Raw genomic sequence first — 57,671 nt, 5'->3', positions numbered from 1 at the left:
AAAAAGCTAGAAAGCTTATTGAAGACTTTCCACCCGTGGAGAAAAGGTCCTTATACGGTTCACGACATCCATATCGATACAGAGTGGCGCAGTGACTGGAAATGGGATCGTGTGCTTCCACATATATCTCCATTAAAAAACCGTTCGGTTCTCGATGTAGGTTGTGGCAATGGTTACCACATGTGGCGCATGCTGGGTGAAGGTGCTCGCTTAACGGTTGGTATCGATCCTTCCCACCTATTCTTGGTTCAGTTTGAAGCAATTCGTAAGTTGATGGGCGATGACCAACGAGCTCACCTATTACCTCTAGGTATTGAGCAGCTCCCAAAGCTAGAAGCCTACGACACGGTATTCAGCATGGGCGTGCTTTACCATCGTCGTTCACCACTGGACCACTTGATTCAACTGAAAGACCAATTGGTGTCTGGCGGTGAACTGGTTCTTGAAACCTTGGTGATTGAAGGCGATGAGAACGCAGTATTAGTTCCGGTTGACCGTTACGCGCAAATGAGAAACGTCTACTTCTTCCCTTCAGCTCGCGCACTGAAACGCTGGCTAGAACAAGTTGGTTTTGAAGACGTACGAATCGTTGACGAAAATGTCACGACAATTGGTGAACAACGCACCACAGAATGGATGACACACAACTCTCTTCCAGATTACCTCGATCCGAACGATCCAAGTAAAACGGTTGAAGGTCACCCTGCACCGAGACGTGCGATTCTGGTAGCAACAAAGCCATAGATTTACTGCACACAAAGCAGTGGCATATTGAGTAAATAAAGCACAAGCCTATTAAGGCAGAAAAACAATTGCTTGCATGGTCAAAAAGCCACTGTTAATTTCGCGGTGAACCTTGCTTCCTTAGCTTAAGAATTGAACAAAAATTGACTTGTGTTTAATAAGTGAGCTATTCCAAATAGCAATAATTGGCGTAGCGCTCACATTGCGATTCAATATGACCAGACTCTTACAATAGGATGCTTCACGCATCCTTTTTTGTGGGCTAAACTTCTAAATAGTCTGAACTATTCTCTAATTCTCAAAGGTTTTTTTATGTTTAAGCGATTATCGCCTATTGTGGCGGTTGGTTTGCTCTCTGGTTGTACTCTTACAAATGGTGCTACCTACCACCAAGAAACTCTCGACGCTATTTCCCGCTCAGAGACAAACATCGCAAATAAGGTTCAAAATCTTGAACTGCAACTAAGCAATCAAAGTGACTATATTGAAAGCTTAGAAGACGAAATTACTACCCTTTCTAGTCAATTAGATACCCATCTAACGAGCATGGAACACAAGGTTATTGAAGAGCTAGAGGAAGAGGAACCGGTCGCTATTGCCGTTGCTCCTATCGCTCCTATATCACAACCGACTATCCTTGGCGGCATCGAAAAAGTGTTTATCGACTCTATCAAGCAAAGCTTTGATGCTCGTGTTGATACAGGTGCAACCACCTCTTCTTTAAACGCTGTCGATATCAAAGAATTCGAACGTAACGGCAAGAACTGGGTTAAATTTCACCTAGACGACAAAGCCCAAGCGGAAGAAGACCAGAAATGGATTGAAGCGCCTGTTGTACGTTATGTAAAAATCCGTCAATCAACCAATGATCAGGCAGAACGTCGAGCTGTGATCGAATTATGGGTGAAAGTTGGAAAAATCCATGAAAAAGCGCAATTTACATTGGCGGATCGCTCTCAAATGAGTCACCCTGTACTATTAGGGCGCGAATTTATCAAAGACATAGCGCTAGTAGATGTAAGTAAAAAGTACGTACAAACGGAAGTTAAATAACAATAGTAGGGTAAGCTATGACGTCAAGAATTCCATTTTATATCTCTATATTCCTGCTTATTGTGGCAGGTATAACACTGAGTATGTTCAGACATACGACCTACGGTGTACCTTGGACTCCAGGGGAAACCAGACAGGTTTGGGACGTTGAAGCTCGCATCGAGTTCAACGCAGTAGGCAAAGAAGCAAAAGTTTCCTTAGCGGCTCCTCATACTCAGTCTAACTACACACTTATCGGCGAATCGGCTTCATCGCCAGGTTATGGTATCTCTTACTTGAATACCGAATCAGGTCGCCGCGCAGAGTGGTCTATTCGATACGCAGATGGCCCTCAAACTATCTACTACAAAACACAATTCCTAGTCGACAACCAAGCAAAAGTTGATGCTATACCGCCAGAAGGCGAAGTCGCACAGCCAAGCTTCGACGGCCCTGAAGAAGCCGCTTCTTTTGCATTGATTGATAGAGCGACAAAGCGTTCTGCAGACAACCTCACTTTTACCCGTGAGCTCATCAAAACACTTAACGATCCAGACAGCCAAAACTCAGCGCTTATTCTGAATAACATGACTAAAGTGGAAGCGACACACAAGCTACTTTCAGCAGCAAACATTCACAATAAAGTGGTTGGTGTTATCGAGCTAGAAGATGGACGTCGTCGTCAATCTATCCAGCAAATGAACCAGATCTGGGATAACGACCAATGGGTTTTATTCTCTCCTGAATCAAGCGAACAGCAAGTTCAGCCAAACCTGCTAATTTGGGATGAATCAAATGTATCTCTATTAGACGTGGTTGGCGGTCAGAACAGTAAAGTTCACTTCTCGATGATTGCTCAGGAGGTGACTCCCACTGAAGCAACCAACAGTAAAGTCTCTGCGGATCAACTGTTAAACCTTTCCATTCATAGTCTGCCGCTAGAAGAGCAAGCGATGTTTAAAACCATCATGCTGATTCCTATCGGTGCTCTGATTGTTGTGTTCCTACGTGTCATCATCGGTCTGAAAACGTCTGGTACGTTCATGCCTGTACTGATTGCGGTAGCCTTTGTACAAACACAATTGGTAACGGGTATTGTCGGCTTCCTACTTATCGTAGGTACAGGTCTTATTATTCGAAGTTACTTATCCAAGCTCAACTTACTGCTGGTCGCCAGGATATCCGCCGTAATCATCACGGTAATCATGATTATTTCTGTATTCACTGTGGTCGCGTTTAAAGTGGGTCTGACTGAAGGTCTATCCATTACGTTCTTCCCAATGATTATCCTATCTTGGACTATCGAACGTATGTCTATCCTATGGGAAGAAGAAGGCGCGAAGGAAGTAATGCTGCAAGGTGGTGGTTCTCTATTCACTGCGGTTCTTGTTTACTTAGGCATGACTAACCCGTTCATTCAGCACTTAACGTTTAACTTTATTGGTTTACAACTTGTTATTCTAGCGACCATCTTGCTACTAGGTAACTACACAGGATACCGTCTAACCGAGCTTCGTCGCTTTAAACCGCTAGCGGAGGACTAAGTTATGTTTGATCAGTTTACTTCACCGTTTAGGTTGAAAGACAAAGGCATAATGGGAATGAACAAGCGTAACCATAGTTATATTGGTCGCTACAATGATCGTTCCAAGTATCCACTCGTTGATGACAAGCTTAAGACGAAGATCATTGCTGAACAGGCTGGTGCTACTGTACCAAAACTGATTGGCGTGATTGGTCATCAAGCTGAAGTAAAAACAATCCACAAGATGGTAAAAGAGTGGCCGGGTTTCGTAATCAAGCCAGCTCAAGGCAGTGGTGGTAAAGGTATCCTTGTTGTGACTTCTCACAAGGACGGCGTTTACACCAAGCCATCGGGTTCGACTATCAATGAAGAAGACGTAGAGCGCCACATCAGTAACGCTCTCGCGGGTCTTTTCTCACTCGGTGGTAAGAACGATGTTGCTGTAGTTGAAAACCTCATCAAGTTTGACGAGTGTTTTGACGGCTTCAGTTACGAGGGTGTACCAGATGTACGAATCATTGTATTCAAGGGCTACCCTGTAATGGCGATGATGCGTCTATCGACTTCGGCTTCTGATGGTAAAGCTAACTTGCACCAAGGTGCTGTGGGCGTAGGTATTTGTATCGCTACGGGTAAAGCCGTTCGTGCGGTTCAATTTGACCACCCAGTGACTCACCACCCAGATACGGGTAAAGAGTTGGCGCTACTTCAGGTACCACACTGGGAAAAACTGCTAACACTAGCTTCAAGCGCTTGGGAAATGACAGGTCTTGGTTACATGGGTACTGACATGGTTCTAGACCAAGAAGAAGGCCCAATGGTACTTGAGCTTAACGCACGTCCAGGTTTGGCTATCCAAATCGCGAACGGCGCAGGTTTATTGCCTCGATTGCACCATATTGAGAACCTTGGTACACCGGCTGAATACCCGAAACCAGCAGAGCGCGTTGCCTACGCTGCCAAGCAATTCGGTGTTCACGGTAACGAGATTGTTCCAAACTAAGCGATTTGCTGACTAGGTCACTTGATACCTAATAGAGCTTATAAAAAAGGCCGCATAACTCTGAGAGTTACGCGGCTTTTTAGTATCTGCGGTTAAATTAGCGGATTAGGTTAAGTCTCTGTAGATTCAATTACAGGCTCTCGAATTGGATCAATCCGCACCGCCGCCACCTTAAACTCAGGGATCTTAGCGTGTGGGTCGGTCGCTGTGGTCGTCAAACGGTTAACCGGCGATTCAACAAAATGGAATGGAATGAACACCACACCCTTTTGCATTCGCTTAGTCACAAACGCCGCGATTTCTATTTCACCACGACGTGTCGACACCTTGAGCATCTGACCATTCGAGATTCCTAACGCTTCAGCATCGTGAACACTGACCATTGCACGTGGCCCCGCTAAGTTATCCAGGCCTTTGGTTTTACGCGTCATAGTGCCTGTATGGAATTGCTCTAAGATACGCCCTGTCGTTAGAACTAACGGATACTCTTCATCCGGTAGCTCAGCAGCGTATCTAAACGGAATCGCCTCCATTTGACCACGCCCACGGGTAAATTGGGTCTGGTGCATGATACGAGTGCCATCAGGGTTATTCTTATTACTCGGCCATTGCACGCCATTGACCGTAATGTTCTCCCAACGTAAACCACCATACTGTGGTGTTACACGTGCTATCTCATTGGTGATATCGGCAACGGTGTTATAGTCCCAACCACCGCCCATTGCGTTGGCTAGCATTTGGATAATCACCCAATCTTCTTTCGCTTCACCTGGAGGCAATACCGCCGGGTTAATACGCTGAACACGACGCTCGGTATTAGTAAAATGACCAGACTTCTCAGCAAACGAGCAAGACGGTAGCACCACATCGGCATATTGAGCGGTTTCGGTTAAGAAAATATCTTGAACCACGAGGAAATCTAACGCTTCAAGACCTTCAATCACATGCGCTTGGTTCGGGTCACTCAGCACTGGGTTCTCGCCCATTACGTACAGACCACGAACATCTCGATGACACGCTCCATCAATAATTTCGGTCAACGTTAAGCCTGTTTCAGCCGGTAGGTCAGAAACACCCCACTCCATCGCGAATTTTTGACGAACCATTGGGTTGTACACTTTCTGATAACCCGGAAGGTTATTTGGCAATGCGCCCATGTCACACGCACCCTGAACATTGGATTGACCACGTAATGGGTTGATACCGCCGCCTTCAATTCCGATATTGCCACACAAGAGCTGTAGGTTAGCGATTGATCGAACGTTATCGTGACCAGTGGTATGTTGCGTAATGCCCATCGAGTAGTACACCGCTGTACGCTCTGCAGTACCAATCAATCGCGCCATTGCGAAGATGTCTTCCGCTTTAACGCCAGTTACCAGCTCCACTTTGTCTAGTGAATAACTTGGTGACATTACCTCTTGAAGCAAGGTATCAAAGCCATCCACACGGTCTTCGATATACTCTTGGTCGTACCAACCGTGTTTGATGATTTGCTGCATCACACCATTGATCAACATTACATCAGTACCCGGTCGGTGCGCTAAATAAAGTTCAGCATGGTCAGCAATATCGATTCGTTTTGGATCGGCAACGATCAATCTCGCTCCACCATGCCTCACAGCTTGCTTGATATGCGAGCCAATAATTGGGTGTGCTGACGTGGTGTCGGAGCCAATAATAAAGATCACATCTGAGTGCTTGATGCTTGGAATATCATTGGTCATCGCCCCGCTACCTAGCGAAGCCTCTAAACCAGTAACAGTAGATGCGTGACAAAGGCGCGCACAGTGATCGACGTTATTGGTACCGAGTTCACGACGTATGAATTTTTGGAAGGCATAGTTATCTTCATTGGTGGTTTTCGCCGACGAGAACCCCGCTAAAGCGTTACTGCCAAAGCCTTGCTTAATCGCAGTAAACTTCTCGGCAATAAGCTTAACTGCCTCATCCCAACTTGCAGGTTGCAACCAGCCATCTTTACGAATTAATGGTGTGGTTAAACGCGCATCGCTGCCCACAAAATCGAAGCCAAATCGTCCCTTAACACACAACATGCCTTCATTAACCGGAGAGTCTCCGCCTTCGATATAGCGAATTTTGTTTTTCTGCTCATCGATATGCATGGTTAACTTACAACCCACACCGCAATAAGTGCAGATGGTATCGACTTTCTTGAGTACGTCTGTGTCTCCCTGCTTTCTGTCGCGAGCATCGACCATTGCACCGGTTGGACACGCCTGAATACACGATCCGCATTGAACGCAGTTTGAGTCGCCCATTAAGGTCTTGTCCGCCCCAAAGTTAGGACGACATTCTGGTCTTGATGCAGGTTTGCCATCCGATTGGTTCATGAAGCTTAGAACGCCATGAACATTCTGTTCTCGACACGCTTGGATACACTGGCCACAACTAATACAGCGGTTAGCGTCAAAGATAATGAACTCAGAACTGTCATCGACCGAAAATTTTTGTCTTGTTAACCCGACCTTCGCTTCTTCAGCACGAATCGCCTGCCAACTCTCATTCGAAGCCACATCGATTTTGTATTCAGGATGGGTTTGCGTTGCTTTGTATTCAGTCGAGTAGTCTCGTAGGTCGCAATCTGTATTAGCTTGGCAGCCACACTCTAGACATCTTGCAGCTTCAGCGATTGCATCGGCATTATCAAACCCTGTTTCTACTTCATCGAAGCTTTGTTCACGCTGTTCGGGCGTTAGCTCAGGCATGATCTTGCGCGCCATGCGTTGTATAGATTTGTATTGCTCAGGATCCACCGCTTTGAGCTGTTTGTGCTTTCTTGAGTTAAACGGTTTGGCCGGAATATTTTCCATATCACCGTGGAAGAAGCGATCGATCGCTTGTGCAGCAATACGCCCATCCCCCACCGCTTCGACTGCGGTTGCAGGGCCGCGTCGGAAATCACCAATACTGAAAATATTTCCGGTTCCGGTATGCATGGTTTGTGGATCAGCATCTGCGGTATTCCAACGAGTAAGAGGAATATCAATCGCTTCATTGTCCATAAAGCTCAGATCAGGCTTTTGCGACACGGCAGCAATAACCGTATCAAACGCTTCAACAAAGAACTCGCCCGTTGGTTTAGGGCTGCGGCGGCCTGAAGCATCAGCAGGACCCAAAGCCATTCGTTCTAATCGTATTTCTGATACAAGACCATTTTCATCGGCTATGTTTTCTGCAGGGTTGGTTAAGAAGTGGAACTTCACACCCTCATGTTCAGCTTCTTCGATTTCGTAATCTTCTGCTGGCATCTCATCTCGAGTACGACGATAAATCAGCGTAGTATCCGCGCCATCACGAACTGCGGTTCGAGCACAGTCAATCGCTGTATTACCGCCACCGATCACGGCAACCTTTTTACCAGTGACGTACTGCTGGTCGGTCACGTAATCTTTCAGATAATCGACACCCAAATAACAACCTCCGAGTTCGCTACCCGGGTAATTCATCTCGACCGCTTGCGATGCACCAACGGCTAAACAAACCGCATCAAAATCGTTACTTAAATCAGACAGTGTAAAATCAACACCGAGTTTTTTACCGCACTCAACCACCATTCCGTTGCGACACATCAACTCGATTTCTTTATCTAGAATCGACTTAGGTAAGCGATATTCAGGGATACCGTAACGCAGCCAACCACCCGCTTGCGGCATCGACTCATAGACACTGACATCATAGCCTTCGTTAGATAGGTAATAACCCGCCGTAAGCCCACCGGGGCCACTACCGACAATTGCAATACTCTTGCCTTTATTCGGTTTCTTAGCTGGCATGTAGCTCTCTTGAGTCGCTAAATCCGCGTCGGCAGCGTGTCGTTTGAGTTGGCGAATCGCAATGGATTCATCAACCAAGTTACGACGACATTCGGTTTCACAGAAAGCAGGACACACACGACCAATTGAAAGCGGCATTGGTAATGTCTTTTTGATCACTTCAATCGCTTTGATGTGATCATTTTGAGCAATATGGTGCAGGTAAGATTGGATGTCGACCCCAGCAGGACAGGCTGTTTGGCATGGCGCCTCACAGTCAGCGTAGTGATCGGTCATAATGCGATTCAACGCTTCTTGTCGATGATTCGTTAACTGTTTTGACTGAGTGGTAATATTCAACCCATTAGACACTTCAAGCTCACAAGAGCGAGTAACACCAACGCCATCAACTTCAACGACACACAAATCACACGGCACTTTATCCGCTGTTTTGTTCAAACCACATAAAGATGGGATTTCCAAACCACATGTTTTTGCCGCTTCAAGAACGGTTTGTCCTTGCTCGACGATTCGATATTTCCCATCAATCACGATTTGAATCATACCTAAGTCCTACCTTTACCTTTCGCACACGCGAGTTATCAATAATTAAAATTTAAGTAATACAATATTATTAATATTATTAAATCTATGTCATTACCATACATTATTTGTGGTTTTGTGCGTGTGACCTCAAACAAGTTCCATTGATAATAACCACAAGGTATGAGTGGTCTTATCAGTATCGATAAAAGAATTAGGCGAGAGGAGTTCAGTTGAGGAAATTAGATTCAAGATACAAAAAAGCCCCTATTGATTAGGGGCTTTGTACAAATATCATTGAGTCGCTTTCGAGCTTATAACTCAGTTATCAAGCTTATTGCTCGGCTATCAAGGTTATTGCTCAGCTTCTTCAATAAGCTCTTGAACTGGGGATGCCGGTTTGTTTTGAGCAAAACCGCGCAGGCCAACAACATGTACGTGCTCGTGATCTTTAAAGACCTTACGAACCAGTTTGTAGGTTGTGCCTTTCTCAGGGCTAATGTTCTCTGGTGCTGCAATCAAAAGTTGCATACCTAAACGGTCACACAGTTCGAACAAGGTAGAGATAGATTTCGCATCCAGACGAGCTGCTTCATCAAGGAACAACAAACGACATGGAACGATGTCTTTGCTACGAAGTCGACGAGACTCTTCTTCCCAGCTCTGAACAACCATCAGTAGGATAGACTGACCAGTACCGATCGCTTCACCCGTAGACAGTGCGCCCGATTCCGCTTGTAACCAACCGTCTGAACCACGGTTAACTTCAACACTTAATTCTAGGTAGTTGCGGTAATCCAGTAGCTCTTCACCTAGAACTTGTGGAGAACGTTGACCCATATCGATATGTGGGTTAACACGTTGGAACAACTTCGCCATCGCTTCTGAGAAGGTAAAGCGTGTTGATTCAAACAAGTCTTTGTGTTGCTCTTGCTGAGTCGCTAGCCCTGATAGCAAGATCTCGTGGCTTTCACGAATCTTAACGTTCAGACGTACGCCCTTAACCTGACCAAAGTAGATGTTCGACAGCCCTTGGTTCAGCATTCGAATACGGTTCTGCTCGCGCTGAATCGTTTTCTTGATGATGCTTGCTACGGACTCAGAGCTGATTGCCAGGCGATTTTCACGCTGCGTCAACTCTTCTGTTAGTCGAGCTAGCTCCACTTCCATCTCTTCGATTGCTTCAACCGGATCATCCGTGTGAATAATATCTTGGCGAATACGCTCACGAAGGTGTTGGTAAACCGCAATGTAGAACAGAACTTTACGCTCTGGATGCGCGTTGTCTTCAGATAAACGCAGCGAATCACGCAGGTCGTCATTGTCGGCTACCGCCAGACGTAGCGCACCCAGTGATTTATCCGACATAGAGCGAAGCTCGCCTGCCGTTAGATAAGCCAGTTCACGTTTATGCAGACGACGTTCAACATCATTCTCACGCGCTAAACGAAGTACTGAACACCAACCCGCTTTCGCTGCAACAACGAAAGTACGAAGCTCGGTGTACTCTTTTTGAACTTTCTTAAGACGCTTAGCCAGTGCTTTCATCTCAAGTTCAGTTGACGTAATCGTACGCTCGTATTCACTCTTACGGCTGCGAGATGTGTGCAGACGCTCTTGAAGCTCGTCACGACGACGTACAGCACGCTCTTCAGCGCCTTCGTCAGCGTTTACGCCGAACTCTTGTAGCTCTTGTTTGAACTCTTGAACCGTTTCTTGCTTCGCTTGATGTGAGCTCTTCAGTGCCGCCAATACTTGGTTGTATTGGTTCATCTGTTCGCGAGCTTGCTTCAAGCCATCGCGGCCTTTGGTTCTTGCTTGTTCAGCTTGAACCAACTTCGCTTTCAGTTGCTCGCTCAGTTCACTGCTCTTATTAAGCAAATCAACAGAATCCGCGTAAGCAAAGTAATGACGACGCTCAATCAGATCAGACAGTGCGAACACTTTGCCTTTTAGCGTTTGTAGCGCGTTGTCTGCTTGACGGTACTCTGCTTCCAAAGCTTCGAATTGCTCTGGGTCAGCGTCTAGTGCAGATACGAACTGTTCTAGAGAAGTAAGCGCCTTGCCGTGCGTATTCAAGTAAGATTTCGCTTCACTTAAACGCTCTAGTTGCGCTTCTAATTCAGCTAAACGCTCAGCCAATGTTTCGTCTTCTAAAATACGAACCATTGGTGCTAATTTATCTAGCGCACCAAGTGCCTGCTTGCTTTGTAGAAGCTGACTGCGTTGCTGCTGCTCTTTAGAGTTAAGCTCAGCCAGAGAACGAACAATTTGATTACGCTTATCACGAATCGCAGCAAGTGCTTGCTCTGGGTCTGCGTTAAACGCAACGTGCAGGTGCTTCGCAACAAAGCTGTTGAATGCTTGGTATAGGCGATTCAGTTTTTGGGAGTCAAACGCTGCCTTCGCGTGGTTTTCAACCACAACGTCACGCTCTTCGCGCAATTTCTCTAGACGTTGTTCACGAGCCGCACGGCCAAACAGTGGGATCTCAGGGAAACGAGAGTAACGCATTTGGCGATCGTTCAGCTGAACACACACTGCGCCTTCAAGCTCATCGGCATTGAATGAACTGTCATCAAACGCGTCGACATCGCCTTCTAGGATGTAAAGGTCTTCTGGACAATCATCAAGATCCACCAGCTTCTCTTTAATACCATCAAGATCAGAAACCACAATTGCGTGACGAGCCGGGCCGTACATCGCACTGAAGTACGGCGCATCACCAATAGTGATATCATCGTAGATCTCAGAAAGCAGCATGCCACCAAGCGTATCCGCTAGGCCTTTGAGGCGAGGATCGTTAGAACCACCTGGAGACGCTAAACGCTCAATTTCGTGCTCAAGTTCAGCTCGGCGCGTAGCCAACTGATCTTTTGCTACCGCTTGAGATTTCTCATCTTCAAGCACTTGTTGCATTTGAGTCATCACCGCTTGGCTATCTTCTAGCTCAGCGTCGGTTTGATCTCTTAATGCTTCAAGCGCATCGTTTGCCGTGATCCATGCTGGAGCAATAGACTCAAGTTTTTGAATCTCTTGATCGTGGTTTTGTTGTACACGACGTTGCTCACTCTTCGCTTCACGCAGCTCTTCTTGAGCGTACTCAAGAGACTCGATCTGCATAGCATGACGTTCACGTTCTTCATCGAAAACCGCTTCGTCAGTCAGTGAGATGTTGTGTTGCTTTTGGTATTCAGTCGCTAGCTCTTTTGCTTGACGCTGCTGAGCCACATCACGAGCCATATCGCGGTGCTGAGCACGCCACTGCTGTTCATTTTCAACAACGTGTTTTGCGTTACGGCCTTTTTCTAAAGCTTGCTTAGCGCTTTGAGACGCTTCTTTACGCTCAACGTCACCCACAATACTTTTAACAAGAGCGAGCGCTTTGTCGAACTGCGCAGAAGCAGCAGAAGACATGTCTAGTTTATGTTTAGTAGACAGCAGCGTTTGAGTGCTTGATTCTTCTTGTGCTTTTAGCTCAGAAACCAGAGTTAGTGCGCTTTCTGCCGTAATAGACTCATCACCAAGTAGCTGCTTAGTTTTCTCTAATGCTTGAACCGCTTGCTGGTATTGAAGTGCACGAGTCTGCTGAACATCCAATGCTTGTTGGTAATCAGCAAGCTGAGTTTTCAGGCTATCCACTTCTTCTTCAGTGATGGTTGCCTGCTCTTCAGCAAGAAGTACTCGTTCTTGAGCTTCTTCAACCACCATAATCTGCTCTTCTAGACGCTCATTCAGCTCTTCTAGATCTTCGCTGTAGCGAGCAATTTTTTCTTGCTGACGAAGTGCAGTTTGAACCAACTGAAGATGATCCGATGCCGCTTGGTAATCTTGCTCTAGTGCCGATTCTTGATCGACAAGTAGTTCTAGTTCTTCTTGAACGCGATTCAACAAATTGTTTTGATCAAGCAAGGTTTCACGAGAACCGAACAGTTCACCACGGAACTTCATGGTTTGATCTAACTTGTTACGACGATCGTTTGCATGGCGCATGTAGTCCGCAGCCACGTAGTTCGTAGATTCAGTGATCAAGTGCTTGAACAGGTCACGATCCGACTGAGTCGTCTTGATCGCTTCTAGCGTCATGCGGTTTTCACGTAGTGCTGATTCCATGTCTTGGAATGCTTTCTTCACACCACCGTTTTGCGGTAGAAGGTAATCACGCAGAGAGCGCGTAATTGCACTTGAGATACCACCGTAAAGTGATGCTTCAATTAAGCGGTAGAACTTAGAACGGTCGCTGCTGTTACGCAGTTTCTTCGGTACCACACCGTATTCAAACATCTGTGAGTGGTAATCAACAATCGAAGAGAAGGCTTTAAAATGCGCGCCTTCGTATTGTGCAACCGCCGCTTTCACGTCGTTCAACTGACATACGCGAGCGTGGCTGTCTGAAACGTTCTGAATCAACACATCCGTTGGTTTCACATGGCTTGGAAGGCCTTGGATAACGAACGGTTTAATGTCGACTTTCTTATCACGACCCGCGACTTGCTGCAGTTTTACTGCAAACAATAGACGCTGATTACGAGAGTTCACAACATCTAGTGCGGCATAACATGCGCCTGGCTGAAGCTTACCGTAAAGGCCTTTATCACGAGATGACTGTGAGCTACCCGCTTCCGTTGTGTTACGGAAATGCAGAAGGCTTTGGTCAGGGATCAGTGCTGTGATGAATGCCGCCATTGTGGTCGACTTACCCGCACCGTTACCGCCAGAAAGCGTTGTAACCAATCCATCAATATCAAAAGTACGCGCAAAGAAGCCGTTCCAGTTGACCATGGTTAATGATTGATACTTACCTCTTTCAATCATGCTTCACCTTCTACTTTTGTTTGTTCGCCAGCATTTGACTCAAGGTCAAAGTCAGCTTGATCGTTAAAAATGTCTTGTTGACCGTTTTCGTCTACGTCTGCATCTACTGCTGATGCGGCTTCTGCTTGCTCTTCATTCAACAAGCTACCTTGGTTAGGCTCTTGGGTATGCACCACAGCTTCACCATCACGGATAAGACGTAACTGCGCTTCTTTCATATCATCGCCAACACGAACGTCAGCGCCAAAACGGAATACCGCTTCGCTGATACGGAACTTGCCGGTTTCACCAATCGCAATCAACATACCGATACGGCGTAAGCGACGTAGAGAAGTACGTACTTTTTCGAACAGCTTTTCTTTATCTAGGTCAGAACCAGACGCACGGTTGGTTGCTAGCTTCATGAGTTTTTTCTCATCCGCTAACGACATCAACTCATCAAACAGTTCTTGGTTGGTGAAGATACCTTCATGAGCAAGACGTTCTGGGCTTAGGTATAAGAAACACAACACCTTTCCAACCAACATGTCGAGCTCAGACAACACACTACGACCAATCAGAGACGTAGAACGCGGACGCAGGTAATAGAAACCTTCCGGCGCTTTTACCAATTCCGTATTGTAGCGTTGATAGAAATGCTGAAGCTCAACTTCAAAATCAGACAGCAACGCGTGGTTATCTAGGTCTTCTGTTGAAACATGCTTACCTGAACGCAGCATGCTATCTAGCGCAGGGAACAGTGGGTTCGCTATCGCTTTTACCAGTTTCTCTGGCATGTAATCATCAGTACTTGTTAATGACATTTGCTTGTACCTTTGCACCGAAATCGTTAATTGCCTGCCAATCTGGCTGAATAGCCTGATAGTCAGACTCTGAGTAACCTAAGCGCACGGCTTGGTCGACAACAATTCTGGCTAAATCAAAATGGTGTGTGCGAGGGTGTGCAGCGAGGTAATCGCGTAACACAAGGCCAAGATCAATTGGCGCGCCTTGCTGTTTGTGAGCTTTTAACATCTCTGCAATTCGATCTGAAAGCAGGTCATTTACTTGCTCAAATTCTTCGTACTCTACGTCGATTGGTGCTTGTCCCATCACTTCGTCATCACGAAGCACGAGCGCTTCATCACGAAGATCCGTCAGCTTCTCAGCATCGGCGTAGGTCAATAACCAAGGCGCATCAAAGTAGTCAGTGACTGACTGACGCAAGCGCTGGCTAAAGGCGCGGTTTTTATCCATATCAATCGCGGTACGGATGAACTTGTGAACATGGCGGTCGTAGCCGATCCATAAATCGATGGCTTGTTGGCCCCAACTGGTGATTCGGTCTAGCTTCATCTGCAAGCCGAACAGGGTTTCGCCAACGAACTCGAGTTCATCGTCACCGTAAACAATTTCTTGAATATCGAGGATCTGTGTTTGCAGTTCATCCCCCGCCGCTTGCAAGGTGTCTTGCAATTCTTTTAGTGTGGACGAGGTTTCTGAAAGCAAGGTTTCACAGTTGTTAATCGCCTCTCGCCAATCCTTGTTTAAAAGGTCGGCAATTTGCTGTTTAACGGTTTGCTGCTGCTCATCCATAACACGTTGGTTAAGATCAATCTGATCGAAAATTTCACCAACAGAATACTTGAGCACGCCGTAAACATTCTTTCTCCAATGTCCTGGAGTTCCGCCTTTTTGTGCTGCTTCAATGGCTTTTGCCATCTCGTCCGCAACCATAGAAAGCTGGATAGACAGTTTTAACTTAGAGAACTGACGGTGGCGTAAGTAATAATCTGAAATACCAATCGCCAATGGTGATAAGCGATAAATACTCGCACCATCGGTGATTTCGCTGGTAAAGCGGCTAATCAACTTCTGTTTAACTAACTCGTTGATGGCATTGTTGGCACGAAACGCGGACGCTTCGCCAGTATCTTCAAACAGTCGAGTGACGATGGTAAATGCATCGTGCAGTTCACCCTCGCCCAACTCTTCATCGAACCTTTCATTGCTTAGTACTGCGATAGCAATCAAAAATGCTAAGCGCTCTGGTGGCAAGTTTAATGAAAAATCATGCTGCTTGACCCAGCCCACCAACTCATCAATTGGCTGCTCTTCGGCAGTTTGAGTCATTTCACTCATTGTGGTTCCTGTTACTGTTCTTCGTCATATCGAATGTATTAGATATGACGCCTATTTCTTTATGACGCGGGCTTCTTACGATTGCATAGCGCATGTTGTGGCTTCTTTTACCACATTCACCGCTGTTATTGCGCAGGTTTTTGAGCCCAAACGTGAATATAACGGCCTAGCGACAGATATGGCTCTTGGCGACATAGCTGTTTTTCTAGTTCCAATACATCTTCAAATTGGTAATCGCCTATGTACTCCATATTACCTATGTAGTCACTGAAGGAACGAATGCCTGATTTACCACAGATTTCTAGACCGGCGTCTTCTATCCATTGGTAAACCTCTTCTGGCTTCAAGCCTTTTTGTGGTTGCAGCTTAAACCGTTTTCGATGTGGCATCCCATTCAATACATGAGGAATGTTGCCACAAATCACATTTTTCAGGACTAATCCGTGGTGGTTGTAAAACATTATCGAGGCAACGCCACCCGGTTTAACTTGTTCAAGCAATAAATCAAGCGCCTCTTTAGGATCGGCTAACCATTCCATTACGGCATGAAACATCACAAAATCGACTTTCTCATCGAGATGTTCTGCGACTTTTTGTACTGGTGAATGAATAAATCGATATTGCTCTAGCAAACCCGCTTCGCTGATACTTTCTTCTGCGAGCTTCAGCATTTCAGAAGAGAGATCACACAGAGAAACGTTATGCCCAAGCGACGCAATTTTTTGCGACATCTGTGCAAGGCCGCCTCCAGCATCAAGCACATGCAGCGGAGAAGCTGATTGCTCAAACTTGCTCAAAGCTTGTTCTAAATCTTCCCATACGATGATCTGACGGATCTCTCCTTTGTCAGAGCCGTAAATATTTTTTGCAAATTTGTGGGCAATATCGTCGAAATTACGGTCTTCAGTCACGGCTACTTGAGTTATTATGTCCTATCGTGCCTGCTATTCTGTCACAGGAATTTCAGGAATAAAGAGGCGATGTCTCTTTTTACTACTAAGTGATGTTTTTTCGGACTATTCGGATATGTTTGAGCTGAAAAAAGTAGTGTCTTCGCTATTGATGCCACTGCCAGCAATGTTAATTCTCGCTTTTCTGGGTTTAGCCCTAGTGATGTTTACTACCAAAAGGAAGACGGGTTGCTTAATCACCCTTTCAGCCCTATGTGGTATTTTCCTAATCGCTTTCCAACCAGTTTCTAGTCAACTTTTAATGCCAATGGAAAGGCAACACACCGCTTTTTTACCTGTCGATGAAACCGTCGATTACGTAATGGTTCTCGGAAGTGGTCACGTCGTAGACGACCAAATTCCACCGACATCAGAACTTAGCCGCACCGGCCTGATGCGTTTAAGTGAAGGGATTCGTATTCTACGCCTTTACCCTGGTGCAAAACTCATTTTGTCTGGCTATGGCGCAGGCACTGAAGTCAGTAACGCAAGAATGATGGCTAAAGTTGCATTAGCACTAGGCGTAGCAAAGCCCGACATCATTCTGCTTGAAACCGCAAAAGACACCTGGGAAGAAGCTCGCCAAGCCGCTGCGTTCGTTAAGAATAAAAAAATGGTTCTGGTGACTTCAGCGAGCCATATGACTCGTGCACTCAATGAATTCCATGCAGCTGGTATGAAACCACTGCCTGCACCAACCAACTACCTTGCACAAGAAGGCGTTGTTGAGCCTTGGAATAAGTACATGCCAAAAGCTCTCTACCTTGAGCAGACTGAGCGTTACTGGCACGAAACCATGGGATTAGTTTGGCAAGATTTACGTGATTGGCTTGATACAAGCAATGACATTGTTGAAGAGCCGGTGATTCCAGAAGCTTCCAGCTTAGTTGAAGATGACGGTGAAGTTTCTGCGGCTCAGCCTCAGTAAGCCAATTGAATCTTTAAACTCATACTGAGCAGACTGAGTCGGCAAGTATTTTTAGGTTCTCTGTTCGTTAACAATGAAAGCTAAGCAATAAAAAAGCCGAGACATCAATGGTGTCTCGGCTTTTTACGTTTAAATGTCGTTGTTGATTGGTCATTCCCGAAGGAAATCAATCACCAGCGAACATGTAACCTTCACCGTGAACCGTTACAAAAATTTGTGGGTTCTTAGGATCAAACTCCATTTTTGCACGCATACGACGAATCAATACGTCGATAGTACGGTCATTAGGCGCGTCCACTCGGTGGCTAATCATATTCAAAATACGTTCGCGGCTTAATACTTGGTTAGGGTAAGAAGACAATGCCACTAGCAGTTCGTATTCTGCTTTGGTCAATTTCACCGGTTCGCCGTTTTTGCTTAACGCACGACGAGGGATATCAAATGTCCACTCACCAAAACGAACCACAGACTCATCTGATATTTCTTCGACTGCGCCCGCTGCTGTTTTACGAGCAGCAGAAATACGCCAAAGTAGGTTTTTAACTCGAACTAATAACTCGCGAAGTTCGAAGGGTTTAGTAACGTAATCGTCAGCGCCCATTTCAAGGCCAACGATTTTGTCGATGCTATCCGTGCGTCCAGTAACTAAAATAATTCCAATGTCTGATTGACTGCGTAATTCGCGAGTTAGCATCAATCCATCTTCGCCTGGTAAGTTGATGTCCAGCATAATGAGGTCAACGTTGTTTTCTTCTAACACGTTTCTCATTTGAGCGCCGCTTTCTGCTTCGCTCACTGTGTAACCCTCGTTCTGGAAGTATCCAACCAGTTTACTGCGGGTTACCACATCATCTTCTACGACTAATACGTGATAGCTCATCTACACCACTTTTCTTATTTAATAGTTTCAGTGACTATTCTATTCATAACTAGTAACAATTCTAGTGGTACAGAAGATAAAAGCCAGAAACATGGATTTTTTTTGATACAAGACAATCTTAAACCTTGCTATTTATCGTCCATCGCAATTCAATATAGGCATTACTACTAACGAGTAACTTTGCGTTTCGCAAATAACCTTGTTATTCAGCCTTGGTGTGCTTATGCCCAAGTGACTTCAAGATGCATATAAGCAACATCACAAGACTAAGTCAGGATCTAACAAATGAAAGATACGAAAGCGTTCAACGAGCAAAGAGCAGAAATATACTGGTGGCTATCAAGCTTATTTGCCAAAGAGCTCACTCAAGAAGAACTCGATCACTACCACTCTGTTGAAATTCGTTCTTTCCTAACTGGTTTAGGCGAAAATGAGACACTAAAGCCAGCGATTGATAAGTTAGTGGATGCGCTGAACCGCCTACAAACTCGTGAAGATGCTCAGCTAGAACTGTCTGCAGACTTTTGCGATCTTTTCTTAAAGACAGATAAGCACGGCGCTCTTCCTTACGCTTCAATGTATATCGGCGAAACTGGCCTTTTGAATGATAAGCCAGCAAAAGATATGGTAGAGATCATGGCTAAGCACAACTTAGTTGTGAACCAAGATCTAAAAGAGCCAGCAGACCACATTGCTATCGAACTCGATTTCCTTGGTAACTTGATCATTCGTTCAAACGAAACGAATATTGAAGAAGAACTAGAGAATTCATTTGCCGCTCAACAGCAGTTTATCGAACAACAACTGCTGACTTGGTTACCAAAGTTCAACGTGAAATGTCATGACGTTGATGAATTCGGTTTCTACGCCTCCGTCTCATCGTTGCTACTCGCATTCTGTCAATTAGACACTCAATATTTAGCTGGTGAATAGCTTATTGGATGACTCGTTAAATAAATTCAGAAGAATGTGACAATTCACCCGGATTTCCGGGTGAATTTTATTGCGAGTAATTTCTAGTCAGTCTAAAATTGTGACCGCAAACGATAAAATATGAAACATTCACGAAATGCTATGCTTATTATAGTTTTGAGCATTTCGGTGTTAAGACAAGCCGCTCAATAGCGGTTTTTTGTTTTTTAGCACTTTTAGTACCCAAAGAGCCCTACAAATTTAAGCTCTTAGTTAGGTAGCTTAACGGCTACTTTATTCCGTACTTTGGGAAAGTAGCTTCTAATAGGATAAAACCATGGCCACTATAAAAGATGTCGCTCGCTTAGCCGGCGTATCAACAACAACCGTTTCTCACGTAATCAATAAAACTCGCTTTGTTGCAGAAGCAACGCAAGAAAAAGTAAACAAAGCCGTAGATGAACTGAACTATGCACCAAGTGCTGTTGCTCGTAGCTTGAAGTGTAATACAACACGCACCATCGGCATGCTAGTGACTCAATCAACTAATCTATTCTTCTCTGAAGTTATCGATGGTGTTGAGAGCTACTGCTACCGTCAAGGTTACACTTTGATCCTGTGTAATACGGGCGGTATCTATGAGAAGCAACGTGACTACATTCGAATGCTTGCAGAGAAACGTGTAGATGGCATCTTAGTTATGTGTTCTGACCTAACTGAAGAACTAAGAGAGATGTTAGACCGTCACGCTGACATCCCTAAAGTTATTATGGACTGGGGCCCAGAGAGTTCTCAAGCTGATAAGATCATCGATAACTCTGAAGAAGGTGGCTACCTAGCGACCAAATACCTTATTGAACGCGGTCACTCTAAGATTGCATGTTTAAGTGGCCACTTAGACAAAGCAGCATGTGTTGAACGTATTGCCGGTTACAAGCGCGCACTTAACGAAGCTAAAATTTCTGCCGATGACAATATGATCATCGAAGGCAACTTCGAGTGTGATACGGCTGTTCTTGCTGCAGAACAAATCGTTGAGATGGAAGATCGTCCAACGGCGGTATTCTGCTTTAACGACACAATGGCACTCGGCTTAATGAGCCGACTGCAAGAAAAAGGCATCCGCATTCCTGAAGATATCTCAGTGATCGGTTACGACAACATCGAACTCGCTGAATACTTCTCTCCGCCGTTAACGACAGTTCACCAACCAAAACGTCGTGTTGGTAAGAATGCATTCGAAATTCTATTGGAGCGCATCAAAGACAAAGACCACGAAAAACGCGTCTTCGAAATGCACCCTGAAATTGTTGAACGAAGTACAGTTAAGACGTTAAATTAATTGATAATTCGAGTTTAATTTCATCAAGCGCACCTTTAGGTGCGCTTTTTTTATCAGCAACTATAATGAACCCAGATGCACAACGGAAAGATCATTAATTGAAGCAGTATCACATTTTGAAATATCAAGTGTGAGCTTCATTCAACAAAAACTTTATTCTATTCAATCAGTCACGCACAGGGCAAACCACTCGAAAGAGTGAGACGCAAAGCTTCCGGCCTAAACCACTCGTTGGTATGGTAGCGGGGTTACCGATGGCAAAATGCAGTAACTACTAATAATTTAGTAATTTACGGCTTATTGACAATTTAATTGCAACATTTTGCTAATCTCTCGGACCTGCTTATTTGGTGGCGTAGTTCAAATACACCGAGATAAATAACATGGATAAACCGATACTAAAGGACTCGATGAAGTTATTTGAGTCCCTAGGAAAAATAAAATCACGCTCAATGTTTGGTGGCTTCGGTCTTTTTGCTGATGACACTATGTTTGCTCTGGTTGTAAATGACCAGTTGCACATACGCGCAGACAAAGGCACAACGAAACAATTCGAACAACAAGGGTTTCAACCGTACGTCTACAAAAAACGTGGTTTCCCTGTCGTTACTAAATATTTCGCTTTACCTGAAGGCCTCTGGCAAGACCAAGAGAAAATCTTGCAGCTTGCAACCACGTCTCTAGGTTTTGCTAAAGAAGAAAAAGCTGAGCAGTCTTCTGCTAAGCCGACCCGACTCAAAGATCTGCCTAATCTTCGACTCGCTACCGAGCGTATGTTGAAAAAGGCAGGGATCGATTCTGTAGAACGTTTATATGAATCTGGCTCTGTAAACGCATTTAACGCCATCAAAGAATCGCATGCGTCTTCTGTCAGTATTGAACTACTTTGGGCGCTAGAAGGCGCGATTAATGGTACACATTGGTCTGTTATACCGCAGCAGCGTCGCGAAGAGCTTATCAATCGCGTCAATTAACATTGTCAGTGCAATCTATATACATAACTAAGCCGCATTTACTGCGGCTTTTTTTATATCTGGTGAAAGTTAATCTATGCTTTGCCTGTCTATCTATACTATCGGTATGCATTGAAAATTTAGAGGAAGTATCAATGAGTAAGAAAATGATATTGGGTATTGTGTTGGTCGTAACCATCGTCTTGTTAGGCATCAATTTCGGCCAGTACTTAACGCTTGAAAATGCTAAGGCCCAACAAGCTGTGTTAAATGACTACATTGACAGCAACTTTATTGCGGCTGCCGCTATCTATTTTGTCGCGTATGTCATGATTACGGCTTTCTCCATTCCTGGTGCCGCTGTTGTAACCTTATTAGGGGCCGCGCTATTTGGCTTCTGGAACAGCTTGCTACTGGTATCTTTCGCAAGTGCGATCGGTGCGACCTTAGCTTTCTTAAGTAGCCGTTACCTGTTGCGTGACTGGATTCAAACCAAGTTTGGTGACAAATTGGCGACGATTAACAAGGGGGTTGAAAAAGACGGCGCATTTTACCTGTTTTCTCTGCGTCTGATTCCTGTATTCCCATTTTTCCTTATCAACCTATTGATGGGTCTAACACCGATGTCAGTGAGTCGTTACTACATTACGAGTCAAATCGGGATGTTACCGGGGACGGCGGTTTTCTTGAATGCTGGTACTCAGCTCGCAGAAATTGATTCACTTTCGGGCATCGTCTCCCCTTCAGTACTATTGTCATTTGCATTATTGGGGATATTCCCAATAGTGGCTAAATGGTTGATGGGTAAGTTTCGCTCAGCACCCGTAGCTGAATAATGTATATAGCAGAATAGTTTATAATATCTAAACAACACAGATAGCCGAATAAGGTTCTATTTCAATGAAAATCTTCAGTGCATCGAATCCGACAGAAGCTCATATCATCTGTGGATTGTTAGAAAGCGAGAATATTGCCTGTGAAGTCCGTGGTGAGGGGTTGTTCGGATTAAAGGGGGAAATCCCATTCACTGAAGAAACTGACCCTTACGTATGGTTATATGAGCCAGAATTGGCCAGTAAAGCTCGCATGCTCGTCAATGACTACCAAAAGCAGCAAGATTCGATCATCTATGAAGAGTGGCGTTGTGGTGAGTGTCATGAAGTCAACGAAGCGCAATTCGGCTCTTGCTGGCAGTGCGGTGCTGCCTCACCTGAATAGCAGGGTTTCAGTGACCTGATAGAACGATTCGGTCAGATACCTCCTCCAATTAAAAACGGGAAGCTAAAGTTAGCTTCCCATTTTTATTTCAATTCGATTAAATCATCATCTTTGATTTCACACCTAGAAAATCATTGAATTTGTTTTTGAATAAACGCAATCGAACGCTGATTAAACTCTTCAGGGTTTTCCACGTTACATACGTGTCCACAATTCGGGATTTCTACTAGCTCGCTCGACTCATGCGCTGCGACCATTTCTTTTACCGGCTTAATAAACATGTAGTCGCGTTCGCCCATCAAATAAAGAGTCGGTATTGGTAGCTCTCTATCTTTAAAATATTTCATCAAGGGGTTTACATCAGCCGTTAAGATAAACCAGCGCTTAAACTCTTTCTGGCACAGCTTTTTAGCTTCGCGGATAAACAGGTGACGCGATTCTTTCTGACTCTTTTGTGGCATCACAACATAAGCAAAAAGACTGTATAACCACATGTAAGGAATGATGTGCTTGCTGAGGTTACCCAACTTGATTAACACTTGAGAGCGAGTGTTTAGCTTGGTGACAGCGCCACCCAGTACCATTGAACGTACACGGCCAGCCGCTAGTTCCGCAACGTTACGCACTATAATCGTGCCCAAAGACATGCCGACGAAATGTGCAGAACGGATCTTAAGATGGTCTAACACTTTAAGAATATCAAGCGTCACCGATTTGAACGTATAACGATTCGAAATCAGCCCTTTAAGTATATTGTCTGATTTACCGTGCCCTCTCAGATCAATGAGAAGTAAGTTGAAATGCTGTTTATACGCTTTGATCTGCTTGAACCAGATGGAGGAACTGCCTCCTGCGCCATGCACAAATACAACCCACTCATCGCTCGTAGGGTGAGTAAATGTTTTATGAAATAGTAAACTCTCAGACATACCTATCGCTTTAATTATTGGAATGGAGCTATGCCTCATCACGAGGCGATGACTAAGGATATCACGCTATTAAGAACTTTAAGTGATAATAGTGTCAAACCTATCATTAGTCATGTGAATACCTACCTCACCTTTTCTACCTGACTAAAATGAGTTTGCAAGCTTTGTCTTCGTAAACGTGATGTGCTCTGACCAGGAAACAAAAAGGCACTCTACAATTAGAGCGCCTTCATTTATTACGAGCGGTTGTTGCTCGTCAGCTAATTTTAAAGCTAAGTCAACAAGTTAAAATGCTGAATGGTACATAGCCAGGTATTCTTTAGCCGCATCTTCCCAACTAAAATCTTGCTGCATCGCATAAAGCTGAACACGCTTAATTTCAGATGGGTTTTGTGCGTAAAGCAGTAATGAACGATGTAACACAGCCAATAACGCTTGCGGTGTTGGCTCTTCAAAAGCAAACCCAGTCGCGACATCAGGATCCTCATCGTAGTTATTCACGCTGTCTTTTAAACCTCCCACAGAACGAACAATCGGTAAAGTACCGTAAGCCATGCTGTAGATTTGGTTTAAGCCACACGGTTCAAATTCCGAAGGCATCAAGAAGAAATCAGAGCCAGCTTCAACCAAGTGCGCAAGTTCATTATTGTACGCTTCCACGAACGAGAACTTATCTGAGTAAAGTGCTGATAGCTCTTTCAATTGACTCGCCAAAACCGGATCGCCAGTACCGACAATCACGATCTGAAGATCATTTTTCAAAAACTGTTCGATGATAGGCAGTAAGTAATGAACACCTTTTTGATTCGTCAACCGACAAACCATGCCATAAACCGCGCAGTCGGCAACGGGTAAACCTACATCTTGTTGCAGTTTTTGCTTACAAGCTGATTTTCCGCGAGCCATGCTGTGCTTGGTCGCTTTGTATTTACGAGGTAGGAAAGCATCAGTTTCCGGATTCCAAGCCCCGTAATCACACCCATTCAAAATGCCGAACAGATCAGCCGATCTGTGTTGGAATTCTGCAGCCATACCGTGGCTACCTAATTCCGTTTTCAACTCTTCTGCATAGGTAGGACTTACTGCGTTCACTTTATCCGCACACATCACTCCAGCTCTTAGCATAGTGACATGAGTGTCACTCACTGAAGCTTCAGGCGCATGGTAACTGTGCATCTCTGGCAGGAATTGAAGTTCATCGTATGCGAACACACCTTTGAAAACCGCATTGTGAATCGAGATAACACTGCGCGTATTTTCAAAGAAATCGTGTTGTTGATAACGCGATTTAAGCAAGAAAGGTACGAAACCAGTATGCCAGTCATTTGCATGAATGATATCCGGTTGAAAACCAAGCTTAGGAAGCATATCAAGACAGGCTGCACTAAAGAACGAGAAGCGCTCTCCGTTATCAGCATAAGCTTGATTGTTTTCTGCGTACATTTCCGGGCGGTCGAAATACTTGGCACATTCAATACCAAAAACTGGAACGCCTTCTACGCTCAGTTTTTTAACTTGATAAGCCGTATGAGGCCAATGATCGAGTTCAGTCGATAAAATAACTTCTGCTGAATCAATGTTTGGAATGTTTCTATATGCGGGGATAGTCACTCGAACGTCCTGTTCGAGTGTTTGCAACGCTTTCGGCAGTGCCTTGGCTACATCAGCCAAGCCACCACTTTTAATCAAGCCTTCAACTTCAGACGCTACAAAAAGTACCGAGAGAGTCTTAGTAACCAACTCGTGCTCCTTTAGAAATCACTACGACACCATCGTCAGATACGTGGTAATGCTTTTTGTCTTCTGTCAGATTTACACCAATCTGTGTACCCGGTGCGATATCTGCGTCTTTATCAATGATAACGCGGCGCAAGATACAACCCTCACCCACTTTTACATCACCGAGTAAGATGCTTTCGCTAATATCACACGCTGATGCGATATTGCTGCGGAAGCCCAGTACACTCTTTTCAATACGCGAACCACGTACATAACTACCGCTACACACAAGGCTATCAATGATCTGAATTCGACCATTTGCCGAATCAGTAAACGTAGCTGGTGGTAGTGGCGGGTAATAAGTGTGTAGAGGCCATTTACGGTTGTATAGCGAGAATGGCGCATCTTTCTTAAGAAGGTCCATGTGCGCTTGCCAGTACGCGTCAATCGTACCTACATCGCGCCAGTAAACTTCTTCTTTCTCACCAGTAATACGGTTGGTGCTGAAATCATAAACAAACACGTCACCACGTGGGAACATGTTTGGAATAATATCTTTGCCGAAATCGTGTGTCGAACCTTCTCTATCAGCATCTTCCGTTAGTTCAGCAAAAAGCTCTTTCGCTTCGAACACGTAGTTGCCCATTGAAACGAGCGCTGATTCTGGATCGCCCGGGATCGACTTCGGATTTGCAGGTTTCTCTTCAAAGCCAATCATACGGCCGTCAGCATCAACCTCAATAACACCGAATTCTGATGCTTCAGCAAGCGGCATGCGCAATGCTGATACTGTTAGAGCCGCTTTCTTCTCTTTATGGAAATCAAGCATCTGTTTGATGTCCATCTTATAAATATGGTCTGAACCAAAAATACATACTTGATCAGGTTCTTCCAACTCCATAAAGCCCATGTTTTGGTAGATAGCATCTGCTGTGCCTTCATACCAACGCTTTCCTTTACGCATTTGCGCAGGAATTGGGTCGATAAAACGGTCTGTTATACCACTGATATTCCAGCCTTTTTTCATATGGTGGAACAGTGACTGTGACTTAAATTGTGTTAATACGTAGATCTTCATTAGATCAGCATTAACGAAGTTGTTCAAAGCGAAATCAATTAAGCGGTAACTACCACCGAAAGGAACCGAGGGTTTGCTGCGAGATTCAGTTAAAGGTCTTAAGCGAGAGCCTTCACCACCAGCAAGAATCATTCCCAATACACCAGCCATTTTATTCTCCATATATCTATAGCTTGTCGATGTTAGTACTCGTAGAGGTATCTTCCTCTGGGGGATGAGCACCAACACTTATTTCGGTATTTAGCGAATATCCATTCACATACAGTGACAATATCCTAAGCCAAACGTTGTTATGTGTGCACTATTCTTTGCACTTGGTTTTATATACGTTATCGACTTTTCGGCCGAATTCAATTTTTAATACGCCATTCTGTGGTACGTAAGCTGATTGCTTTCCTAAGACTTAAAGCAGCTCACACTACACCGTCCAGACGAAACATTACATTAACACCCGACACACATCAGGTATACAACTAAACGCTGATCTGTGAGTTACAATATTTTAATTAAGTTACATTTTCGTTAAAGTTGCATAAGAAGATATGATTAATTGCCGCTATTAATTTCTCGGTGTGAATTTAATAAATCCCCACCGACGAAACACCAAGTCAACAAGTTGCACATTTAGTCATATTGAGATCAAAAAAAGCAGCCATTAGGCTGCTTTTTCATCAATAACGTTCAGTTATTTCTCTTTAGGCTTTTTACGCTTATCCGTAACTTCCCACTTACCGTCGATGTACAACGCAGTCCAACCGGACGGTTTTCCATCTACTTCAGTACGCACGTAGTTTTCTTTGGTCTTACGACTAAAACGAACCACTGTCGGCTTACCATCAGGGTCAGCAACTGGCGCTGATGCTAGGTATTGGAACTTAGGTGAGATACGGTCTTTAAAACGAACCAGCTCTTCCACTAATGGTGCACGTGTTTCACGTGATTTAGGGAAGTTGCTCGCAGCCATAAATAGACCAGAAGCACCATCACGAAGAACAAAGTACGCGTCTGAATTTTCACACGGAAGTTCAGGGAAATGCACCGGGTCTTCTTTTGGTGGCGCAACTTCGCCATTTTTCAGAATCTTACGAGTGTTCTTACAATCTTCACTCGTACAGTCCATGTATTTACCAAAACGACCGTTCTTCAGAACCATGTCAGAACCACACTTGTCACACTCAACAAGTGGACCATCGTAGCCTTTCACTTTAAATTCGCCGTGCTCAACCACATAACCTTCACAGTTCGGGTTGTTACCACATACGTGCATCTTACGCTTATCATCGATTAGATAGGCATCCATTGCCGTTTCACAAATAGGACAACGCTTTTTAGCTCGAAGTGCTGCTGTTTCAACGTCTTCTTCAAGCACGTTGATAATGCCTTCTTCATCACCAAGGTTGATTGTTGTCTTACAACGCTCTTTTGGTGGAAGTGCATAGCCAGAACAACCAAGGAATACGCCTGTCGAAGCAGTACGAATACCCATTTTACGGCTACAAGTCGGACACTCAATATCGGTTTCCACGATATGATTTGGCTTCATGCCACCAGCGTCTTCGTCTAAGTCTGCTTTTTCCAAATCGCCAGTAAAGTCTTCGAAGAAGTTATCTAGCACGCCTTTCCAGCTTGCTTCGCCTTCTGCGATTTGGTCCAACTTCTGCTCCATACGAGCAGTGAAGTCGTAGTTCATTAGGTCATTGAAGCTGCCATCTAGACGGTCAGTAACAATTTCACCCATCTTCTCAGCATAGAAACGACGCTGTTCAACTTTTACATAACCGCGATCTTGAATCGTTGAGATGATTGATGCGTATGTTGAAGGACGACCAATACCACGCTTCTCAAGCTCTTTAACTAGCGCCGCTTCAGTGAAACGAGCCGGTGGCTTAGTGAAGTGCTGTTTAGGGTCTAGCGCAATCAGATCAAGCTTATCGCCGATCTGTACTGCTGGAAGGATCGTATCTTCGTTCTTGCCCATTGGACGCTGAACACGAGTCCAACCATCAAATTTAAGGATACGACCTTTCGCTTTCAACGTGTACTCATCTGCTTTAACGCTTACTGTCGTTGAATCGTATTGAGCTGGCGTCATTTGACACGCTACGAATTGATTCCAAATTAGCGAGTAAAGCTTGTGTGCGTCTGCGTCTACGCCGTTTAGATCTTCCGACTTAACATCTACACTTGAAGGACGAATCGCTTCGTGGGCCTCTTGAGCGCCCTCTTTGCTGCCGTATGCAAGAGCTTTAGGTGGAAGGTATTGCGCGCCGTACTCAGAACCAATGTATTCACGAGCGGCTTCTACAGCTTCTGAACTCAAGTTGGTTGAATCAGTACGCATATAAGTGATGTAACCCGCTTCATACAGGCGTTGAGCCAGCATCATGGTTTTCTTTACGCCATAACCAAGACGCGTACTCGCCGCTTGTTGCAGCGTCGAAGTGATGTAAGGTGCAGACGGCTTACTCTTTGTTGGGCGGTCTTCACGTTTACATACTTCGTATTGCGCTTTTTCTAAAACGCTAACAGCAGCTTGTGTTTGCGCTTCATTTTCAGGTTTAAACGCAACACCGTCTTTCTGCGCTACTTGCAGTCTAAAGTCGGTTTTCTCTGCAGTTTTAGTATCAGCATGCACATCCCAGAACTCTTCAGGGATAAAGGCGTTGATCTCGCGCTCACGCTCTACCAGTAGTTTTACCGCTACTGATTGAACACGGCCAGCGGACAGGCCTCGTGCTACTTTCTTCCAAAGCAGAGGTGACACCATAAAGCCAACAACACGGTCCATAAAACGTCGTGCTTGTTGCGCGTTTACGCCATCGATGTTTAGCTCACCTGGAGTTTCGAAAGCTTGTTGAATAGCATTCTTGGTGATTTCGTTAAAAACCACTCGCTTGTATCGCGTTTCATCGCCACCGATGATCTCACGAAGGTGCCATGCGATAGCTTCTCCTTCGCGGTCCAAATCGGTTGCGAGATAAACATGGTCTGCGTTCTCAGCCAGTTTTTGCAATTCAGCAACAACTTTCTCTTTACCAGGTAGGATTTGGTAGTTCGCTTCCCACTCTTTATATGGGTTGATACCCATCTTTTTAATCAGAGCTTTGCGATCTTTTTCTTTTTTGATACGAGCTTTGTCTTCTGGGCTCATACCCTTGGTTGAAACTGCAGCAGCCTTTTGACCAGTACTTTGACCTGCCGTTGGTAAATCACGTACGTGACCTACACTCGACTTAACGACAAAGTCTTTGCCAAGATATTTATTGATAGTTTTAGCTTTGGCTGGCGACTCCACTATAACGAGCGATTTACCCATATTGACTCTAACGTCCTTAATCACGATGCTTCAGCACCAACAATTTAGCTTGTGGGCTTTTACGCATGATATTCTAAATTCATTGCTTCTTTTTTTACTATTGTGCGAGATTACTAGAAGATCAACCGCTTTTTTCAAAATTGGATCTGATCGCTCGACAATTCGACGACTCATAGATAAAAGGGTCACAATATAAAGAAGCTATAAAGTACTCACTAAGAATACTTGCAAGAGCCTATTCATCAGGCATTACGTCTAAACGGGCTCATACTAAGCTTGTCCGCGAATCTAACGCGAGCCCCATTCAATTATTTTTGCCGTAAATCACAAAATAAATTGTGGATGTTTGAAAAGACTCTCTTAATCGGTTGTGAAATCATTGAATTTCTAGTTCGACACCATAAACTCAACGTTATATTCAGTTATCAGAGATAAACTCATGACAAAGAAAGTAATAGCAGAATTTGATTTACTGCTTATCGCAAACCAAATTATCCAATCACATGATGACTACATTGAAGGCATGCGCGCAAACAGCGTAGTAGAAAAAGACGATGTACTCGTCTTCAAAGGTGAATACTTCTTAGACAGCAATGGAATGCCGACAGAGAATACAACCGCGGTATTTAACATGTTTAAATACTTAGCGCACCACCTTTCGAAAGAATTTACAATTCAGCAATAATTAAAAAGCTTGCCACTTAGGCAAGCTTTTTTGTTCCTAAACCTTTACATACTAAGCATTTTTATAGACTTAGCATTTTCAGCTTGTCGAAATAATCAGGGAATGTCTTTGACGTACAACCTGGATCATTAATCGTCACAGGCGTATCGCTCAAAGCAACCAGCGAGAAACACATCGCCATACGGTGATCATCGTAAGTATCAATCGCCGCATGAGTCAGTTCAGCCACAGGGTTAACAATAATGTAATCTTCACCCTCTTCCACTTCAGCGCCGACTTTGCGTAGCTCTGTTGCCATTGCAGCCAAGCGGTCTGTCTCTTTCACACGCCAGTTGTAGACATTACGGATTGCCGTTGTGCCTTTCGCAAACAATGCGGTTGTCGCGATAGTCATCGCAGCATCTGGGATATGGTTATAGTCCATATCAATGCCTTTCAGCTCGCCACAACGAGAAATAACGTAGTCGTCACCCCATTCGATTTCCGCACCCATTTTCTCAAGCGCATCAGCGAATTGGATATCACCTTGGATACTGTTTTTACCAATACCAGTGACCTTAATCTCACCACCTTTGATAGCAGCGGCTGCAAGGAAATATGACGCAGATGATGCATCACCTTCAACCAAGAAATCACCCGGTGCCGAGTAAGATTGCCCGGTAGGAATCACAAACTCTTGGTAATCATTATTGATCACGTCCACACCAAATTGCTTCATGATGTGCAGCGTAATATCGATGTAAGGTTTAGAAACCAATTCACCGTCAATTTTAATGGTCACTTCACCTTCAGCTAAAGGCGCAGCCATCAAAAATGCCGTCAAAAATTGACTAGAGATCGAACCGTCGATAGAAACCGTACCGCTCTTCAAACCGGTACCTGTGATCTTCAATGGCGGGTAGTTTTCGCTCTCTAAATATTCAACGTCGGCACCGGCTTCTCGTAGTGCTGTTACTAAGTGGCCAATTGGGCGCTCTTTCATGCGAGGCTCACCAGTAAGAACGTATTCACCGCGACCTAAACATAGTGCAGCCGCCAACGGACGCATCGCCGTACCCGCGTTACCTAAGAAAAGCTCTAGGGCTTTGTCACTTGAGAATGCACCACCAACACCTGTCACTTCACAAACGGTTTTGTCTGCAGACAACTGATAATCAACACCTAACTGAGTCAATGCATTCAACATATGACGAATATCATCACTGTCTAGCAAATTTGTTAGGCGAGTGGTTCCCGTAGAAAGTGCAGCCAAAAGAAGTGCACGGTTGGAAACGCTTTTTGAACCAGGTAGGTTAACTTCCCCGTTCACTTTTTGAATTGGTTGTAACGTAAGGCTTTCCATTAAATCTTATAGTCCTTGTACCACCCGAAGTCACTGGTGCGTATTTATTTTCGGGTGATGAATAATTCTTCGTACTTGCAGACTAACGAACTTTTCCAACGAACTCCAGAGCTAATCCGGCCCAAACCGGTGATTAATTAGCCAATCAATCGTATTTATATACTAGTACACGAGATCGACTCGAACACCATCTGAAAAATAGAGAATTCGTACATCATCGCCTCGGTTGAACAGCATCGAGTTATCGACATCTTGGATAATGTTGACCAACTTGTCGTCTTTGGTTTTGACCAATAACTCGACCAGTTTGTACTCTACTTTATATTGTGTGTTACCTCGGTTACGAGCAATACCCGCACCTGCTACTGCACCTACAGCTGTCGCCACTTCTTTACCAGTGCCGCCGCCAAACTGGTTACCAATCAAGCCACCAATCGCCGCACCTAACAAGGTTTCCCAACCATTCGCTTTCGACTCAACGATCTCTTGCTGAGTGATGTATCTGACCGTATCAATCTCACCATAAACCACCTCGTTTACTGGTCGAGCTTGGTTTCTGTTGTAAGCTGCATTTGCCAACATGGGCAAAACAAGTAAAATCCAAAGCAACTTCTTCATGGTAAAACTCCTAAAGACCTCTTGGTCAGTGATTAATCTGTAATGCGGTACTTATGACTATATACCTAACCGAACTTGATACTACTAGTATAGAGTTTCCTTCGCCTTTCGACGCGCTTGATGACCCCAACGGTCTACTCGCCTTCGGTGGTGATTTATCACCAATGCGAATTTTAAACGCTTATAGCCAAGGTATATTTCCATGGTATGGCCCAGGTGAGCCTATACTTTGGTGGAGCCCTGCACCGCGAGCGGTATTTAATCCTAAGACATTCGAACCGTCAAAAAGTCTTAAAAAGTTTCAAAGAAAGCACAATTATCGAGTCAGCATCAACCAAGCGACGGACAGAGTAATTGGTTATTGCTCTTCACTAAGACCCGAAGAAGAAACCTGGCTAAACAGCGACATGCAGTCAGCCTACCGCAAACTCGCTTCATTAGGTTTCTGCCACTCGGTTGAGGTTTGGCAAGATGATGAACTGATCGGTGGACTTTACGGCTTACAAAGAGGCCAAGTCTTTTGCGGTGAATCGATGTTCAGCCTAAAGACCAATGCCTCTAAAATTGCGCTGTGGTACTTTTGTAAACACTTTACCCGATTCGGCGGACAACTGATTGATTGCCAAGTCATGAACCCTCACTTGGAATCCTTGGGCGCTATCGAGGTTGATAGGGATGAATTCCTAGGCTCTCTGCAATTACTCAAAGAGTTCTCCGTTGACGATGCATGCTTTAAAACCCAATGGCTAAAGGAAATGCCTTAATGAATCCAGATTTACAACAAATCAGAATTGGATTAACAGACAATCACGCTTGCAGCTACTTACCTCACTTCGAAGAGAGAGTGGCGGTCACGCTTGACGAACACATGCACACCTCAGATAACTATGAAGTTCTGCTTGCGAATGGATTTCGCCGCAGTGGTTCAACCATTTATAAGCCACATTGCGATAATTGCTCAGCATGCCAAGCGATTCGGCTTTCAATTCCTGAGGTTAAGCTTTCCAAAAGCCAACGACGGATCCTTAACAAAGGAAAATCACTACGTTGGGAACTGAAAGATGAGATGGATGACAACTGGTTTGACTTATACAGTCGCTATATCACCGCTCGTCACCGTTCGGGAACCATGTACCCACCCAAGAAAGAAGAGTTTCTACAATTCTCTAAAAATGAGTGGCTTACTACAAAGTTCATGCACATCTATGATGAGAACAAGTTGGTTGGTATCGCCGTAACCGACATCATGGCTCACTGTACGAGCGCGTTTTATACCTTCTTCGCTCCTGATATAGACATTTCGATGGGAACACTTGGCGTTCTATTTCAGATCCAACATGCCCAGAAAGAACAAAAACAATGGTTATATTTGGGTTATCAAATCGATGAATGCCCTGCGATGAACTATAAAGTACGATTTCAACGTCATCAAAGGCTAGTAAATCAGCGGTGGCAAGGGTAGAATACGCGACAACTTTACATATTTTGATTTTAACGGCACAATCAAGCCGTTGAAAACCGCCAAATTTCGAAAGAGGATTAGATGGCTAAAGAAGACGTAATCGAGATGCAAGGCACTGTCCTTGATACTCTACCAAACACAATGTTCCGTGTTGAGCTTGAAAACGGTCACGTAGTGACAGCACACATCTCTGGTAAAATGCGTAAGAACTACATCCGTATTCTTACTGGTGATAAAGTAACTGTTGAGATGACTCCATACGACCTTTCTAAAGGCCGCATCGTCTTCCGTGCTCGTTAATTTTTAATTAGCGAATACAATAAGAAGCGGAGCTTAAGGCTCCGTTTTTTATTGCCTGAGCTTTTTACTACACAAGCACATCAATCTCGCATCTCGCATCTCGCATCTCGCATCTCGCATCTCGCATCTCGCAAGCATAAAAAAACGCACAACCTAAGTCATGCGTTTTATATTTAAGCCTTTGATTTATCAATCACTTCGTTAGTGCATGACCTCTTCTTTAGCACCAACATAGATGAAATCCAATTCGTCTTTTTTCAGGGATACTTTAACCGTACCGCCATCAACCAAGCTACCGAACAGTAACTCGTTAGCAAGTGGTTTCTTAAGCTTCTCTTGAATAACACGTCCCATTGGACGAGCACCCATGGTCTTGTCATAGCCTTTATCAGCTAACCAGTGACGAGCATCCTCAGAAACCTCTAAAGACACGCCACGAGCGTCCAGTTGAACCTGAAGCTCGACAATGAACTTATCAACTACTTGGCTAATCACACTTGGGTCAAGGCTGTTGAACCAAATGATATTATCAAGACGGTTACGGAACTCAGGAGTAAATACCTTCTTGATTTCGCCCATCGCATCTGGCGCATGATCTTGTTGGATCAGGCCGATCGATTTCTTCTCGGTTTCAGCCACACCTGCGTTGGTCGTCATCACTAGAATCACATTACGGAAGTCCGCTTTGCGACCATTGTTGTCAGTTAGCGTGCCGTTATCCATTACCTGCAGTAGCAAGTTAAAGATATCTGGGTGAGCTTTCTCGATTTCATCCAGTAACACAACAGAGTGCGGGTTCTTGATTACGGCATCCGTTAGCAAACCACCTTGGTCGTAACCAACATAACCAGGAGGCGCACCAATCAAGCGGCTCACTGAGTGTCGCTCACCGTACTCAGACATATCAAAGCGCAGAAGCTCAATACCCATCAACTTAGACAGCTGAACAGTCACCTCTGTTTTACCGACACCAGTAGGACCAGCAAACAAGAATGAACCAACAGGTTTATTGTCTGCACCCAATCCAGCACGGGTCAGCTTAATCGCTTCACTCAATACATCGATTGCAGGGTCTTGTCCGAATACCAACATTTTCATGCGCTCATCCAGTTTCTGGAGTGTATCTTTGTCTGAAGACGATACTGACTTTTCAGGAATACGCGCCATTTTCGCAACCATTGACTCAATATCAGCCACGCTTACCGTTTTCTTACGACGGCTTGCAGGTGCCAAACGACTACGAGCGCCCGCTTCATCGATTACGTCAATGGCCTTATCAGGAAGGTGGCGTTCATTAATGTATTTAGCTGACAGTTCCACAGCGGCACGCAACGCTTTGTTGGTGTAGCGCACTTCGTGGTGAGCTTCGTATTTTGGCTTCAAGCCAATCAGGATCTTGGTCGTATCGTCTAGCGATGGTTCAATAATATCTATTTTCTGGAAGCGACGAGCTAAAGCACGCTCCTTCTCAAAAATACTGCTGTACTCTTGGTACGTTGTTGAACCGATGCAACGTAATTTGCCACTGCTTAGTAGTGGTTTAATTAAGTTTGCCGCATCAACCTGACCACCCGATGCAGCCCCGGCACCGATAATGGTGTGGATCTCATCGATGAACAGAATCGCGTCTTCTTCTTTCTCCAGTTGCTTAAGAATCGCTTTAAAACGTTTCTCAAAGTCACCACGATATTTGGTTCCGGCTAACAGTGAACCGATATCTAGAGAATAAATTATGCTGCTCTGAATGATTTCAGGCACTTGTCCTTCAACGATGCGCCATGCAAGACCTTCCGCGATGGCAGTTTTACCTACCCCCGCTTCACCCACTAACAGAGGGTTGTTCTTACGACGACGACACAGAACTTGGATAGTGCGTTCTAGCTCTTTGTCACGACCGATTAGTGGGTCAATATTGCCCTGCTTTGCGACTTCGTTAAGGTTAGTAGCAAAATTTTCTAAACGGTCTTCAGAGTTAGCTTCTTCAGCATTTTCTGCACCACCAAATGAATCGGATGATGAAGGACTGTCGCCTTCGTTGCTCGCTTTGGTAATACCGTGTGAGATGAAGTTAACAATATCTAAGCGACTAATGTCGTTTTTCTTAAGAAGATATGCCGCGTGAGATTCTTGCTCACTAAAAATAGCCACAAGTACGTTAGCACCTGTTACTTCGCTGCGACCTGAAGATTGAACATGAAAAACAGCGCGTTGAAGTACTCGTTGGAAGCTCAACGTAGGCTGAGTTTCGCGAGTTTCGTCGCTTTCAGGGATAAGTGGGGTCGTTTGATCGATAAAAATATCGAGCTCATTGCGAAGAGCATCGAGATCAGCCTGACAAGCTTGGAGCGCTTCCTTGGCCGCATCATTTTCTAATAATGCTAGTAGGAGGTGTTCGACAGTCATGAATTCATGTCGCTTGTCTCGCGCACGAGCAAATGCGCCATTTAAACTCGTCTCTAATTCTTTATTTAGCATAAGTACCTCCTAAGGGAACAACAGTGTTGTTCGAGCAATTTATACTTGCTCCATTGTACATAGTAGCGGATGCTCATTTTCCTTTGAGTACATCGTGACCTGCGCTACCTTTGTTTCCGCTATTTCAGCACTGTATGTGCCGCATATAGCTTTACCTTCATAATGAACCTTGAGCATCACTTCCGTTGCTTTTTCGATATCTAGTGAGAAGAATCGCTCTAGGATCTCGATTACAAAGTCCATGGGCGTGTAGTCATCGTTATTCAACACAACGTTATACATCGCCGGTGGCTTTACTTTTGTTGCTTCTTTCTCCAGTAAATCTGAGCCTGGAGATGCCCATTCAAAGTTTCTGCTCATATCGCTTTGCTAAGGGTTATTTTTCGGAAGTCGTGAGTGTTTACCTAACTCAAATTTACCACATTCACGCTTTACCGTGTACTAAGAAACTGCACCTAGAAACAGTACCAAAAAATATTCCTCTATACTGAGCCTAATCCACCATTTCCATCGCTGCAAATAAAAGATCTCGATTAACAAGATTAACATATGTGATTGATTAAAAAGACGCCATAACTATTGATACTAACGATAACATTACCGCTAAGTTACTATTTGGTTAATAGTTTGCGGTTAATCTCGAATGTGATTTGTTATTAAAATTGATCACTTTTATACCAATTTACTATTGACTGTGCTCAATCATTAGCTACATTGGAGCTAAAAGGTTTTTTAATACACTTTTGCAACATGAATTAAAATCAGTAACACGCTTCAAAAATTAACAATAAGGAATAATTACGCAGGGTAGCGTTAATTTCCGTAAGCAATGTACGAGATTCAAGCTATTAGCTGAAATTCTTTAGCTGGTAGGAATGATATCAATCGCACTTACAACAATTGATATAACAACGTTAGTAACAAAATGCATGAGGGATGTATAGCATGGCTACAGGTACAGTAAAATGGTTTAACAATGCCAAAGGGTTTGGCTTTATTTGTCCAGAAGGTGAAGACGGCGATATTTTCGCGCACTACTCCACAATACAAATGGAAGGTTATCGAACCTTAAAGGCTGGTCAGCAGGTCGACTATGAAGTAGAAAGTGGACCTAAAGGCTCGCATGCTAGCTCCGTTGTTCCTGTAGAAGGCAGCGCCGCAAAATAGGCGAATGCAAACTCATGTTAACCTCCATCAGTCGTCATTAACGGCTGACAGGTAAACAGAATATTGAAACCGCTCATTTAATACCTGTAACACAGGATTACGTGAGCGGTTTTTTTCGTTTTGGGGGCTCTAAAGTTGCTCACTGGACAATGAGCTCGAAGAGCTACTCCCCTTAAGCTAGGTCTTAAGAAGTATTAGACAGAAAAAAGACGCTTTAACATTATCGTTAAAGCGTCTTTCGTTTTGACTTTATCTATAACTTAGCTATCAGCCTAAGCAACTCGTTAGCAAATCACGTTCATGACTGACTAACGATGAGTCCAATCACTATGCATCAATAAACGCGTTTAGCGTTGAGCTTGGGCGCATTAGTGTTGAAACCAATGCATCGTCAAGTAGGTAGTAACCACCTAAGTCGCCAGCCACACCTTGAGCGTTGTTCAGCTCTGCAACGATCGCTTCTTCACTTTCAGCCAGTTGACTTGCCACACCTGCAAACTCAGCAGCAAGATCAGCGTCAGCCGTTTGCTCAGCAAGCGCCTTAGCCCAGTATGCCGCTAGATAGTAGTGGCTACCACGGTTATCAAGCTCACCTACTCGACGTGAAGGAGACTTGTTGTTATCAAGGAACTCACCCGTCGCTTTATCAAGCGCATCAGCTAGAACTTGTGCTTTAGCGTTACCTGTTACTACGCTCAGGTGCTCTAGAGATGCCGCTAGTGCCAAGAATTCACCTAGAGAATCCCAACGCAGGTGGTTTTCTTTCTCTACTTGTTGAACATGTTTAGGAGCAGAGCCGCCAGCACCTGTTTCAAACAGACCACCACCGTTCATTAGTGGAACAATCGATAGCATCTTAGCTGATGTACCAAGCTCTAAAATCGGGAACAAGTCAGTTAGGTAATCACGTAATACGTTACCAGTAACCGAAATAGTATCTAGGCCTTCTTTGATACGAACCAGTGAGTATTGAGTCGCTTCAAGTGGAGCAAGGATCTTAATTTCAAGACCATCGGTATCGTATTCAGGAAGGTATGCTTCAACTTTCTTGATAAGCTGAGCATCATGTGCGCGTGACGCATCTAGCCAAAATACCGCTGGAACACCCGATGCACGAGCACGCGTTACCGCAAGCTTAACCCAGTCTTGGATTGGTGCATCTTTAACCTGACACATACGGAAGATATCGCCTTCCTCTACGTCTTGCTCAAGAAGCACAGCGCCTGAAGCGTCAACAACTTGAACCTGACCAGCAACTTCAAGGATGAAAGTCTTATCATGAGAACCGTACTCTTCCGCTTTTTGAGCCATCAAGCCAACGTTTGGTACGCTACCCATCGTTGTTGGATCGAACGCGCCGTTCTCTTTACAGAAATCAATAACCGCTTGGTAAATGCTCGCGTAGCTACGATCTGGGATCATTGCTTTGGTATCTTTTTGCTTACCTTCTGGATCCCACATTTGACCAGAAGAACGCAGCATTGCAGGCATAGATGCATCCACAATGATATCGCTTGGTACGTGTAGGTTAGTAATGCCACGGTCCGAATCAACCATCGCTAGTGGTGGCTGAGTCTCGTATACCGCTTGCAGGTCAGCTTCGATTGCTTCTTTCTGCTCTTGAGGAAGCGCATCAATCTTCGCGTAGACATCACCGATGCCGTTATTTACATCAACGCCTAGCTCTTCAAACAGCTGACCGTGTTTAGCAAATACGTCTTTGTAGTAAACCTTAACCGCGTGACCAAAGATCACTGGGTCAGATACTTTCATCATCGTCGCTTTCAAGTGAAGAGAAAGCAGTACACCTTGCTCGTTAGCCGATGCGATTTCTTTTTCGAAGAATGCAACCAAAGCGGCCTTATTCATCACTGACGCATCAATGATCTCTTTATCTTGCAGTGCAAAAGCTGGCTTCAATGTTTTCTTCGCACCATCTTTGCCAACGAATTCAATGCTAACTTCTGTAGCACCTTCAATGGTTACTGACTTTTCGCTACCGAAGAAGTCTTTGTCGTCCATACTTGAAACGTGCGACTTAGAATCTGCAGACCAAGCACCCATTGAGTGTGGGTTCTTCTTCGCGTAGTTTTTAACAGAAAGTGGAGCGCGGCGATCCGAGTTACCTTCACGCAATACTGGATTTACTGCACTGCCTTTGATTTTGTCGTAAGTCGCTTTTACTGCTTTCTCTTCGTCAGTGTTTGCTTCTTCTGGGTAATTAGGAAGAGCGTAACCTTTTGACTGTAGCTCTTTGATTGTTGCTTGAAGCTGAGGTACAGATGCAGAGATGTTTGGAAGCTTGATAATGTTTGCTTCTGGTGTCTTAGCCAATTCACCTAGTTCTGCTAATGCATCACCAATACGTTGCTCTTCGTTCAAATAGTCAGGGAAGTTGGCAATAATACGCCCTGCAAGTGAAATGTCGCGAGTATCAACGTTAATACCAGAAGAAGCTGTAAAAGATTGAATGATAGGCAGCAGAGAGTATGTTGCTAGCGCCGGAGCTTCGTCTGTAATGGTATAGATGATCGTTGGTTTTTCAGTAGGCATGAAATTTCCCTATAGTTCTTACAAGCTCATTTAAAGTAGTGAGCGTGTTATAAATTGACCAGTAAGCCACTCTAAGAGTGAAAACTGCTTACTCGATAGTCTTACTCTATCTTATTTTTCATACAATCTTGATGACAGCATGAACCAAATCCGTGAGTGCGTTGTTATAATAAAACACGAAGGTATAATTAAACAAATCAGGCTTAAGAGTCCATCAACTTGTTCTATTTTGTGTCTTTTAGGCGCGCAAATGATAGCTCAATTCCGTTTCAGTGAAAACTTTTCAGCACACTTCGTTTACATTTTTGCAAGGTAGTTAACATGTCTACTCGCTCACGCAGCGCATCTCGTTCAGACAAACCGGCTCGTTCTGGTGCAACATTAAAACAAAGCGGTAATAGACAAAGCCGAAGCAGTGATAAGAATAACACTGGCAATTCGCACAACAAATCTCACTCAAGCAAGCACCGATATAAAGGCAAGCCTACCAACACAAAACCTAAGGTAGCACTCGAGGATCGCAAAGTAATTCTGTTCAACAAGCCTTTCGATACTCTAAGCCAATTTACAGATGGCGAAGGGAGAAAAACGCTAGCGGATTTTATTCCAGTGAAAGACGTTTATGCTGCAGGTCGCCTTGACCGCGACAGCGAAGGGTTAATGGTCTTGACCAACGATGGTATTTTTCAAGCTAAGCTAACTCAACCAAACTCAAAATCCCCAAAGACTTACTGGGTACAGGTTGAAGGCGCACCTTCTGAGGAAGATTTAGATAAATTGAGAAAAGGTGTCGAACTAAAAGACGGCATGACACTGCCCGCTCAGGTTGAGGTGATGTCTGAACCTGTTGTGTGGGATAGAACCCCTCCAGTACGCTTCAGAGCCGCGATACCGACAACATGGTTGGCTATTACAATCATTGAAGGACGTAACCGCCAAGTAAGACGCATGACAGCCAATATCGGCTTCCCTACCCTGCGTCTTATCCGTTACTCAATGGGTAATATGAATGTGGGGCAGCTGCAGCCTGGTGAGTGGAAAGAGATTTAACTCATAGCAATATATTAAAGCGAGATTTACGTCTCGCTTTTTTGTACGTGAAGATTGATTACTCTTGGTCAATCATCCATTTACGGAATACTTTACGGTCTTCTTTTGAAGTGCTCAGATACAAAGCTTTAAGTTGCTCGACATTTTGAGTAACACTTCCCACAACGCTTGGGGCAGTTTTAAGATCTAGTTTCGGAGTATCCGATTGAGTTGTAACTGGAGAGGGAACTATCGCAGTAGTCGTGGCAGTGACTAACGCACCATCGACAAACGTGATTCCTCGTTGATCGTTATGTTCTTTTACAAGCTTGTCCATTCCCATAAATGGAAGTAGACCTTTCTTGCCTTGAAGTAACTCTTGTTGATAGACAAGTTCGTTACCGTCTTGAGTTAAACGCCAATCGGGGTTTTGCTTTCTGAAAGCTTTTTCCGCTTCGCTTTTACTTCGAGCAACCGGGTGATCCAATTTAATTTCATTCCCACCTGCTTCAAACGTTAATAAATATGGCTTAGAAGTAAATACGCTATTACCACTACCACGACCAACTTCTTTGTCCATTCGGACAACAACTTGAGTCGTACCATTTCTTATTATATTCGTCCCCAATTTAGAATCAGCCTCTACACCATTAATGTAAAGAACAGAGACACCTTTGCTAGGAACCAGAGTTATAGCATGTGCAGAAAATGCAAGCATAGTTAAAACAAAGAATAATTGCTTTTTAAACATCACAGAGATTGACTCCTTTCATCAGGCACGTTGCCAAAAATAATTAAGTAATTATTATATGAAATATTAAACTGTAAAAATAAATAAAGCCACCCTGAGGTGGCTTTATAAGAAAGTTTTTAACTAAACTCAATTAGAAGCTAGCTTTAACACCTACAGCAACACCAGTGTCCGTGTTTTTCTGGTCTGTACCACCAACTTCAATGTAAGCCGTAGTGTTCGGAGCAAAGCCGTAACCAGCATTTACAAACCAGTTGTCGGCGTCATTGTCATTGTTGTCACTATCAGAAGTGCTGTAGCCAGCACCGATAGTTACTGCATCAATAGTGTAATCAGCAGCAAAAGCGATAGTATCTGCATCTACTTTTACAACTCCTGTATCCATTGTTGTCGCGTAATAGCCCAACTCAAGATTCAAGCTTTCAACGCCAGAGAAACGAGCTTCTAATGCCCAAATAGCGTCGTCCGCGCCAGGCGCCATCTTTTCCAATTCTGCGTAGCCATAGTATGCAGTGAAATCAAAATCAGCTACACGACCACCAAGTTTAAGATCGTAATACGCTCCATCTTTGCCAAGAGCATCTGTGCTGTCATTCTCATCTTGAGCAAGAGATGCTGTAGCATAGAATGTCCCTGTATCGATATCATAACGAATCATTTCATCTTGACAGAACTCACTACCATTTTCGAAGAAAGAGCTCACACCAAACTGGTAATCAGAACCAACACCAGCATCGTCTAGCGCGCCACACGTACGACCAACCTTCACAGAACCGTAGTTTTGAGTATATAAAGCCACATAGACATCACCAACATCTGCAGATGTTGAAGAACCGCCAGTTACTTCACCAGATGCTCCATCAAACTCCCAATAACCGCCAAAAGTTAGCTCGTCATTAAGCGCATAACGAACATCAAATCCAAAGTCAGCATCTTGAATTTCTTGCTGGAATTCTGAATCTTTTGCAAAACCTTTAACGTAAACAACTTCGATGTCGCCACTTAGGTTAACAGATAAGTCTTCCTGGTTGTAAATTTCGATTGCTTGTGCCGATGTTGCTGCAAACATAACACTTAGTGCTAATAGAGTCTTTTTCATAATAAATCCACTGCCTTTTCTAAGAATGGGAGATCCTTGCCCGGTTCCCTTTTATTTTTATGACTGGTTATTACCACTCTTTGTTGGTTAATCACCGTCACTAAATTTCGAGGTCTAGATTGCAAAAGATTATCCTGCGTGTCAAATAAACTAAAAACAAACCTAAAAAAACACAAAGCAATCAAAATCAACTACTTACATTTTTTTTCATAGTTTTACGAGCAGCTTATCCTTAGTTTTATCAGGAAATATAATAATCCAAAAAAAGAACAAAGCAGCATTTAACACCACAAACAACTTGTAAAAACGCCACATCTCAGGATTTAACACCTACAAGCAAGTCTTTTTTAATATTTATATTTCGCAACATAAATAAAATAGTTAAGTTCCTGATGGTTCAGTTTTTTTTTGTGAACAAGATCTACCTTTGATTCAAAAGCAAGCTATTTCACCGTAAATGTACCGACTAGTGATATGTGCTACTATCCTCGCTCCGTTACGTAGGTCACAGTATGCTAACTACTAAAATTCAAAAATCTATTCGCACCAGTTATCAAAACCTCCAAGATCAGTTGGACAACTTTGTACCTCGACGTGCTCAAAATTACCTTGTTGCAGAAATAGCGAAGACACTTTGTGGTCAATACCACAAAAGTAATCGCATGATTGTTGCAGAAGCGGGAACCGGGATCGGGAAATCACTGGCTTATTTAATGGCAACTATTCCTGTCGCTGTGCTCAATAACCGAAAAATAGTCATATCAACGGCAACGGTTGCGCTACAAGAACAGCTCGTCAATAAAGATCTCCCTCTATATAGAAGACTGACTGATCGAGAGTTTTCTTTCATATTAGCGAAGGGCAGACAGCGTTATTGTTGTTCCGAAAAGCTAGCCGCTGCCTGCGGGGTTGATGGCGGACAAATGGCCATGTTCGAATCTAAGCCAAAGAAGAAGGATATCGACCAACTTCAAACCATGTATCGTAGCCTAACCCAAGGTAAATGGGATGGTGACCGTGATTCGTGGCCCAAACCCATCGACAACATGATTTGGCAGATGATTGTCAGCGATAAGCACAGCTGTAACAACAGTATGCCTACGCATAGAGACTGCCCTTTCCAGAAAGCTCGCTCAGAGCTAGATAAAGCAGACGTGATTATCGCCAATCACAGTTTAGTGATGGCTGATGCAGACTTAGGCGGCGGCGTGATACTGCCTGAACCAGAAAATAGCATCTATATATTCGATGAAGCTCACCATTTACCGCATGTAGCCAGAGATCACTCTTCTGCGGCTGCGAGCTTAAAAGGCGCAGCATCGTGGTTGGAGCGTTTGAATCAATCAATCACTAAGCTTTCAGGCCTCGCTGACGAGAAACGTGTCCATCGATTTCGAAATGAGCTGCAAGACTCAGTGCAACAGCTGATCCCTACCCTGACTCAAATAAGTAAACAGTTTGACGCTAACCACTTTGAAGACGGCTTGTATCGCTTCGAACATGGCGACTTACCTGAGTGGCTTGAGAATGAATCAAAAGACCTCAAGCAACTCACACAAAAAGCGAGCCAAGCCGTTGCGAAGATTGCAGACCTAATTGCAGAACGAGTTAAAGACGGCGAGCTTTCAGCAAAACTTGCAGAGCCGGCACTGGCAGAAATTGGCTTCTATATACAAAGAACAGAGAACCTTGCTCAAGTTTGGCGCTTAATGGCTGAACCGAAGAGAGAAAAAGGCGCTCCTTTGGCTCGTTGGCTCGAACTGAATAAAGAAAGCGAAGGCGATTTCGTTGTGAATGTTTCGCCACTAGAGGTAGGTTGGCAACTGGATCAACAAATCTGGAGCCGCTGTGTGGGTGCCGTATTAGTATCTGCGACCATGAGGGCGCTCAACTCTTTCAGCTTTTTCTGTCATCAAGCCGGTATCAGCCAAAAAGCAGAAGATGGCGTACAGTTTTTGGCTTTGGCATCACCGTTTGATTACCAGAATCAAGCTGAGCTGATCGTTCCGGCAATGAAGTACGAACCACAAGCACCTCAGTTTACCGAATATCTTATTGAAATTTTGCCTAAGGTAATAGAAGACAAAAAAGCCAATCTCGTTCTATTCTCTTCTTACTGGCAAATGAACAAAGTTGCAGAGGCTTTAACAACAGATTTCGTTAAAAAGTCGTGGGCATTGCAGGTTCAAGGCGATACTTCACGAACTGAAATTCTAAAAAAACATAAAAAGCTAATAGACCAAGGTAAAACCAGCGTTCTTTTTGGAACTGGCAGCTTTTCTGAAGGTCTTGATCTACCGGGTGAGCTTCTTGAAAACCTCGTTATTACCAAGATTCCTTTTGGTGTTCCTACCTCTCCCGTAGAGCAAGCACATTCAGAATATATTGAATCACGCGGTGGTAACCCTTTTATGCAGATTACTGTTCCAGATGCGAGTAAAAAGCTTATTCAATCTGTGGGTAGACTACTGCGTAAGGAAAGAGATTCTGGTAAAGTCACGATCCTTGATAGACGCATAGTAACGAAGCGATACGGAAAGTCCCTACTCGATTCACTACCGCCTTTTAAAAGAACAATAAAATACTAATATCCCCTGCCCTTGAGGTAGTTATGGGCCTTCATCGCTAGGCCCTTGCATTCACAACCCAACATGACTAATCCATCGGTTTTTCATGTGGCTGCCCTATCAGCCGATAACGAGAACACTAGCTATTTATGGAAATGATTGAGCCAACCATGTTGGTCATACTTGCTCTGGTTGCATTTGCAGCAGGCTTTATTGATGCTGTCGCAGGTGGCGGAGGGATGTTAACCGTTCCAGCTTTGCTATCGCTTGGCCTGCCGCCACACATTGCACTCGGAACTAATAAGCTGGCCGCAACGTTTGCTTCATCTACAGCTGCATTCACTTACTACCGTAAAAAGCTGTTCAAGCCTGAGTGTTGGGTCAATGCATTCATATCTACTTTAATAGGTGCGACCATCGGCACACTCACTGTTGATGCCATTAGCACCGAGTGGTTAGAGAAGGTATTGCCGTTAGTCATTCTTGCCGCAGCGGTCTATACCATTTTTCATAAGACTCCAGATGTGAGCAATAATGTGTCTCCTAAGCCATGCCCTGTGCTTAAGAGAAAACAAAAGTACCAAGGATTCATTCTTGGCTTTTATGATGGGGTTGCTGGCCCAGGAACTGGCGCGTTTTGGACGGTAAGCTCTATGGCGCTTTATCGCTTAAACATCTTACTTGCCTCTGGTCTATCCAAAGCCATGAACTTTACCAGTAACTTTACCTCTTTGGTGACCTTCGCGATTCTTGGTCATATTGATTGGGTTCTAGGTTTAACCATGGGCCTTTGTTTGATGGCCGGTGCATTTGTTGGCGCTCACTCTGCTATTCGGTTCGGTGCTACATTTATAAGACCTGTGTTTGTTACAGTTGTAAGCGTACTTGCAATTAAACTGGCATACGAAGCTTGGTTTGTGAACTTATAGGCAGTAGCCAACGGGAAGTGAAATGAATCAATTTTCAAAGCTAAAAAGTGTTATTGATACCTTGATTGGCCATTGCTCGCAGGTTGACAAATCTCGAGGGGCTTATCATCAAGCCTTGTTTGACCGAGCCTTATTTAAATGCGGCGCCTCTGTTTTGCTTCCCTATGCACTTGAAACTCAGGCAACGTACCGCACCATTGTACGTGAACAAACCTCAAATCAACTGACCGCGTCCAGAGCCAACTACCTGACAGAAAAGCTGACCAATCAGATTGCAGCAATCCAAAGAGAGTTAGCCAACCACGATTTACGCTTGGACCGAAAAAGCAAGTCAGGGAAAACCCTGAACGACCTATACAACGAACTCGCCCAGCACCAAGACTGGCAAAAGCGATTGGTCGATTTAGTACGAGTACGAAAGTTAACGTTTGATTCTGCGCCTCGCCACAGTAAGAAAAAAGCGGAAGAGGCTTGGCAGTTAGCAAAAGAGCGATTAGAACGCTGTGAAGACTCAATGAAAAATATTGAGAGACTGATTAACTTAGAGAACCCTAAGCGAAATGAACACTGATAACACACCATCACCACTGGATAACGCACCAGAAGAAGTTAAGTTAGCTGTCGACCTGATCTATCTGCTCGAAAGCAACGAAATCGATCCAAAAGTCGCGTTAGAAGCAATCAAAATTGTCCAGCAAGATTTACAAGCCAAACTAGCATCTAGCATCTAGCATCTAGCATCTAGCATAAAAATATACAGGATTCACATGTACCAACTCAGCTTTTCTATGCCCGAGTTTCTTGAAAACTACTGGCATAAAAAACCAACCATCTTAAAGGGTGGCTTCCAAAACTTCGTCGACCCAATTTCGCCGGAAGAACTTGCTGGTTTATCGATGGAAGAAGAAGTGGATTCTCGCTTTGTCTCTAACCTCGACAATCAGTGGACTGCAGAACACGGCCCATTCTCTGAAGAAAAGTTTGGCGAATTAACCGAAACTCATTGGCAACTGATCGTTCAAGCAGCGAACCACTGGCACCAAGGCGCAAATCAGCTGACTGAGGCGTTCCAAGCGTTACCAAACTGGTTATTCGACGATCTCATGATCTGCTACTCAGCACCTGAAGGCGGCGTAGGCCCACATATTGATCAATACGATGTCTTCATCATTCAAGGTCAAGGCAAACGTCAATGGAAGGTTGGCGCTAAAGATGTTGGCCAATACAAAGAGACTGTTCAAGCGTCTGCACTTCGTCAAATTGAAGGTTTTGACCCAATCATTGATGAAACTTTAGAGCCGGGCGATATCCTTTATATCCCACCAGGTTTCCCACATGAAGGGAGCACGTTAGAGCCGTCAATGAGCTACTCTATTGGCTACCGCTCGCCTAAAGAACAAGAACTGATCAGCAACTTTGCCGATTTTGTGCTTGCTCATGATATGGGTGACGTACACCTGCACGATCCAGAATTCAAAATGCAAGAAGGCTACGGAAAAATTCGTTCATCGGATTTAAGTAATCTCACAGGCATGTTGAAATCTGCACTAGAGCAACCTGAAACCATCAGTGAATTCATGGGTTGTCTGCTAAGCCAATCACGCCACCAGCTTGATATCGTTGCTCCAGAGCCACTATGGACTCAAGAAGAGATCGCTCAACACTTAGAGTCTGAAGGTGAGATTCACCGAGTATCAGGCTTAAAGGCGCTCTACCACGAAAATGAAAGCAACACTGCTTACATCAATGGCGAAGTGGTTAAGGTGGATGAAGCGGATTCTTCGTTACTCAACATACTTTGCGATGAGACCATGATTACCTCGGCTACTGCCCTATCTCCTTCGGGCATAACTGTCGTGACTGAATTGGTCAACAAAGGCTACTGGTTTATCGAAGAGTAAGCAGCGTCAACCGCTGGTTATTGCCTAGCCTCTAAATAAACAATTAAAAAAGGGACAAATGAAATCTTCATTTGTCCCTTTTTCTATTCAAGAACTGGTTAAGGCTTAATGCTTATACCTTGAACTGATTGACCAACTTCTTTTGTTGTTGAGACAGTTGGTCAATTTCATTGCCGACTTGCTCAGAAGCCGCGGCTTGCTCCAAGATCTTCGCACTCAAATCGCGAATATTAACCACGCTTTGATTTACTTCACCGGAAACCGATTGTTGCTCTTCGGCTGCTCGAACGATCTGACTGTTCATATCACTGATCGCCTCAATAGAAGTAAAGATCGACCCCAGATCTTCAACTGCTTTCTGAACGTGTAGTGCTGTATCGTTAGCTAGGATATTGCCTTCTTGTATTGCTTCAACGACATCTTGAGTTCCAGCATGAACCTTGTCGATCACCGCTCTGATCTCACCAACCGATGACTGGGTGCGACTTGCGAGGTTTCTTACCTCATCCGCAACAACAGCAAAACCTCGACCTTGTTCGCCAGCACGAGCCGCTTCAATCGCCGCGTTCAATGCCAGTAAGTTAGTTTGCTCAGAGATCCCTTCAATCACACTTAAGATCTCGGTGATGTTTCCGTTATTTTTTGCCAATTCTTCAACAATAGGAACAGCACTCGACATACGCTCAACCAGCTTTCTCATTTCACCGGCTGAAAGTTCGATGACTTGTTGCCCTTGTTGAGCAGAACGATTCGCTTCACAAGCAGCATCAACGGCCACTTCTGCGTTTTGTACCACTAAGCCCGCAGTTTGAGTCATCTCTTCTGCCGCTGTCGCCACAAGATCCACTTCTTTAAATTGAGATTCACTGCTTTCTCTGGTGCTTGATGCCGATGCTTTAGCCTGGCTTGTCGTACTCGCCACTTGTTCAGTGGTGTGAATAACTTCTTTGATCGTGTGTTGTAACTTGTCTAAGAATAAGTTGAACCCTTTAGATAGCTGACCAATTTCGTCTTGAGATTTCACTTCCAAACGCTGTGTCAAATCACCTTCACCTGAAGCGATGTCATTCAACCTTTCCACAACCTGACGAATCGGCTTCACAATAGACAACGAGGCAAACGCGATAATGGCTAAGCCAAAGATAATAAACACTGTACCGGCGATCACTTCTGTTTTGATGCCTTCACTTAGCTTAGTGCTAATGATGGAATCCAATTTATTTGCGTCAGCGACGACACTGTCTCTTGGGATCTCAAACAACACCCCCCAAGTTTGGTTAGCTGCAACAACAGGTGCAAAGGCAAGTAACCACTCACCGTTCTCGCTCCATTGCGTTGTCACTTCACCACCAAAGATAAAGTCGGTCATTAAATCACTGTTTGTATTGCCACTTTGGAAAGTTGAACCGACTGCAATGCTTGAATCATCAGAAGCGATGACCGAACCATCTAGACTAACCACGTAAGCTTTACCCGCACCGTTAAACAAGCTCTGGTCAGATTGAGTAATCACACTGGTTAAACCATCAAGTCTTAGATCAATACCAAGAAAACCAATAGCAACGTCGTCAACCAAAATAGGGACTGAAATAGAGGACGTAAGTAGTGCTACACCACCGCTGTTCACGACTCTCGGCGTACTAATACACGTTTGCCCTGAAGACAAAGGACAGTAAAAACGTTCGCTATTGCTGTCATCATTCAAGATAGATTCTGAAAGAACGTTCGCTAGAACATTTTCACCGTTATCTGCCACCTTCCAGTAAGGAGCAAAACGACCTTTTTCGTTAGAACCAACATAATCAGCATCGACATAATTCGCATCTTCACTATCGAGCAAGTCAGGCTTGAAAACTAGATACGCTCCTTGAATAGAGTCGAAGTTTAAAACCGAGCGACGAACCATTTCATCCAAGGCGGTACGAAGCTCTTCACTTGGTGTAAAGTTTTCGTCTGCATTGTTTTTTAGAAACTGAGCACTGGCCGCAAGCATCTCTGCGCGGTAAATAGCTTCGTCTACATAACGTTGAGTTTCTTGAGCGTTTAGCTGAGAAACAGACGCCAGCAACTGCTGAGTTTTATTGATAACTGATTCTGAACTTTGAGATTTGATGACTTGTTGATTGCTCGTCGCGTTGTAGATCGAGAAACCAATAAGAGACAGTGACGTAATGATTAAACAACAACCTGCTAAGAGGGTTATTTTCCACTGTACCGATAGAGAGCGCATTTAATATCCTTATTTAAGCCAAAAGACTTCCATAACCATAACTATCACATCGACAACGAATTGCTGTACACAATGTAAATGAGTTAGACGAATAGCTTAGCGGATAATTACAGCACAAATTGCTTACATATAAAATGAAAGTTTATACAAATGTTAATAGAGCGTGTTTTCTTCCTTTTTTCTGTGATTTCAAATAATGTACTCATATAATCATTAGCTGTGTTGCTTAGGTTTTAGCGCTTTGGACATAGCCAGAACATCGATATTTAAAGGAAGCCCACTCCACCCTCTCCCTCTTTAAAATGCAGTAACTTCGGATTAGTTTTTATAATCCAAGTTATAGATTTTTATCTTGATCAACTTCACACTTTTTGATTGCTAAGCCCGCAATCAAGCTCTAATATCTCACGCCTAGATTCCCTGAACACTTTATTCATTTGGCTCTCCTTTAATGGAGCGCTAAGGCTTTTTACGTCTTAATTTTTGGAGAGATACGCAAATGTCCGCCTCGTTTCCATTAGCGAAACTTACCTTTTTAATCGCTATTCTGACTGCCGTAGGTCAAATGACTCAAACGATGTACGTGCCTTCTATCGGTCATATGGCAGGTGAGTTCTTAGTTTCGGCATCTTCACTGCAGGCAGTGATGGCGTGTTACTTGATCCCTTATGGTCTGTCGCAATTTGTTTACGGCCCACTTTCAGATCGCCTAGGTCGTAAACCGATCATCGTGATTGGTTTGATCATCTACATCATCGGTACTTTGGTAGCATTGTTCGCTCACGAATATGAATGGTTCTTAGCGGGCAGCTTTATCCAAGGTTTGGGCATCGGTTGTGGTGGTGCGATGTCTCGTACATTGACTCGCGACTGTTTTGAAGGCGCAGAGCTGCACCGTGCAAACAGCTTGATTAGCATGTGTGTGATTTTCTCACCATTGATGGCTCCTGTACTGGGTGGTTACCTAACAGAAGTTTTCGGCTGGCGTTCTAGCTACTTATTCCTTGCGCTGTTTGGTATTGCTGTTGTGATCACTATGATGACGAGCATGATGGAAACACTGCCGAAAGAACGACGCAAGCATGAATCGGTTGCCAACAGCTACAAGTTCGTTCTGTCTGATAAACGTTTCCAAGGTTTCTTATTGGTATTAGTCGCAACCTTTGCTGGTGTAGCCGTATTTGAAGCAGCGGCAGGTGTGTTGCTTGGTGGCGTACTTGGCTTACCGGCAACCACAGTAAGCTTGCTGTTTGTCTTGCCTATTCCAGGTTACTTAGTCGGTGCAGGCTTATCTAGTTACATCGCACAACGTCGCTCTGAGCGCCGTGCATTGAATGTTGGTCTGGTTGCGATATTGGTAGGCTCAACAGTGGTATTGATACCGGGTCTGTTTGGTCAAACAACAGCATTAACTTTGATTGGCGGTGCCACAATTTACTTCTTGGGCGCTGGCATATTATTCCCAGCAGCAACAACAGGGGCACTTTCGCCATTCCCGTACCACGCTGGTACTGGAGGTGCGATTTTAGGTGGTATGCAAAATCTAGGTGCTGGCATCGCAACACTATTGGCATCGTTCTTCCCAGCTCAAGACCAACTGCCACTCGGTTGCTTGATGATTGCAATGTCATTCATCGCTATGCTTGGTTTACGTTGGGTTAATCGTAAACCTGACCACTCAAATGAAATGCCATTGGCTATTTAACGTAAAGCTCGAATCCTGCCCAAACAAAGGAAAGGGACGTACTGAAAAGTGTGTCCCTTTTTGTTGCACATTTATTCCTTCCACTCTCACGTATCAGTAATTTCATTTAACATTACTTTGATTTTTTGAAAACAATAACAGACACTTACGATGAAGGTGCATATCCAGAATCCAATTATAAATAATATCACTGGAAGATACCCAACCAACAAAGGATGCTGGCATCAAAAAGAGTAAGGTGCACACTAGGGATATATAGATGCGTATCGCTTTAACCACATTAGTCGTATCAATAGCGCTTGTCGCCGGATGCAGCAATCAAGGAATATCAACCATGAACCACTACTCTCAATCACAGCTCGTCGCTCAGCAAACCCAAGCACCCGTTGCTAAGAAAGTCCCTCACGCAATGACGATTCATGGTGACTCCCGAATCGATGATTACTACTGGATGCGCGATGATGCACGCCAAGATCTAGAGATTTTGCAACAGCTTGAGCAAGAGAATCAGTACGCAGATACAGTGTTAAAACATACAGAAGCAGCACAAAAACAATTATTTCAAGAGATCAAAGGCCGAATCGCAAAAGACGACAATTCGGTACCGGTTCGCAAAGGCAGTTACTACTACTCGAATAAGGTCACAGGCGACAACGAATACCCAGTTCACCTGCGTGAAAAAAACTTTTTAGGCACAGACAAGCAAGTCATCTTAGATGTTAACGAGCTAGCAAAAGAGCATGAATTCTTCAGTATTGGTGGCTTAACGATCAGCCCAGACGAAAACTTGTTGGCCTATGGCGAAGATACGCTGAGCCGACGAATTTACACCATCAAGATCAAAGACCTCACAACAGGTGAATACCTAAAAGATGAAATTGAAGGCGCTTCAAGTGCTATCGCGTGGCAAAACGACAACCAAGCCTTCTACTACATCAAAAAAGATCCACAAACATTGCTAGGTTATCAAGTTTACCGCCACGTTTTAGGCAGCGCTCAAGCAAGCGATCAGTTAATCTACGAAGAGACCGATAGTGCTTACTACACCTCTTTGAGTAAAAGCAAAGATGGTGAACAGGTCTACATTTGGCATTCGAGCACAGAAACCAGCGGTGTCTCAGTCATCGATGCCAACAACCCAAAGGCTACAGCTGAGGCTTTCTACCCAAAAGAGACCGGCATAGAGTACAGCATCGCTAAGCTAGGTGATTGGTATTACATCTACACCAACTACCAAGCGGTCAATTTCCGTTTAATGAAAGTCACAGCTGAAGAGATGCATGATCGCTCAAAATGGGTCGATGTCATCCCAGCAGACGATAATACTCAGCTTGTAGATTTCGAGTTGTTTGATGACCATCTTGTCTACGAGCAACGCGCGGATGGCTTGTCTACAGTGAAAGTTCGCCAACTCTCAACAGGCCACGAGTTTCCACTTGAATTTAACGACACCGCATTTGCCGCTTACCTAACGAGTAACTATGAATTAGATAACGCAAAAGTTCGTATCTATTACAGCAGCTTAACCACGCCAGGTACTTACTATGATTTCGACCTAAGTACAGGTGAATCCGAACTCATGAAGCAAACACCCGTATTAGGTGATTTCGAAGCGGATAACTACCAATCAGAGCGAATCATGATTATGGCTCGCGATGGTAAGCAAGTTCCTGTCTCTTTGGTTTATCGTAAAGACTTATTTAAGAAAGACGGCACTAACCCAATCTACCAATACGGCTATGGGTCTTACGGCTCTACGATTGAACCTACCTTCAGCTCAACTCGCCTAAGCCTACTGGATAGAGGTTTTGTTTATGCCATCGCACATGTCCGCGGTTCAGAAATGCTTGGTCGCCCTTGGTATGAAGATGGCAAAAAACTGACCAAACAAAACACGTTCAACGACTTTATTGATGTAACCAAAGAGCTTGTTGAAGAAGGCTACGGCGCGAAAGATAAAGTGTTCGCCGTTGGGGGGTCTGCTGGCGGTCTATTGATGGGAGCAATCATCAACCAAGCACCAGAACTGTACCGTGGTATTGGTGCACATGTTCCGTTTGTAGACATTGTGACAACCATGCTCGATGAATCGATCCCTCTAACCACCAATGAGTATGACGAATGGGGTAACCCGAACGATAAAGCCTACTACGATTACATGCTGGGGTACTCACCGTACGACAACATTAAGGTACAAAACTACCCGAACATGTTGGTAACGACAGGCCTGCATGACTCACAAGTACAGTACTTTGAACCAATGAAGTGGGTGGCGAAACTGCGTGAAATGAAAACAGACAATAATGTGTTGTTGTTCAAAACCGATATGGAAGCCGGTCACGGCGGGGCTTCTGGTCGATTTAAACGACTAAAAGAAGACGCACTTGAATACGCTTTCTTTTTAGATTTACTAAATACTCAATAGATTCTCCGTAACTGTCAGTATTCACATCATTTAATGTCGCCATTTTGTCTCTACAAAGTGGCGACAGAAATTATTAAGCATGGTTAAATACGTTGAACCATGAAATCCACCAAATCAAAAACCTTTAAAAACAACCAGTGACAAAGGTTTACGAGAGGTATAAAAACAAATGAAAGTAATTAGCTTCAACATCAACGGTCTTAGAGCCCGCCTTCACCAACTGCAAGCTATTATCGACAAACACCAACCCGACGTGATTGGTCTGCAAGAGATAAAAGTGCACGATGAAGCCTTCCCAATTGCTGATGTTGAAGCAATGGGCTACAAGGTTTACTTCCACGGTCAAAAAGCCCACTACGGTGTGGCAATGTTGTGCAAGCAAGAGCCTATCTCTGTGCAGAAGGGTTTCCCAACAGATAATGAAGATCATCAAAAACGCATGATCATGGCGACGTTTGAAGATGAAAATGGTGAAAAGGTTACCGTGCTAAATGGTTACTTCCCTCAAGGGGATAACATCAAGCATGAAACAAAATACCCGTACAAACGCCAGTTCTACAAAGACTTAATGACTTACCTAAACGACTATCACAACAAAGATGAGCAAGTGATCGTAATGGGCGACATTAATATCAGCCCTATCGACGCAGACATCGGCATTGGTGAACCTAATGCAAAACGTTGGTTGAAAACAGGTAAATGCTCTTTCCAGCCAGAAGAGCGCGAATGGTTGAAAACATTGATGAACTGGGGCTTTGTAGACAGCTTCCGTTTGCTTCACCCTGAAGTGAATGACCAATACTCGTGGTTTGATTATCGTTCAAAAGGTTTCGTGGACAACCGTGGCCTGCGTATTGATGTAGTCCTTGCGACTCAAAAGCTTGCTGATAAGTGTACTGAAGCTGGCATCGATTACGAGCTACGCGGCATTGAAAAACCGTCAGATCACGCTCCGATTTGGTCAACGTTTAAATAAAATCCAAATTAAATTTCAAATCAAAAATGCACAAGCTTTTGTTTAGCTTGTGCATTTTTTTTACGTAGCTCAAATCCACTCAAAAAGCTTGAGATAGTTCACATTCTCGCCACTGCCCATCTATACTATTTGGACAACCAATGGAGAGAGTTTTGTATGGACGCAAAGCCTTGGGCCGGTATAAATCCAATTAATCTGCGTAGTTTACTTCCGATGATGGTGGTCAGCGGAGCGATCAGCGTATTGATGTTAGTCGTTCCCTTATTCAGCCTTCAAGTGTTTGATCGAGTCCTCTCAAGTCAAAGTTTAGATACGCTTCTATTCTTGGCTTTCATTGCTGTGTTCCTACTTACAGCCCAAGCGTTCCTTGACGCGTCTAGAGCCAAGTATGCACAAAAGAAAGCGATCAAATTTGAATTTATCGCGTCTCAGCAGCTATTTGAACAAACCTCCTTCTCATCGAAATCAAAAGAAAAACATCTGTTCAACGATATAAGTGAGGTAAAGAGCCTACTCTCTTCTCCAGCCTACTTTGTCATGTTTGATCTGCCGTTCACTCCCCTGTTTCTTATTATTATGTTTGCGATTCATCCATATATAGGATTAGTCGGTGTGGGTGCCGTTGTTTTTATTCTCATGACAACATTGCTTTCTCATTGGGTTAAATCTAAGCACTTTAAAACCACTTACTTAAGCCAGCTCGCAACACAAAGAAAAAACGACGAGTGCTTTCAAAAACACGCCACGATCTTTAGCCAACATCAACAACAAGGTTTAAGTCAGACCTACCAAGAAATATTGGCGGAGAAGAGCTGGTCTCGAAGCCATTTAGATCAAGCCACCTGTTCACTGAGTGCATTTTCTCGTTACATACGTATGGTCCTTCAACTCATCATCATGGCTGTCGGAGCAAGTCTAGTCATTCAAAATGCCATGTCTGCTGGTGGAATGATTGCGGGTTCAATCCTAATGGCGAGAGCACTCCAGCCAATTGAGATGCTCTCTAGTGGTATTCAAGCATGGAAAACTGGTTTGGATGCAAACAAACGCTTAGCTAAGGAATTTGCTTCTCATACTAAACATACCGAGCGAACCGAGTTGGAAACAATTAAAGGTGATCTGGTCATCGACAACGTCACATGGTTCGCGTCTGAAAAACTTAACAAGCCGACTCTTAATGGTTTGAAGCTAAGACTGGAATCAGGAAATCGAGTCGCATTGATAGGCCCTAGCGGGTCAGGTAAGTCTTCCATCTGCAAAATGATCACTAACGGCATATCGCCCTCAAAAGGTGGCATTTCTATCGATGGACTCAATGTTGAGTTGTGGAATCTGAATCAGTTCAAACACACCGTCGGTTATGTTCCTCAGCACATCGACTTTTTACATGGCACTGTCAAACAAAATATCGCCCGATTTGATTCCAACGTTACGGATAGCCAAATCGTCAGATCCGCTATTCAAGCCGGTGTGCATGATGCTGTTGTCGCCTTACCGAATGGATATGAAACGATTATCGGTTCTTTTGGTCATCAGTTATCTGGTGGACAAGCCCAGAAACTTGCCATCGCAAGAGCATTGGTTTTCTCACCTAAGCTACTCGTGCTTGATGAGCCTGATTCCCATCTCGACAAAGAAGGCGAAGAGTTTCTTGGGCGTGTTGATCTTTGCTG

43 protein-coding genes and 1 riboswitch (1 of these 44 running past the window's edge) are annotated in these 57,671 nt (G+C 44.2%); of the genes, 25 read left to right on the top strand and 18 right to left on the bottom strand.

What is annotated here, in order from left to right; genetic code table 11:
* The 4 genes from cmoB to AB4161_RS02410 all read left to right on the top strand — a co-directional run.
* Window positions 1-744: the 3' portion of a tRNA 5-methoxyuridine(34)/uridine 5-oxyacetic acid(34) synthase CmoB gene (gene cmoB / locus AB4161_RS02425; protein ID WP_017062084.1), read on the top strand. It extends 228 nt beyond the left edge of the window; 744 of the gene's 972 nt are visible here — the last part of the coding sequence; the start codon falls outside the window, past its left edge; the stop codon is at window positions 742-744.
* A gap of 312 nt (window positions 745-1,056) precedes the next feature.
* Window positions 1,057-1,797, top strand: coding sequence for an ATP-dependent zinc protease (locus AB4161_RS02420; RefSeq protein ID WP_372082708.1), 741 nt, complete (start codon window positions 1,057-1,059; stop codon window positions 1,795-1,797).
* Between the two features lie 17 nt (window positions 1,798-1,814).
* Entirely contained in the window at window positions 1,815-3,320 is a 1,506-nt protein-coding gene (locus AB4161_RS02415) for an inactive transglutaminase family protein (protein ID WP_029235671.1), read from the top strand.
* Between the two features lie 3 nt (window positions 3,321-3,323).
* On the top strand, window positions 3,324-4,304 hold the full coding sequence (locus tag AB4161_RS02410; protein ID WP_026084277.1) for an alpha-L-glutamate ligase-like protein: 981 nt from the start codon (window positions 3,324-3,326) through the stop codon (window positions 4,302-4,304).
* Window positions 4,305-4,414: 110 nt separating this feature from the next.
* Here the strand turns inward: AB4161_RS02410 and fdhF are convergent, their stop codons facing one another.
* The 5 genes from fdhF to cmoM all read right to left on the bottom strand — a co-directional run bounded on the left by fdhF (window position 4,415) and on the right by cmoM (window position 16,470).
* A complete protein-coding gene (gene fdhF, locus AB4161_RS02405) occupies window positions 4,415-8,644 on the bottom strand; it encodes a formate dehydrogenase subunit alpha (RefSeq protein ID WP_372082706.1) in 4,230 nt (1,409 codons plus the stop codon).
* A gap of 333 nt (window positions 8,645-8,977) precedes the next feature.
* The gene (mukB, locus tag AB4161_RS02400; protein WP_372082704.1) at window positions 8,978-13,438 is read right to left on the bottom strand and encodes a chromosome partition protein MukB; all 4,461 of its coding nucleotides are present in this window, start codon (window positions 13,436-13,438) and stop codon (window positions 8,978-8,980) included.
* On the bottom strand, window positions 13,435-14,241 hold the full coding sequence (mukE, locus tag AB4161_RS02395; RefSeq protein ID WP_102398108.1) for a chromosome partition protein MukE: 807 nt from the start codon (window positions 14,239-14,241) through the stop codon (window positions 13,435-13,437). The genes mukB and mukE overlap by 4 nt, the downstream gene beginning before the upstream one ends.
* The gene (mukF, locus tag AB4161_RS02390; RefSeq protein WP_017055049.1) at window positions 14,222-15,559 is read right to left on the bottom strand and encodes a chromosome partition protein MukF; all 1,338 of its coding nucleotides are present in this window, start codon (window positions 15,557-15,559) and stop codon (window positions 14,222-14,224) included. Before mukF ends, mukE begins: the two co-directional genes overlap by 20 nt.
* Before the next feature lie 125 nt (window positions 15,560-15,684).
* On the bottom strand, window positions 15,685-16,470 hold the full coding sequence (gene cmoM, locus AB4161_RS02385; protein WP_372082702.1) for a tRNA uridine 5-oxyacetic acid(34) methyltransferase CmoM: 786 nt from the start codon (window positions 16,468-16,470) through the stop codon (window positions 15,685-15,687).
* A gap of 115 nt (window positions 16,471-16,585) precedes the next feature.
* On the opposite strand from cmoM, the gene elyC reads away from it, so the two are divergent.
* Window positions 16,586-17,437: an envelope biogenesis factor ElyC gene (elyC, locus tag AB4161_RS02380; protein WP_017062093.1), complete on the top strand. Its 852-nt coding sequence runs from the start codon at window positions 16,586-16,588 to the stop codon at window positions 17,435-17,437.
* Between the two features lie 166 nt (window positions 17,438-17,603).
* On the opposite strand, the gene torR is transcribed toward elyC, so the two are convergent.
* Window positions 17,604-18,317 carry a two-component system response regulator TorR gene (torR, locus tag AB4161_RS02375; protein ID WP_017062094.1) on the bottom strand — a complete coding sequence of 238 codons (714 nt, stop codon included), beginning with the start codon at window positions 18,315-18,317 and terminating at the stop codon, window positions 17,604-17,606.
* A gap of 285 nt (window positions 18,318-18,602) precedes the next feature.
* Here torR and torD point away from each other — a divergent pair, with 285 nt between their 5' ends.
* The 5 genes from torD (at window position 18,603) to AB4161_RS02350 (ending at window position 22,742) form a co-directional block, all read left to right on the top strand.
* Complete coding sequence (gene torD / locus AB4161_RS02370) at window positions 18,603-19,250, top strand: molecular chaperone TorD (protein WP_372082700.1); 648 nt, start codon at window positions 18,603-18,605, stop codon at window positions 19,248-19,250.
* Window positions 19,251-19,566: 316 nt separating this feature from the next.
* Window positions 19,567-20,571, top strand: coding sequence for an HTH-type transcriptional repressor PurR (gene purR, locus AB4161_RS02365; RefSeq protein ID WP_017063507.1), 1,005 nt, complete (start codon window positions 19,567-19,569; stop codon window positions 20,569-20,571).
* A gap of 170 nt (window positions 20,572-20,741) precedes the next feature.
* Window positions 20,742-20,827, top strand: a riboswitch (cyclic di-GMP riboswitch).
* A gap of 127 nt (window positions 20,828-20,954) precedes the next feature.
* Window positions 20,955-21,545, top strand: a complete 591-nt coding sequence (locus AB4161_RS02360; RefSeq protein ID WP_019820997.1) for a TfoX/Sxy family DNA transformation protein — start codon at window positions 20,955-20,957, stop codon at window positions 21,543-21,545.
* A 134-nt stretch (window positions 21,546-21,679) separates the two neighbouring features.
* A complete protein-coding gene (locus AB4161_RS02355) occupies window positions 21,680-22,360 on the top strand; it encodes a TVP38/TMEM64 family protein (protein WP_017072239.1) in 681 nt (226 codons plus the stop codon).
* 64 nt (window positions 22,361-22,424) lie between these two features.
* Window positions 22,425-22,742 carry a DUF2007 domain-containing protein gene (locus AB4161_RS02350; RefSeq protein WP_017062099.1) on the top strand — a complete coding sequence of 106 codons (318 nt, stop codon included), beginning with the start codon at window positions 22,425-22,427 and terminating at the stop codon, window positions 22,740-22,742.
* Window positions 22,743-22,873: 131 nt separating this feature from the next.
* Here the strand turns inward: AB4161_RS02350 and AB4161_RS02345 are convergent, their stop codons facing one another.
* From AB4161_RS02345 to topA, 4 genes are all read right to left on the bottom strand, one after another.
* A complete protein-coding gene (locus AB4161_RS02345; RefSeq protein WP_017062100.1) occupies window positions 22,874-23,671 on the bottom strand; it encodes an alpha/beta fold hydrolase in 798 nt (265 codons plus the stop codon).
* Between the two features lie 285 nt (window positions 23,672-23,956).
* Window positions 23,957-25,411 (bottom strand): glycogen synthase GlgA, encoded by a 1,455-nt coding sequence (gene glgA / locus AB4161_RS02340; protein ID WP_372082698.1) that lies wholly within the window; start codon window positions 25,409-25,411, stop codon window positions 23,957-23,959.
* Window positions 25,401-26,630, bottom strand: a complete 1,230-nt coding sequence (glgC, locus tag AB4161_RS02335) for a glucose-1-phosphate adenylyltransferase (RefSeq protein WP_080582251.1) — start codon at window positions 26,628-26,630, stop codon at window positions 25,401-25,403. Before glgC ends, glgA begins: the two co-directional genes overlap by 11 nt.
* Before the next feature lie 523 nt (window positions 26,631-27,153).
* Entirely contained in the window at window positions 27,154-29,784 is a 2,631-nt protein-coding gene (topA, locus tag AB4161_RS02330; RefSeq protein ID WP_017067846.1) for a type I DNA topoisomerase, read from the bottom strand.
* A 439-nt stretch (window positions 29,785-30,223) separates the two neighbouring features.
* On the opposite strand from topA, the gene AB4161_RS02325 reads away from it, so the two are divergent.
* Window positions 30,224-30,469, top strand: a complete 246-nt coding sequence (locus AB4161_RS02325) for a YciN family protein (protein WP_017062104.1) — start codon at window positions 30,224-30,226, stop codon at window positions 30,467-30,469.
* A gap of 61 nt (window positions 30,470-30,530) precedes the next feature.
* On the opposite strand, the gene aroA is transcribed toward AB4161_RS02325, so the two are convergent.
* A complete protein-coding gene (gene aroA, locus AB4161_RS02320; RefSeq protein WP_372082697.1) occupies window positions 30,531-31,811 on the bottom strand; it encodes a 3-phosphoshikimate 1-carboxyvinyltransferase in 1,281 nt (426 codons plus the stop codon).
* 162 nt (window positions 31,812-31,973) lie between these two features.
* Window positions 31,974-32,429 (bottom strand): glycine zipper 2TM domain-containing protein, encoded by a 456-nt coding sequence (locus tag AB4161_RS02315; RefSeq protein ID WP_004736438.1) that lies wholly within the window; start codon window positions 32,427-32,429, stop codon window positions 31,974-31,976.
* A gap of 53 nt (window positions 32,430-32,482) precedes the next feature.
* On the opposite strand from AB4161_RS02315, the gene aat reads away from it, so the two are divergent.
* The 3 genes from aat to infA all read left to right on the top strand — a co-directional run bounded on the left by aat (window position 32,483) and on the right by infA (window position 34,191).
* Window positions 32,483-33,193, top strand: a complete 711-nt coding sequence (gene aat / locus AB4161_RS02310) for a leucyl/phenylalanyl-tRNA--protein transferase (protein ID WP_017063504.1) — start codon at window positions 32,483-32,485, stop codon at window positions 33,191-33,193.
* Entirely contained in the window at window positions 33,193-33,891 is a 699-nt protein-coding gene (locus AB4161_RS02305) for an arginyltransferase (protein ID WP_017062107.1), read from the top strand. The genes aat and AB4161_RS02305 overlap by 1 nt, the downstream gene beginning before the upstream one ends.
* Window positions 33,892-33,972: 81 nt before the next feature.
* Entirely contained in the window at window positions 33,973-34,191 is a 219-nt protein-coding gene (gene infA, locus AB4161_RS02300; protein ID WP_001040192.1) for a translation initiation factor IF-1, read from the top strand.
* Between the two features lie 201 nt (window positions 34,192-34,392).
* Here the strand turns inward: infA and clpA are convergent, their stop codons facing one another.
* Both clpA and clpS read right to left on the bottom strand, forming a co-directional pair.
* On the bottom strand, window positions 34,393-36,666 hold the full coding sequence (gene clpA, locus AB4161_RS02295; protein WP_372082695.1) for an ATP-dependent Clp protease ATP-binding subunit ClpA: 2,274 nt from the start codon (window positions 36,664-36,666) through the stop codon (window positions 34,393-34,395).
* A 39-nt stretch (window positions 36,667-36,705) separates the two neighbouring features.
* Window positions 36,706-37,026, bottom strand: a complete 321-nt coding sequence (clpS, locus tag AB4161_RS02290) for an ATP-dependent Clp protease adapter ClpS (protein WP_004737430.1) — start codon at window positions 37,024-37,026, stop codon at window positions 36,706-36,708.
* Window positions 37,027-37,611: 585 nt separating this feature from the next.
* On the opposite strand from clpS, the gene cspD reads away from it, so the two are divergent.
* On the top strand, window positions 37,612-37,833 hold the full coding sequence (gene cspD / locus AB4161_RS02285) for a cold shock domain-containing protein CspD (RefSeq protein ID WP_004736548.1): 222 nt from the start codon (window positions 37,612-37,614) through the stop codon (window positions 37,831-37,833).
* 327 nt (window positions 37,834-38,160) lie between these two features.
* Here the strand turns inward: cspD and AB4161_RS02280 are convergent, their stop codons facing one another.
* Entirely contained in the window at window positions 38,161-40,386 is a 2,226-nt protein-coding gene (locus tag AB4161_RS02280; protein ID WP_372082693.1) for an NADP-dependent isocitrate dehydrogenase, read from the bottom strand.
* Window positions 40,387-40,707: 321 nt separating this feature from the next.
* Here AB4161_RS02280 and AB4161_RS02275 point away from each other — a divergent pair, with 321 nt between their 5' ends.
* Window positions 40,708-41,436 (top strand): pseudouridine synthase, encoded by a 729-nt coding sequence (locus tag AB4161_RS02275; RefSeq protein ID WP_372082691.1) that lies wholly within the window; start codon window positions 40,708-40,710, stop codon window positions 41,434-41,436.
* A gap of 58 nt (window positions 41,437-41,494) precedes the next feature.
* Here AB4161_RS02275 and AB4161_RS02270 read toward each other — a convergent pair whose 3' ends face one another.
* Both AB4161_RS02270 and AB4161_RS02265 read right to left on the bottom strand, forming a co-directional pair.
* The gene (locus AB4161_RS02270; protein WP_372082754.1) at window positions 41,495-42,166 is read right to left on the bottom strand and encodes a DUF2057 family protein; all 672 of its coding nucleotides are present in this window, start codon (window positions 42,164-42,166) and stop codon (window positions 41,495-41,497) included.
* Between the two features lie 133 nt (window positions 42,167-42,299).
* Window positions 42,300-43,265: a porin gene (locus AB4161_RS02265; protein ID WP_372082689.1), complete on the bottom strand. Its 966-nt coding sequence runs from the start codon at window positions 43,263-43,265 to the stop codon at window positions 42,300-42,302.
* Window positions 43,266-43,777: 512 nt separating this feature from the next.
* Between AB4161_RS02265 and dinG the strand changes: the two genes are divergently transcribed.
* The 5 genes from dinG (at window position 43,778) to AB4161_RS02240 (ending at window position 48,662) form a co-directional block, all read left to right on the top strand.
* A complete protein-coding gene (gene dinG, locus AB4161_RS02260; RefSeq protein ID WP_372082686.1) occupies window positions 43,778-45,853 on the top strand; it encodes an ATP-dependent DNA helicase DinG in 2,076 nt (691 codons plus the stop codon).
* A gap of 128 nt (window positions 45,854-45,981) precedes the next feature.
* On the top strand, window positions 45,982-46,761 hold the full coding sequence (locus AB4161_RS02255; RefSeq protein WP_372082685.1) for a sulfite exporter TauE/SafE family protein: 780 nt from the start codon (window positions 45,982-45,984) through the stop codon (window positions 46,759-46,761).
* 22 nt (window positions 46,762-46,783) lie between these two features.
* Entirely contained in the window at window positions 46,784-47,332 is a 549-nt protein-coding gene (locus AB4161_RS02250) for a primosomal replication protein (RefSeq protein WP_017062115.1), read from the top strand.
* Window positions 47,322-47,492 (top strand): pleiotropic regulatory protein RsmS, encoded by a 171-nt coding sequence (gene rsmS, locus AB4161_RS02245; RefSeq protein ID WP_017055021.1) that lies wholly within the window; start codon window positions 47,322-47,324, stop codon window positions 47,490-47,492. The genes AB4161_RS02250 and rsmS overlap by 11 nt, the downstream gene beginning before the upstream one ends.
* Window positions 47,493-47,528: 36 nt before the next feature.
* Window positions 47,529-48,662: a cupin domain-containing protein gene (locus AB4161_RS02240; protein ID WP_102332495.1), complete on the top strand. Its 1,134-nt coding sequence runs from the start codon at window positions 47,529-47,531 to the stop codon at window positions 48,660-48,662.
* A 112-nt stretch (window positions 48,663-48,774) separates the two neighbouring features.
* Here the strand turns inward: AB4161_RS02240 and AB4161_RS02235 are convergent, their stop codons facing one another.
* Window positions 48,775-50,892, bottom strand: a complete 2,118-nt coding sequence (locus tag AB4161_RS02235; RefSeq protein ID WP_229647105.1) for a methyl-accepting chemotaxis protein — start codon at window positions 50,890-50,892, stop codon at window positions 48,775-48,777.
* Window positions 50,893-51,391: 499 nt separating this feature from the next.
* Here AB4161_RS02235 and emrD point away from each other — a divergent pair, with 499 nt between their 5' ends.
* The 4 genes from emrD to AB4161_RS02215 form a co-directional block, all read left to right on the top strand.
* Entirely contained in the window at window positions 51,392-52,597 is a 1,206-nt protein-coding gene (gene emrD / locus AB4161_RS02230; RefSeq protein ID WP_017065927.1) for a multidrug efflux MFS transporter EmrD, read from the top strand.
* A 334-nt stretch (window positions 52,598-52,931) separates the two neighbouring features.
* A complete protein-coding gene (locus AB4161_RS02225; RefSeq protein ID WP_372082752.1) occupies window positions 52,932-55,022 on the top strand; it encodes a S9 family peptidase in 2,091 nt (696 codons plus the stop codon).
* Between the two features lie 169 nt (window positions 55,023-55,191).
* Window positions 55,192-55,998 (top strand): exodeoxyribonuclease III, encoded by an 807-nt coding sequence (gene xthA, locus AB4161_RS02220; protein WP_372082683.1) that lies wholly within the window; start codon window positions 55,192-55,194, stop codon window positions 55,996-55,998.
* A 156-nt stretch (window positions 55,999-56,154) separates the two neighbouring features.
* On the top strand, window positions 56,155-57,671 hold a 1,517-nt coding region (locus AB4161_RS02215), incomplete at its 3' end, for a type I secretion system permease/ATPase (protein ID WP_372082681.1).

Origin of the sequence: Vibrio sp. 10N.286.51.E5 (genome assembly GCF_041469125.1) — a bacterium.
Lineage (GTDB): Bacteria > Pseudomonadota > Gammaproteobacteria > Enterobacterales > Vibrionaceae > Vibrio > Vibrio crassostreae_C.
The sequence above is the reverse complement of the archived record's forward strand: the minus strand, read 5'-3'. Positions and strand labels throughout refer to the sequence as shown.

What these genes read in the sequence shown, in the direction of transcription:
- AB4161_RS02420 (WP_372082708.1), top strand. Translation starts at nt 1,057, where the DNA reads ATGTTTAAGCGATTATCGCCTATTGTGGCGGTTGGTTTGCTCTCTGGT.
- AB4161_RS02415 (WP_029235671.1), top strand. Translation starts at nt 1,815, where the DNA reads ATGACGTCAAGAATTCCATTTTATATCTCTATATTCCTGCTTATTGTG.
- AB4161_RS02410 (WP_026084277.1), top strand. Translation starts at nt 3,324, where the DNA reads ATGTTTGATCAGTTTACTTCACCGTTTAGGTTGAAAGACAAAGGCATA.
- fdhF (WP_372082706.1), bottom strand. Translation starts at nt 8,644, where the DNA reads ATGATTCAAATCGTGATTGATGGGAAATATCGAATCGTCGAGCAAGGA.
- mukB (WP_372082704.1), bottom strand. Translation starts at nt 13,438, where the DNA reads ATGATTGAAAGAGGTAAGTATCAATCATTAACCATGGTCAACTGGAAC.
- mukE (WP_102398108.1), bottom strand. Translation starts at nt 14,241, where the DNA reads ATGTCATTAACAAGTACTGATGATTACATGCCAGAGAAACTGGTAAAA.
- mukF (WP_017055049.1), bottom strand. Translation starts at nt 15,559, where the DNA reads ATGAGTGAAATGACTCAAACTGCCGAAGAGCAGCCAATTGATGAGTTG.
- elyC (WP_017062093.1), top strand. Translation starts at nt 16,586, where the DNA reads ATGTTTGAGCTGAAAAAAGTAGTGTCTTCGCTATTGATGCCACTGCCA.
- torR (WP_017062094.1), bottom strand. Translation starts at nt 18,317, where the DNA reads ATGAGCTATCACGTATTAGTCGTAGAAGATGATGTGGTAACCCGCAGT.
- torD (WP_372082700.1), top strand. Translation starts at nt 18,603, where the DNA reads ATGAAAGATACGAAAGCGTTCAACGAGCAAAGAGCAGAAATATACTGG.
- purR (WP_017063507.1), top strand. Translation starts at nt 19,567, where the DNA reads ATGGCCACTATAAAAGATGTCGCTCGCTTAGCCGGCGTATCAACAACA.
- AB4161_RS02360 (WP_019820997.1), top strand. Translation starts at nt 20,955, where the DNA reads ATGGATAAACCGATACTAAAGGACTCGATGAAGTTATTTGAGTCCCTA.
- AB4161_RS02355 (WP_017072239.1), top strand. Translation starts at nt 21,680, where the DNA reads ATGAGTAAGAAAATGATATTGGGTATTGTGTTGGTCGTAACCATCGTC.
- AB4161_RS02350 (WP_017062099.1), top strand. Translation starts at nt 22,425, where the DNA reads ATGAAAATCTTCAGTGCATCGAATCCGACAGAAGCTCATATCATCTGT.
- AB4161_RS02345 (WP_017062100.1), bottom strand. Translation starts at nt 23,671, where the DNA reads ATGTCTGAGAGTTTACTATTTCATAAAACATTTACTCACCCTACGAGC.
- glgC (WP_080582251.1), bottom strand. Translation starts at nt 26,630, where the DNA reads ATGGAGAATAAAATGGCTGGTGTATTGGGAATGATTCTTGCTGGTGGT.
- topA (WP_017067846.1), bottom strand. Translation starts at nt 29,784, where the DNA reads ATGGGTAAATCGCTCGTTATAGTGGAGTCGCCAGCCAAAGCTAAAACT.
- AB4161_RS02325 (WP_017062104.1), top strand. Translation starts at nt 30,224, where the DNA reads ATGACAAAGAAAGTAATAGCAGAATTTGATTTACTGCTTATCGCAAAC.
- aroA (WP_372082697.1), bottom strand. Translation starts at nt 31,811, where the DNA reads ATGGAAAGCCTTACGTTACAACCAATTCAAAAAGTGAACGGGGAAGTT.
- AB4161_RS02315 (WP_004736438.1), bottom strand. Translation starts at nt 32,429, where the DNA reads ATGAAGAAGTTGCTTTGGATTTTACTTGTTTTGCCCATGTTGGCAAAT.
- aat (WP_017063504.1), top strand. Translation starts at nt 32,483, where the DNA reads ATGACTATATACCTAACCGAACTTGATACTACTAGTATAGAGTTTCCT.
- AB4161_RS02305 (WP_017062107.1), top strand. Translation starts at nt 33,193, where the DNA reads ATGAATCCAGATTTACAACAAATCAGAATTGGATTAACAGACAATCAC.
- infA (WP_001040192.1), top strand. Translation starts at nt 33,973, where the DNA reads ATGGCTAAAGAAGACGTAATCGAGATGCAAGGCACTGTCCTTGATACT.
- clpA (WP_372082695.1), bottom strand. Translation starts at nt 36,666, where the DNA reads ATGCTAAATAAAGAATTAGAGACGAGTTTAAATGGCGCATTTGCTCGT.
- clpS (WP_004737430.1), bottom strand. Translation starts at nt 37,026, where the DNA reads ATGAGCAGAAACTTTGAATGGGCATCTCCAGGCTCAGATTTACTGGAG.
- cspD (WP_004736548.1), top strand. Translation starts at nt 37,612, where the DNA reads ATGGCTACAGGTACAGTAAAATGGTTTAACAATGCCAAAGGGTTTGGC.
- AB4161_RS02280 (WP_372082693.1), bottom strand. Translation starts at nt 40,386, where the DNA reads ATGCCTACTGAAAAACCAACGATCATCTATACCATTACAGACGAAGCT.
- AB4161_RS02275 (WP_372082691.1), top strand. Translation starts at nt 40,708, where the DNA reads ATGTCTACTCGCTCACGCAGCGCATCTCGTTCAGACAAACCGGCTCGT.
- AB4161_RS02270 (WP_372082754.1), bottom strand. Translation starts at nt 42,166, where the DNA reads ATGTTTAAAAAGCAATTATTCTTTGTTTTAACTATGCTTGCATTTTCT.
- AB4161_RS02265 (WP_372082689.1), bottom strand. Translation starts at nt 43,265, where the DNA reads ATGAAAAAGACTCTATTAGCACTAAGTGTTATGTTTGCAGCAACATCG.
- dinG (WP_372082686.1), top strand. Translation starts at nt 43,778, where the DNA reads ATGCTAACTACTAAAATTCAAAAATCTATTCGCACCAGTTATCAAAAC.
- AB4161_RS02255 (WP_372082685.1), top strand. Translation starts at nt 45,982, where the DNA reads ATGGAAATGATTGAGCCAACCATGTTGGTCATACTTGCTCTGGTTGCA.
- AB4161_RS02250 (WP_017062115.1), top strand. Translation starts at nt 46,784, where the DNA reads ATGAATCAATTTTCAAAGCTAAAAAGTGTTATTGATACCTTGATTGGC.
- rsmS (WP_017055021.1), top strand. Translation starts at nt 47,322, where the DNA reads ATGAACACTGATAACACACCATCACCACTGGATAACGCACCAGAAGAA.
- AB4161_RS02240 (WP_102332495.1), top strand. Translation starts at nt 47,529, where the DNA reads ATGTACCAACTCAGCTTTTCTATGCCCGAGTTTCTTGAAAACTACTGG.
- AB4161_RS02235 (WP_229647105.1), bottom strand. Translation starts at nt 50,892, where the DNA reads ATGCGCTCTCTATCGGTACAGTGGAAAATAACCCTCTTAGCAGGTTGT.
- emrD (WP_017065927.1), top strand. Translation starts at nt 51,392, where the DNA reads ATGTCCGCCTCGTTTCCATTAGCGAAACTTACCTTTTTAATCGCTATT.
- AB4161_RS02225 (WP_372082752.1), top strand. Translation starts at nt 52,932, where the DNA reads ATGAACCACTACTCTCAATCACAGCTCGTCGCTCAGCAAACCCAAGCA.
- xthA (WP_372082683.1), top strand. Translation starts at nt 55,192, where the DNA reads ATGAAAGTAATTAGCTTCAACATCAACGGTCTTAGAGCCCGCCTTCAC.